The organism is Streptomyces sp. DH41 (genome assembly GCF_029813785.1).
Lineage (GTDB): Bacteria > Actinomycetota > Actinomycetes > Streptomycetales > Streptomycetaceae > Streptomyces.
The window spans coordinates 56,261-112,683 of record NZ_JARVKY010000024.1 but is presented as its reverse complement, the minus strand read 5'-3'; the positions used below and the strand labels follow the sequence as shown (position 1 = coordinate 112,683).

The 56,423-nt window shown below is 72.5% G+C and carries 53 protein-coding genes (2 of these 53 running past the window's edge); 35 read left to right on the top strand and 18 right to left on the bottom strand.

Annotated elements, in window-relative coordinates:
- Both QC283_RS31430 and QC283_RS31425 read right to left on the bottom strand, forming a co-directional pair.
- On the bottom strand, positions 1-745 hold the 5' portion of the coding sequence (locus QC283_RS31430) for a siderophore-interacting protein (protein ID WP_279565123.1). 101 nt of this gene lie to the left of the window's left edge; 745 of the gene's 846 nt are visible here — the first part of the coding sequence; its start codon is at positions 743-745; its stop codon lies beyond the left edge, outside the window.
- 244 nt (positions 746-989) lie between these two features.
- Positions 990-1,895: a 5'-3' exonuclease gene (locus QC283_RS31425; protein WP_279565162.1), complete on the bottom strand. Its 906-nt coding sequence runs from the start codon at positions 1,893-1,895 to the stop codon at positions 990-992.
- Between the two features lie 238 nt (positions 1,896-2,133).
- Between QC283_RS31425 and QC283_RS31420 the strand changes: the two genes are divergently transcribed.
- The 4 genes from QC283_RS31420 to QC283_RS31405 all read left to right on the top strand — a co-directional run bounded on the left by QC283_RS31420 (position 2,134) and on the right by QC283_RS31405 (position 7,571).
- Positions 2,134-3,222, top strand: coding sequence for a quaternary amine ABC transporter ATP-binding protein (locus QC283_RS31420; RefSeq protein WP_279565122.1), 1,089 nt, complete (start codon positions 2,134-2,136; stop codon positions 3,220-3,222).
- Positions 3,215-5,830, top strand: coding sequence for an ABC transporter permease/substrate binding protein (locus QC283_RS31415; RefSeq protein WP_279565121.1), 2,616 nt, complete (start codon positions 3,215-3,217; stop codon positions 5,828-5,830). Before QC283_RS31420 ends, QC283_RS31415 begins: the two co-directional genes overlap by 8 nt.
- A 402-nt stretch (positions 5,831-6,232) precedes the next feature.
- Positions 6,233-6,802, top strand: coding sequence for a helix-turn-helix domain-containing protein (locus tag QC283_RS31410; protein WP_279565120.1), 570 nt, complete (start codon positions 6,233-6,235; stop codon positions 6,800-6,802).
- A 43-nt stretch (positions 6,803-6,845) separates the two neighbouring features.
- Positions 6,846-7,571: a helical backbone metal receptor gene (locus QC283_RS31405; RefSeq protein ID WP_279565119.1), complete on the top strand. Its 726-nt coding sequence runs from the start codon at positions 6,846-6,848 to the stop codon at positions 7,569-7,571.
- On the opposite strand, the gene QC283_RS31400 is transcribed toward QC283_RS31405, so the two are convergent.
- Entirely contained in the window at positions 7,498-8,655 is a 1,158-nt protein-coding gene (locus QC283_RS31400; protein ID WP_279565118.1) for a TDT family transporter, read from the bottom strand. The genes QC283_RS31405 and QC283_RS31400 overlap by 74 nt on opposite strands.
- Positions 8,656-8,725: 70 nt before the next feature.
- Here QC283_RS31400 and QC283_RS31395 point away from each other — a divergent pair, with 70 nt between their 5' ends.
- Positions 8,726-9,694: a LysR family transcriptional regulator gene (locus QC283_RS31395; protein ID WP_398125600.1), complete on the top strand. Its 969-nt coding sequence runs from the start codon at positions 8,726-8,728 to the stop codon at positions 9,692-9,694.
- A 144-nt stretch (positions 9,695-9,838) separates the two neighbouring features.
- Here QC283_RS31395 and QC283_RS31390 read toward each other — a convergent pair whose 3' ends face one another.
- On the bottom strand, positions 9,839-10,579 hold the full coding sequence (locus QC283_RS31390) for a gamma-glutamyl-gamma-aminobutyrate hydrolase family protein (RefSeq protein ID WP_279565117.1): 741 nt from the start codon (positions 10,577-10,579) through the stop codon (positions 9,839-9,841).
- Between the two features lie 123 nt (positions 10,580-10,702).
- Positions 10,703-11,437: a FadR/GntR family transcriptional regulator gene (locus tag QC283_RS31385; RefSeq protein WP_279565116.1), complete on the bottom strand. Its 735-nt coding sequence runs from the start codon at positions 11,435-11,437 to the stop codon at positions 10,703-10,705.
- 74 nt (positions 11,438-11,511) lie between these two features.
- Here QC283_RS31385 and QC283_RS31380 point away from each other — a divergent pair, with 74 nt between their 5' ends.
- The 4 genes from QC283_RS31380 to QC283_RS31365 are packed head-to-tail and all read left to right on the top strand — an operon-like array spanning position 11,512 to position 16,065.
- Complete coding sequence (locus tag QC283_RS31380) at positions 11,512-12,876, top strand: glutamine synthetase family protein (RefSeq protein WP_279565115.1); 1,365 nt, start codon at positions 11,512-11,514, stop codon at positions 12,874-12,876.
- A gap of 8 nt (positions 12,877-12,884) precedes the next feature.
- Entirely contained in the window at positions 12,885-14,276 is a 1,392-nt protein-coding gene (locus QC283_RS31375) for an aldehyde dehydrogenase family protein (RefSeq protein ID WP_279565114.1), read from the top strand.
- A gap of 6 nt (positions 14,277-14,282) precedes the next feature.
- The gene (locus QC283_RS31370) at positions 14,283-15,065 is read left to right on the top strand and encodes a 3-oxoacyl-ACP reductase (RefSeq protein ID WP_279565113.1); all 783 of its coding nucleotides are present in this window, start codon (positions 14,283-14,285) and stop codon (positions 15,063-15,065) included.
- A gap of 37 nt (positions 15,066-15,102) precedes the next feature.
- Positions 15,103-16,065, top strand: coding sequence for a DUF2510 domain-containing protein (locus QC283_RS31365; protein ID WP_279565160.1), 963 nt, complete (start codon positions 15,103-15,105; stop codon positions 16,063-16,065).
- A 32-nt stretch (positions 16,066-16,097) separates the two neighbouring features.
- On the opposite strand, the gene QC283_RS31360 is transcribed toward QC283_RS31365, so the two are convergent.
- The gene (locus tag QC283_RS31360; RefSeq protein ID WP_279565112.1) at positions 16,098-17,300 is read right to left on the bottom strand and encodes an amino acid deaminase/aldolase; all 1,203 of its coding nucleotides are present in this window, start codon (positions 17,298-17,300) and stop codon (positions 16,098-16,100) included.
- Positions 17,301-18,398: 1,098 nt separating this feature from the next.
- Between QC283_RS31360 and QC283_RS31355 the strand changes: the two genes are divergently transcribed.
- Entirely contained in the window at positions 18,399-19,382 is a 984-nt protein-coding gene (locus QC283_RS31355) for a hypothetical protein (protein ID WP_279565111.1), read from the top strand.
- 38 nt (positions 19,383-19,420) lie between these two features.
- Positions 19,421-20,605, top strand: a complete 1,185-nt coding sequence (gene mycP, locus QC283_RS31350; protein WP_279565159.1) for a type VII secretion-associated serine protease mycosin — start codon at positions 19,421-19,423, stop codon at positions 20,603-20,605.
- Between the two features lie 89 nt (positions 20,606-20,694).
- Here mycP and QC283_RS31345 read toward each other — a convergent pair whose 3' ends face one another.
- Positions 20,695-21,426: a serine hydrolase gene (locus QC283_RS31345; protein WP_279565158.1), complete on the bottom strand. Its 732-nt coding sequence runs from the start codon at positions 21,424-21,426 to the stop codon at positions 20,695-20,697.
- 144 nt (positions 21,427-21,570) lie between these two features.
- Between QC283_RS31345 and QC283_RS31340 the strand changes: the two genes are divergently transcribed.
- Complete coding sequence (locus QC283_RS31340; protein WP_279565110.1) at positions 21,571-22,377, top strand: SseB family protein; 807 nt, start codon at positions 21,571-21,573, stop codon at positions 22,375-22,377.
- Here the strand turns inward: QC283_RS31340 and QC283_RS31335 are convergent.
- Positions 22,368-22,724 carry a DUF1844 domain-containing protein gene (locus QC283_RS31335; RefSeq protein ID WP_279565109.1) on the bottom strand — a complete coding sequence of 119 codons (357 nt, stop codon included), beginning with the start codon at positions 22,722-22,724 and terminating at the stop codon, positions 22,368-22,370. The two genes, QC283_RS31340 and QC283_RS31335, sit on opposite strands and share 10 nt — an antisense overlap.
- A 399-nt stretch (positions 22,725-23,123) precedes the next feature.
- Here QC283_RS31335 and infC point away from each other — a divergent pair, with 399 nt between their 5' ends.
- The 9 genes from infC (at position 23,124) to QC283_RS31290 (ending at position 33,160) form a co-directional block, all read left to right on the top strand.
- The gene (gene infC / locus QC283_RS31330; RefSeq protein WP_279565157.1) at positions 23,124-23,792 is read left to right on the top strand and encodes a translation initiation factor IF-3; all 669 of its coding nucleotides are present in this window, start codon (positions 23,124-23,126) and stop codon (positions 23,790-23,792) included.
- A 110-nt stretch (positions 23,793-23,902) separates the two neighbouring features.
- Positions 23,903-24,097, top strand: a complete 195-nt coding sequence (rpmI, locus tag QC283_RS31325; protein WP_003977225.1) for a 50S ribosomal protein L35 — start codon at positions 23,903-23,905, stop codon at positions 24,095-24,097.
- Positions 24,098-24,196: 99 nt separating this feature from the next.
- Positions 24,197-24,580, top strand: a complete 384-nt coding sequence (gene rplT, locus QC283_RS31320) for a 50S ribosomal protein L20 (protein WP_003977226.1) — start codon at positions 24,197-24,199, stop codon at positions 24,578-24,580.
- Positions 24,581-24,787: 207 nt separating this feature from the next.
- Positions 24,788-25,648, top strand: coding sequence for a TrmH family RNA methyltransferase (locus QC283_RS31315; protein WP_279565108.1), 861 nt, complete (start codon positions 24,788-24,790; stop codon positions 25,646-25,648).
- Between the two features lie 50 nt (positions 25,649-25,698).
- Positions 25,699-26,838 carry a sensor histidine kinase gene (locus QC283_RS31310; protein ID WP_279565107.1) on the top strand — a complete coding sequence of 380 codons (1,140 nt, stop codon included), beginning with the start codon at positions 25,699-25,701 and terminating at the stop codon, positions 26,836-26,838.
- 233 nt (positions 26,839-27,071) lie between these two features.
- Positions 27,072-28,193 carry a phenylalanine--tRNA ligase subunit alpha gene (pheS, locus tag QC283_RS31305; RefSeq protein WP_279565106.1) on the top strand — a complete coding sequence of 374 codons (1,122 nt, stop codon included), beginning with the start codon at positions 27,072-27,074 and terminating at the stop codon, positions 28,191-28,193.
- Positions 28,193-30,715 (top strand): phenylalanine--tRNA ligase subunit beta, encoded by a 2,523-nt coding sequence (pheT, locus tag QC283_RS31300; RefSeq protein ID WP_279565105.1) that lies wholly within the window; start codon positions 28,193-28,195, stop codon positions 30,713-30,715. The genes pheS and pheT overlap by 1 nt, the downstream gene beginning before the upstream one ends.
- Positions 30,716-31,137: 422 nt before the next feature.
- The gene (locus tag QC283_RS31295; RefSeq protein WP_279565104.1) at positions 31,138-32,478 is read left to right on the top strand and encodes a transcriptional regulator; all 1,341 of its coding nucleotides are present in this window, start codon (positions 31,138-31,140) and stop codon (positions 32,476-32,478) included.
- A gap of 115 nt (positions 32,479-32,593) precedes the next feature.
- On the top strand, positions 32,594-33,160 hold the full coding sequence (locus tag QC283_RS31290) for an NUDIX hydrolase (RefSeq protein ID WP_279565103.1): 567 nt from the start codon (positions 32,594-32,596) through the stop codon (positions 33,158-33,160).
- Here QC283_RS31290 and QC283_RS31285 read toward each other — a convergent pair.
- Entirely contained in the window at positions 33,157-33,414 is a 258-nt protein-coding gene (locus tag QC283_RS31285; protein ID WP_279565102.1) for a hypothetical protein, read from the bottom strand. The genes QC283_RS31290 and QC283_RS31285 overlap by 4 nt on opposite strands.
- A 239-nt stretch (positions 33,415-33,653) precedes the next feature.
- On the opposite strand from QC283_RS31285, the gene QC283_RS31280 reads away from it, so the two are divergent.
- Positions 33,654-34,322 carry a hypothetical protein gene (locus QC283_RS31280; RefSeq protein WP_279565101.1) on the top strand — a complete coding sequence of 223 codons (669 nt, stop codon included), beginning with the start codon at positions 33,654-33,656 and terminating at the stop codon, positions 34,320-34,322.
- A gap of 63 nt (positions 34,323-34,385) precedes the next feature.
- Here the strand turns inward: QC283_RS31280 and QC283_RS31275 are convergent, their stop codons facing one another.
- Positions 34,386-35,258: a 3-hydroxybutyryl-CoA dehydrogenase gene (locus tag QC283_RS31275; protein ID WP_279565100.1), complete on the bottom strand. Its 873-nt coding sequence runs from the start codon at positions 35,256-35,258 to the stop codon at positions 34,386-34,388.
- Between the two features lie 175 nt (positions 35,259-35,433).
- Between QC283_RS31275 and QC283_RS31270 the strand changes: the two genes are divergently transcribed.
- Positions 35,434-36,720 (top strand): glycoside hydrolase family 10 protein, encoded by a 1,287-nt coding sequence (locus QC283_RS31270; protein ID WP_279565099.1) that lies wholly within the window; start codon positions 35,434-35,436, stop codon positions 36,718-36,720.
- An 82-nt stretch (positions 36,721-36,802) separates the two neighbouring features.
- On the opposite strand, the gene QC283_RS31265 is transcribed toward QC283_RS31270, so the two are convergent.
- Together QC283_RS31265 and QC283_RS31260 are read right to left on the bottom strand one after the other, a co-directional pair.
- Positions 36,803-36,997 carry a DUF1918 domain-containing protein gene (locus tag QC283_RS31265; RefSeq protein WP_279565098.1) on the bottom strand — a complete coding sequence of 65 codons (195 nt, stop codon included), beginning with the start codon at positions 36,995-36,997 and terminating at the stop codon, positions 36,803-36,805.
- 30 nt (positions 36,998-37,027) lie between these two features.
- Positions 37,028-38,002 carry a DMT family transporter gene (locus QC283_RS31260; RefSeq protein WP_279565097.1) on the bottom strand — a complete coding sequence of 325 codons (975 nt, stop codon included), beginning with the start codon at positions 38,000-38,002 and terminating at the stop codon, positions 37,028-37,030.
- Here QC283_RS31260 and QC283_RS31255 point away from each other — a divergent pair.
- The 3 genes from QC283_RS31255 (at position 38,001) to QC283_RS31245 (ending at position 40,634) form a co-directional block, all read left to right on the top strand.
- The gene (locus QC283_RS31255) at positions 38,001-39,446 is read left to right on the top strand and encodes an aminotransferase-like domain-containing protein (protein ID WP_279565096.1); all 1,446 of its coding nucleotides are present in this window, start codon (positions 38,001-38,003) and stop codon (positions 39,444-39,446) included. The genes QC283_RS31260 and QC283_RS31255 overlap by 2 nt on opposite strands.
- 95 nt (positions 39,447-39,541) lie before the next feature.
- A complete protein-coding gene (locus tag QC283_RS31250) occupies positions 39,542-39,982 on the top strand; it encodes a GNAT family N-acetyltransferase (protein ID WP_279565095.1) in 441 nt (146 codons plus the stop codon).
- A gap of 73 nt (positions 39,983-40,055) precedes the next feature.
- On the top strand, positions 40,056-40,634 hold the full coding sequence (locus QC283_RS31245; protein ID WP_279565094.1) for a histidine phosphatase family protein: 579 nt from the start codon (positions 40,056-40,058) through the stop codon (positions 40,632-40,634).
- Here the strand turns inward: QC283_RS31245 and QC283_RS31240 are convergent, their stop codons facing one another.
- Entirely contained in the window at positions 40,635-41,117 is a 483-nt protein-coding gene (locus QC283_RS31240) for a DUF6314 family protein (RefSeq protein WP_279565093.1), read from the bottom strand. It abuts the gene before it with no gap.
- Positions 41,118-41,256: 139 nt separating this feature from the next.
- On the opposite strand from QC283_RS31240, the gene QC283_RS31235 reads away from it, so the two are divergent.
- The 7 genes from QC283_RS31235 (at position 41,257) to QC283_RS31205 (ending at position 49,363) form a co-directional block, all read left to right on the top strand.
- Positions 41,257-43,731 (top strand): alpha-L-arabinofuranosidase C-terminal domain-containing protein, encoded by a 2,475-nt coding sequence (locus QC283_RS31235; RefSeq protein WP_279565092.1) that lies wholly within the window; start codon positions 41,257-41,259, stop codon positions 43,729-43,731.
- A 136-nt stretch (positions 43,732-43,867) separates the two neighbouring features.
- Entirely contained in the window at positions 43,868-44,395 is a 528-nt protein-coding gene (locus QC283_RS31230) for an ATP-binding protein (RefSeq protein WP_279565091.1), read from the top strand.
- Between the two features lie 119 nt (positions 44,396-44,514).
- Entirely contained in the window at positions 44,515-45,543 is a 1,029-nt protein-coding gene (argC, locus tag QC283_RS31225; protein WP_279565090.1) for an N-acetyl-gamma-glutamyl-phosphate reductase, read from the top strand.
- Positions 45,540-46,691: a bifunctional glutamate N-acetyltransferase/amino-acid acetyltransferase ArgJ gene (gene argJ / locus QC283_RS31220; RefSeq protein WP_279565089.1), complete on the top strand. Its 1,152-nt coding sequence runs from the start codon at positions 45,540-45,542 to the stop codon at positions 46,689-46,691. Before argC ends, argJ begins: the two co-directional genes overlap by 4 nt.
- Positions 46,688-47,590 carry an acetylglutamate kinase gene (gene argB, locus QC283_RS31215; protein WP_279565088.1) on the top strand — a complete coding sequence of 301 codons (903 nt, stop codon included), beginning with the start codon at positions 46,688-46,690 and terminating at the stop codon, positions 47,588-47,590. The genes argJ and argB overlap by 4 nt, the downstream gene beginning before the upstream one ends.
- A 17-nt stretch (positions 47,591-47,607) precedes the next feature.
- Complete coding sequence (locus tag QC283_RS31210) at positions 47,608-48,816, top strand: acetylornithine transaminase (protein WP_279565156.1); 1,209 nt, start codon at positions 47,608-47,610, stop codon at positions 48,814-48,816.
- A gap of 7 nt (positions 48,817-48,823) precedes the next feature.
- Complete coding sequence (locus QC283_RS31205) at positions 48,824-49,363, top strand: arginine repressor (protein ID WP_279565087.1); 540 nt, start codon at positions 48,824-48,826, stop codon at positions 49,361-49,363.
- Positions 49,364-49,612: 249 nt separating this feature from the next.
- Here the strand turns inward: QC283_RS31205 and QC283_RS31200 are convergent, their stop codons facing one another.
- The 5 genes from QC283_RS31200 to QC283_RS31180 form a co-directional block, all read right to left on the bottom strand.
- On the bottom strand, positions 49,613-50,350 hold the full coding sequence (locus QC283_RS31200) for an FAD:protein FMN transferase (protein WP_279565155.1): 738 nt from the start codon (positions 50,348-50,350) through the stop codon (positions 49,613-49,615).
- Between the two features lie 55 nt (positions 50,351-50,405).
- Positions 50,406-51,176: an FMN-binding protein gene (locus QC283_RS31195; protein ID WP_279565086.1), complete on the bottom strand. Its 771-nt coding sequence runs from the start codon at positions 51,174-51,176 to the stop codon at positions 50,406-50,408.
- 27 nt (positions 51,177-51,203) lie between these two features.
- On the bottom strand, positions 51,204-52,586 hold the full coding sequence (locus QC283_RS31190) for a ferredoxin reductase family protein (RefSeq protein ID WP_279565085.1): 1,383 nt from the start codon (positions 52,584-52,586) through the stop codon (positions 51,204-51,206).
- A gap of 97 nt (positions 52,587-52,683) precedes the next feature.
- Positions 52,684-53,397, bottom strand: a complete 714-nt coding sequence (locus tag QC283_RS31185) for a L,D-transpeptidase family protein (protein WP_279565084.1) — start codon at positions 53,395-53,397, stop codon at positions 52,684-52,686.
- A 3-nt stretch (positions 53,398-53,400) separates the two neighbouring features.
- Positions 53,401-53,988 carry a pyridoxamine 5'-phosphate oxidase family protein gene (locus tag QC283_RS31180; protein WP_279565083.1) on the bottom strand — a complete coding sequence of 196 codons (588 nt, stop codon included), beginning with the start codon at positions 53,986-53,988 and terminating at the stop codon, positions 53,401-53,403.
- A 192-nt stretch (positions 53,989-54,180) separates the two neighbouring features.
- On the opposite strand from QC283_RS31180, the gene argH reads away from it, so the two are divergent.
- Positions 54,181-55,608 (top strand): argininosuccinate lyase, encoded by a 1,428-nt coding sequence (argH, locus tag QC283_RS31175; RefSeq protein ID WP_279565082.1) that lies wholly within the window; start codon positions 54,181-54,183, stop codon positions 55,606-55,608.
- A gap of 272 nt (positions 55,609-55,880) precedes the next feature.
- On the top strand, positions 55,881-56,423 hold the 5' portion of the coding sequence (locus QC283_RS31170; RefSeq protein ID WP_279565081.1) for an aldo/keto reductase. 429 nt of this gene lie beyond the right edge of the window; 543 of the gene's 972 nt are visible here — the first part of the coding sequence; it begins with the start codon at positions 55,881-55,883; its stop codon lies beyond the right edge, outside the window.

Here is a 56,423-nt window from a genome sequence, read left to right as displayed (position 1 = left end):
AGCCGGAGATGGAGAGGTCCTCGCGGGGGATCTCGCGCTCCATACGGAGGAACCTGCGCAGTTCCTTCACGCAGGCCGCCTCGCCGTGCACGAAGGCGTGCACCCGGCCCTCGGGGAAGTCCAGGCCGCGCAGGGCCTCCACCAGGGCCTGGCCCACCGGACGGGCGCCGCGGTGCAGCCAGACGACCTCCACGTCGGAGTCGATCTTCTGCTCCTCCTGAGCGCCGTCGACCTCGACGAAGGCGAAGGCGCGGGCGCCGTCCGGCAGTGCCTCCAGGGACCGGGCGATCGCGGGCAGCGCGCTCTCGTCACCGGCGAGCAGATGCCAGTCGGCGGTGGAGTCGGGGGCGTAGGCGCCGCCGGGGCCCAGGAAGCGGACGGTCTCGCCCGGCTGGACGCGCTGCGCCCAGGGGCCGGCCAGACCCTCGTCGCCGTGGATCACGAAGTCCAGGGTCAGCTCGCGGAGCTCGGCGTCCCAGTGGCGCACCGTGTACGTGCGGGTCACCGGCCACTGGTCGCGGGGGAACTCCTCGCGGATCCGCTCCATGTCGAAGGGCTCCGGATAGGTCGCGCCCCCGGCGGGGAAGAGCAGCTTCACGTAGTGGTCGGTGCAGGTGTCCGCCGGCAGCCCGGCGAGTTCCTCGCCGCCGAGCACCACGCGCTGCATGTGCGGGGTCAGCCGCTCGGTGCGGACCACCTGTGCGGTGTGCGGCCTGCGCGGCTTGCGAGCCGGACGGTCTGCCATGACGGCCTCCCTGATCCCTGCGTGAGGGCTCCCTGAGTTAGGTTCACCTAAGTTAGCATCCCCGCCCCACACGGCACGTCATGGAGGGGTGCCCCATGAAGCCCCCACGCGCAAGGTACGACTTCCCCCGGGCAGGGCACCGATTCACCCTGCGGGCATCGCCTGCCCGGCGGTGCGACGCGGGCCGGCGTGGACCCGGACCAGGGCCGGCGCGGACCCGGTCCCGGGCCGGCGCCGGACCGGCTCAGGCGGTGAGTGTCGTCAGCAGTCGCTGCAGTGACCCACCCAGGCCCCAGCGAGCCGCCAGTTCGTCCAGGGCCGCCGCGTCGTGCGGGGCGTGCGGCAGCGCGGTGCCCACGTCCGGCAGCGGGACGTCGTCGGCGACCCGGACGACCTTCGGGGCGACCGCGAGATACGGGCGCGCCTCGGTCAGCCGCTTGCGCTGCGAGGGCGTGAGCTTCGCCTTCGGATCGTCCACGGCCGCCTGGATCCCGGCCAGGTCCCCGAACTCGGCGAGCAGTTTGGCCGCCGTCTTCTCGCCGATGCCCGCCACGCCCGGCAGGCCGTCGCTAGGGTCGCCCCGCAACAGCGCCAGGTCGGCGTACCCGCGGCCGTCGACGCCGTACTTCTCGCGCAGCGCGGCCTCGTCCGTGAGGTGGAGCGTGCCGACGCCCTTGACCGGGTAGAGCACGCGCACGCCACGGGCGTCGTCGACGAGCTGGTAGAGGTCTCGGTCGCCGGTGACGATGTCGACCGGGCCGGTGGCCCGCGCCGTGTACGTGCCGATGACGTCGTCCGCCTCGTACCCGGCCACACCGACGCGGGCGATGCCGAGGGCGTCGAGGACGTCCTCGATGACCGGCACCTGGGGCGAGAGCGTGTCGGGTACCTCCTCGGTGTCCGGGCCCTCGGTGGTCTCCTCGGCGACGCGGTGCGCCTTGTAGGTGGGGATCAGCTCCACCCGCCACCGCGGGCGCCAGTCGGCGTCCATGCAGGCGACCAGATGGTCGGGCCGGTGGTCCTTCACCAGGCGGTCGATGAAGTCGAGGAGTCCGCGCACGGCGTTCACCGGCGTGCCGTCGGGGGCCTTCACCGAGTCCGGCACGCCGAAGTAGGCGCGGAAGTAGAGGGAGGCGGTGTCGAGAAGCATCAGTCGTCCGGTCACGCCTCGCATCATGCCGCAGGACACATGGACGGATGGTGGAGGACGTGTGAACTGGGTCACTCATGCGTTTGGGTCGGGACGATCAGGGCAGGCGCGCACCCGGGCAGAAGGTTGTTGATTCCTTCAACTGTTAGCGAGTCTTCGTAACGCTGAGTCGCTGCACGCTGAGTCGCGTCAACCAGTCTTCACGCCCCTGTCCCTGCCCCCTATGCAAGAGGTAAGCGTGTCAGCCAGGCTAGAGGCCGAAAACCTGTACAAGGTCTTCGGCAAAAAACCGGACCAGGCAGTCGATCGACTGCGCAAGGGAACCAACCGCGAGGAACTGCGCGCCGACGGCACCACGGCCGCCGTCATCGACGCGTCCTTCACCGTGGAACCCGGGGAGATCTTCGTGGTCATGGGCCTGTCCGGGTCCGGCAAGTCCACGCTCCTGCGCATGCTCAACGGTCTGTCGGAGCCGACCGCCGGGCGCGTCCGCTTCGGGGGACAGGACCTGACCGAACTCAGCGACCGCGAACTGCGCGAGGTCCGCTCCAAGCAGATCAGCATGGTCTTCCAGCACTTCGCGCTCTTCCCGCACCGCAGCGTCCGTGACAACGCCGCCTACGGTCTCGAAGTGCAGGGCGTGCCCCGCGCCGAGCGCGAACGCCGCGCCGACGAGGCGCTCGCCCTGTGCGGCCTGGCCGGCTGGGAGAAGTCCTGGCCCGACGAGCTGTCCGGCGGTATGCAGCAGCGTGTCGGCCTCGCCCGCGCGCTCGCCACGGACGCCGACCTGCTGCTGATGGACGAGTCCTTCAGCGCCCTCGACCCGCTGATCCGCCGCGACATGCAGGACCAGCTGCTCGACCTGCAGAAGACCCTGAAGAAGACCATCGTCTTCATCACCCACGACCTCAACGAGGCCATGCGCCTGGGCGACCGCATCGCCGTGATGCGCGACGGCGAGATCGTGCAGATAGGCACCGCGCAGGACATCCTGATACGTCCCGCCAACGACTACGTCGCCTCCTTCACCCGGGACGTCGACCGCTCCCGTGTGCTCACCGCGGGCTCCGTCATGGAGACGGAGACGCGCGGCGACGAGGCCGACTGCGGCTGCGAGACCGCCACGCCCGACACGTCGTTCGCCGAGCTGTGCGCGATCAGCGCCCGTGTCTCCCACTCGGTGGCGGTGCTCGACAGCGACCGCGCGCTCGTCGGCGTCGTCCCGGCCCGGCGGCTCGTCGGCTTCCTCGGCGACGAGGACACGGTCCCCGGTGTCTGCGACACCCCGCGGGACAAGGGCGGCGAGAAGGTGATGTCCCGTGCCTAGAATCCCCCTCGGTGACTGGGTCAACAGCACCGTCGACTGGCTGCTCGACAACGTCTCCTGGCTCTTCGGCTTCCTCGAGACCATCTTCACCGGCGCCTACGACGGCATCAACGCCGTCCTCCAGGCCCCCCAGCCGCTGCTGCTCGCCGGCATCTTCGCCGTGGTGGCCTTCTGGCTGCGCGGCACCTTCGCCGGTGTCCTCTCCTTCGCCGGGTTCGCCTTCATCGAGTCCCTCGGTCTGTGGGAGAACTCGATGGTGACCCTGGCGCTCCTGCTGGTCGCCACGATCATCGCCCTGATCATCTCGGTGCCGGTGGGTATCTGGGCGGCCCGCTCCGACCGGGTCAGCGCGTTCGTCCGGCCGGTGCTGGACTTCATGCAGACACTGCCCGCGATGATCTACCTCATCCCGGCGATCCTGTTCTTCGGGACCGGCTCCGCCCCGGGCATCGTGGCCACCCTGATCTTCGCGCTCGCCCCCGGCGTGCGCATGACCGAGCTGGGCATCCGGCAGGTCGACAAGGAGCTGGTCGAGGCCGCCGAGGCCTTCGGCACCACCCCCCGCAACACCCTGCTGCGGGTCCAGCTCCCGCTCGCGCTGCCCACGGTGATGGCGGGCGTCAACCAGGTCATCATGCTCGGCCTGTCCATGGCCGCGATCGCCGGCATGGTCGGCACCGGCGGACTCGGCGGCGACGTCATGGAGTCCATCGGCCAGCTCAACGTCGGCCTCGGCGCCGAAGCCGGTCTCGCCATCGTGATCCTCGCGATCTACCTGGACCGCATGACCAGCGCGCTCGGCACCCACGTCTCGCCGCTGGGCCGCCGCGCCGCCGCCAAGGTCCGCGCCGCCCAGGGCCTGAAGATCTGGTCCTACCGCCCCCAGCCGCAGGTCGCCGTGATCGGCATCGTGATCCTCGGCCTGGTGGCCGGCGGCATGGGCGTCTTCGGCGGGTCCGACGACTCGAAGTCCGTCGCCGACGGCAAGAACGTCGGCGAGGGCAAGAAGGTCAGCCTCGGCTACGTCCCCTGGGACGAGGGCATCGCCTCCACCTACCTGTGGAAGGAGATCCTCGAACAGCGCGGCTACGAGGTGGAGGCCAAGCAGTTCGACGCCGGGCCGCTCTACACCTCCCTGGCCCAGGGCGACATCGACCTCGTCACCAACTCCTGGCTGCCGACCACCCACGAGCAGTACTGGAAGAAGTACGGCGAGAACCTCGACGACCTCGGCTCCTGGTACGACGAGACGACCCTCGAGCTGACCGTCCCCGCCTACATGAAGGACGTCAACTCCCTGGCGGACCTCAAGGGCAAGGCCGGCCTGTTCGACGGGAAGATCACCGGCATCGAGCCCAGCGCCGGCGAGATGGCCCTGCTGAAGAGCAAGGTCCTCAAGGAGTACGGCCTGGACAAGGAGTACAAGGTCGTCGACAGCTCCACCCCGGCGATGCTGGCCGAGCTGAAGCGGGCGATGAGCAAGAAGGAACCGATCGTCGTCACGCTCTGGTCTCCGCACTGGGCGTACAACGACATGGAGCTGAAGAAGCTCAAGGACCCCAAGGGCGCCTGGGGCTCGGGCGACGGCGTGCACACGCTGTCCCGCAAGGGCTTCGCCGGCGACAACCCCACCGTCGCCAAGTGGCTCAAGGACTTCTCGATGACCGAGAAGCAGCTCACCAGCCTCGAGGCCGAGATCAACAAGGCCGGCAAGGGCAAGCAGCAGGACGCCGTCCGCACCTGGCTGGGGGCCAACCCGGGCATCGTCGACGAGCTCGCCCCGGTCCAGGGCGGCGCCGGTGCCACCCCGGCCGAGGCCGAGCGCCCGCTGGACGTCGCCTGGTTCCCCTGGGAGGAGGACGTCGCCGTCACCTACCTGTGGAAGAACGTCCTGGAGCGGCGCGGCTACGAGCTGAAGCTGAAGCAGATGGACGTCGGTCCCGTCTACACGGGCCTGGCCTCCGGCGACCTCGACCTCAACTTCGACGCCTGGCTGCCCTACGCCCAGAAGAACTACTGGGACAAGCACAAGAACGACCTCAACGACCTGGGCACCTGGTACGAGCCGACCTCCCTGGACATCGCGGTCCCCGCGTACGTGAAGGACGTCAAGTCGATCGCGGACCTCAAGGGCAAGGGCGACGTCTTCGACGGGAAGATCATCGGCATCGAGCCCGGCACCGGTCAGATGCAGCTGCTCAAGAACGAGGTCATGCCGGGCTACGGCCTGGAGGACGAGTACAAGGTCGTCGACGGCTCCACGCCGGCGATGCTGGCCGAGCTGAAGCGCGCCCTCTCCAAGAAGGAGCCGATCGCGGTCGTCCTGTGGTCGCCGCACTGGGCGTACAGCGACTACGAGCTGACCAAGCTGAAGGACCCCAAGAAGGCCTTCGGTGAGGGCAACACGATCCGCACCATCTCCAGCAAGGCGTTCCCCGAGCAGTACCCGCAGCTCACCGAGTGGATCAAGGGCTTCCACATGACCGAGGACGAGCTCGGCACCCTGGAGGCCGAGATCAAGGACCGCGGTCAGGGCAAGGAGGAGGAAGCCGTCGCCGCCTGGCTGGAGGAGCACCCGGACATGGTCGGCCGGATGACCCCGCAGTAACACCCGGTAGCACGGCACCGGTACGGGCTCCCGTACCGACCGCCCCCGAGGGGTGGGCCCGGCACGCGCCTCCTGACAGGGCGCGGCCGGGCCCACCCCTCGAGCCGTCCGCGACCGGGACACGGTAAGGATTTGGCCAACCACGGAGCGCCAACCCCCTGCCTGAGCCCGCGTCGCCGAGGCGTGAGGGGCTGGCGGGAACACGGAGGGCGCTCCGCGCCTTGAACGGATGAGGTGCACGGTGCGTCGGACGGGCCGCCCGTGAGATGGCGAGAAATGTGAGGTCCTGGCCACCGCACCGTGACGTCGATGTGACGGCCGCATGAAACGGTTTGCCGAACATGCGTAGGGTGCAGAGAACTCATCAGGGTACGGCGACGGGTGGAGGAGGGAGCCGGAGCGATGGGCGACCACAAGGATCAGCACCTTCGGGTGGGCGCGGCCGTGCGGCGGCGGCGCCGCGCCCTCGAGCTCACCCTCGCCGTCGTGTCCGAGCGCAGCGGCCTGTCCGTGCCGTTCCTGAGTCAGATCGAGAACGACCGGGCGCGGCCCAGCCAGAGTTCCCTGGAGAAGGTGGCCGACGCGCTGCGCACCACCGCCGTGGAGCTGCTCGCCGCCGCCGACCCCGCGTGCAGCGTGGACGTGGTCCGGGCCGAGGACCCCGATCCGGAGCTGGCGCCCAAGGTGCGCTCCCTGGTGCGCGGACACCACCAGATGCACGCCTCCGAGTTCACCGGGGACCACGACGCCGGCCGCGAACTGCAGTACCGCAACGACCAGCTGATGTTCGTGACCGAGGGCGCCGTGGAGATCGAGGCCGAGGGCCGCGCCTACCGGCTGGGGCGTGGCGACACGCTGTACCTCACCGGAGGCGTACGGCACCGGTGGCGGGCCACGGTGCCCGACACCCGGCTGATCGTGGTCGCCGTCGCCGAGCACATCGAGGCGGTACGGGACGGGCCGCGCCGGTGAGGACACGGGGCGGGGGTGCGATGAGGGCACGGGCGGGAGTGCGATGAGGGTCGTCTCCCTCGTACCGTCGCTGACCGAGGCCGTGGCGCTCACGGTCCCGGGGGTCCTGACCGGCGCCACCGACTGGTGCACCCACCCGGCCGGCCTCGACGTCGTACGCGTCGGAGGCACGAAGAACCCGAAGACCGAGCGGATCCTCACCCTCGCCCCCGACCTGGTGGTCGCCAACGAGGAGGAGAACCGCGCCCCCGATCTCGACGCCCTGCGCGCCGCGGGCGTCGAGGTGCTGGTGACCGAGGTCCGCACCGTGCCGCAGGCCTTCACCGAACTGGAGCGGGTACTGGCCGCCTGCGGGTCGCCGTCCCGGCCCCGCTGGCTGGACGAGGCGGAGGCGGCCTGGTCGGCCGTCCCACCGTCACCCCCGAAGCGGCGTGCCACGGCCGTCGTCCCGATCTGGCGCAGGCCCTGGATGGTGCTGGGCCGCGACACCTTCGCGGGCGACGTACTGGCCCGCCTGGGCATCGACCACCTCTACGCCGGCCACGCGGAGCGCTACCCGAAGGTCCCGGTCGAGGAGTTGCGGGAGGCCCGCCCGGACGTCGTGGTCCTGCCGGACGAGCCGTACCGCTTCACCGCCGACGACGGCCCGGAGGCCTTCCCCGGCCTGCCCTGCGCGCTCGTCGACGGGCGGTACCTCACGTGGTACGGGCCGTCGCTGGCCGAGGCGCCCCGGGCGCTGGGCGCGGCCCTGCGAGCAGCGCGCCGCTGACCAGGCCGCGCGCGGTGTGCACGGCGGCGACGGCCCAGGCGGCGACGAGGACGGCGTACAGGACGACGGTGAGCCCGTCGTAGACGGCGAGCCCCGTGCGCCGGGCCAGCGCCTCGGCGCCGGTGACACAGGTGCCCACCGGGAAGGTGAACGACCACCACGTCATCGAGAAGCCCATGCCCTCCCGCCGCGCCCGTACGACGTGTGCGGTGGCCAGGCACAGCCACATCAGCGCGAAGCCCATCACGGGCACGCCGTACAGGACGGCGAGAACCCCGAAACCCTCGGCGTACGGGCCGGGCACGACCCCGGGGGCCACGTCCGCGAACTTCCCCACGGCGGTCGTCGACTGCCCCAGCGGGCCCAGCACCAGGAACAGCGACGGCGTGAGCGCGAGCGGCAGCGGACCGCCGGTGAGCAGCCGGCCGAAGATCACCGGCAGCGTCACCAGGGTCGCGAGCAGACTCACCCCGAACATCGCGACACAGGCGAGCAGCAGCGTCTGACGGGGCTGCCCCGGCGGGAGGTGCGGGACCAGCAGCGGTCCGACGGCCGCGGACACCATCGGCGCGACGAGCGGCAGCAGCCACACGGGACTGGCCTGCCCCGGCTCGATCCGATGCCGTACGGCCATCAGGTACGGCACGGCGACCGCCGCCGCGAGCCCGATGACCGTACCGGCGGTGAACAGCACGGTGTCCAGGGCGACGGCGGCCCGGGTGCCGATCCAGTCCCGTCCGACGGTCACGGAGCCGCCTCCGACGGCCAGCAGGGCCATTGACAGACAGCCGTAGAAGGGGGCCGCCGCCGGGTCGAGGAGATGGGCGCGGGCCTGGTCGCGGTGGTGGAGCCAGTGCAGGGACCGGGCCACCAGCAGGGCCGCCAGCGCGGCGAGGGACAGCGCCCAGACCGCGGTGCACACGGCGCGCAGCCCGGGCACGTGCCAGGGGAGCGCGGCTCCCGCGGTCCCGACGATGGAGGTGCCCATGACGCACGCGTACCAGTTGGGCCCGAGATGGCGGACGGCCGGGGCGCGCCGGCTCGGGGCGGCGGGAGCGGACAGGGGCTGGGCTGCGGTGACCATGCGCCCACGGTCTCGGTGGTCGAATCCCCTGACCAGGGGCCACGTCCCTATGACGGCATAAGCTGGAGTTATGAGCAGCGGTGCGGGTGGTACGGGCGGCGCGGGCGGTACGGAGGGCGGACAGGAGGCGCCGGGGCGGCACGCGGCGGGCTCGCTGGCGCACCGGGTGCCGGATCTCGGGGCGATGGAGCTGCTGCTGGCTGTGGCGCGGCTGGGCAGCCTCGGCGGGGCGGCGCGCGAGCTGGGCGTCACGCAGCCGGCCGCCAGCAGTCGTATCCGCTCGATGGAACGCCAGCTGGGGGTGGCGCTGGTGGACCGGTCGCCGCGCGGTTCCCGGCTCACCGACGCCGGCGCGCTGGTCACGGACTGGGCGCGCCGGATCGTGGAGGCGGCCGAGGCGTTCGACGCGGGCGCGCAGGCGCTGCGGGACCGACGGGACTCGCGGCTGCGGGTGGCGGCGAGCATGACGATCGCGGAGTACCTGCTGCCGGGCTGGCTGGTCGCGCTGCGCTCCCAGCTGCCGGACACGGCGGTCTCGCTGCTCGCCGGGAACTCCGCGGCGGTGGCGGAGCGCCTGCTGTCCGGCGAGGCCGACCTGGGTTTCGTGGAAGGGGTGAGTGTCCCGGCGGGCCTCGACTCGGCCGTCATCGCCCGTGACCGGCTGATCGTCGTGACCGCGCCGGGCCACCCGTGGGCCCGCCGCCGGCGCCCGCTCGCGGCGGCGGAACTGGCGGCGACCCCGCTGATCCTCCGGGAGAAGGGTTCGGGCACCCGGCAGGTCCTGGACGCGGCCCTGGGCGGTCTGGCCCGCCCGCTGATCGAACTCTCGTCGACCACCGCGGTGAAGGCGGCGGCCGTGAGCGGCGCGGGCCCCTCCGTCCTCAGCGAACTCGCCGTCGGCGAGGAGCTCACCACCCGGCGCCTGGTGAGCGTGCCCGTGGCGGACGTCGCGCTGGCCCGCGACCTACGAGCGGTGTGGCCCACGGGCCACCGCCCGACGGGCCCGGCCCGGCAACTGCTGTCACTGACGCGGGGGTAGATCTGCCGGCGGAGTCCAGGGCGGGCTCGCCCCGAGGACTCTCACAGGCGGGGCGCGCCGGGTGCTCCGCCAGGGCCGGGGCCGGCGGTGGGGCCCGGCCCCGGCTCGCGCACCCTTGCGCCCTCTCGGGCGCGCCGGCCGCCGTCACCGGGTCCGAGGACTCGTTCCCGGCATCGCCGGAGTGGTCTCGGCTCGGACCGGCCGCGCCGCGTCCACCAGTGCCCGCATCACCCGTACGTCCTTGTCCATCTCCGGATGCCACTGCACGCCGAGGACCCAGCCCGGGGCGGACGGCAGTTCCAGGGCCTCCACGGTGCCGTCCGCAGCGTGGGCCGACGCGACGAGACCCGTGCCGAGCCGGTCCACCGCCTGGTGGTGGTACGTCGGCACGAACATCTCCTCGGGGACGACACCGGCGTACAGCGACCCCGGCACCGGTGTGACCGGGTGGCCCCCGAACACGCCCACCACCTCGGCGTGGCCGTCGATGTGCTGGACGAGGGTGCCGCCCAGGGCGACGTTGAGCAGCTGCATGCCCCGGCAGATGCCCAGCAGCGGCACGCGCGCGGCCAGGGCCGCCTCGATGAGCGCCAGCTCCCACGTGTCCCGGGCCCGGGCCGGCGGGCCGGTGTGCGGGCCGGGCTCGGCGCCGTAGCGGACGGGTTCCACGTCCGGGCCGCCCGCGATCGCCAGCCCGTCGAGGCGGGCGACGGCGGCGGCGGCGTGCTCCGGCGCGTCCGGCGGAAGCATCACGGCCAGTCCACCCGCCCGCTGCACGAGCCGCGGATACCCGGCCGGCAACAGCGCCGCCTCCAGCTCCCACACGCCCCAGCGCGCCCCGGACTCCAGATACGTACTGACGCCGATCAGCGGCCTGCCCGCCATCCGACCTCCCGGTAACCAACCGTCGATGACCTGTCGGTGAATCGTCTTGCCAATGGGTCGCCCTCACACCTTTGCCGCGCGAGACGGAGGACACGTACGCGCAGGACCGCACGCGCGGGGCACTCATGTCAGAAACCCGCGCAGCAGCGCCGCCGTCCCCGCACAGTGCTCCCGCGCGATCTCCCGCGCCCCCTCCGCGTCCCCGTCGAGCACCGCGTCCACCAGCGCGATGTGCTGCCGCTGGGAGTGCTCCAGGTTGCGCACCAGCAGCGGAATGCAGTCCAGCAGGTCGTTCAGGGTGGCCCGGACGGCCGCGTACTGCGCCGCCAGGGCCGGTGAGCCGCACAGTTCCGCGAGGGTGAGATGCAGCATCGTGTCCAGCCGCCGGTACTGCGCCAGAGGGGCGTCCCGCGTGCCGGCCAGCGCCTCGCGCAGCCGCGCCGCCCGCGCGTCCGTCAGCCCGTGCGCCGCGCACAGCCCGGCCGCGCCCACCTCCAGCACCTCCCGGAAGCGCAGCACGTCCTCGACGTCGACCCCCGCGACCCGGCGCCGCAGCTCGTCCTCGCCGCCCGCGTCCGTGCGCGGCAGCACGAACGTTCCGCCATACCGGCCGCGCCGCGCCTGGACCAGCCCCTGGTCCTGGAGCACCCGCAACACCTCGCGCAGTGTGACCCGGCTGATCCCCAGCCGCTCCGCCAGCTCCCGCTCGGCCGGCAGCCGCTCGCCCGCGGACACCAGGCCCAGCCTGACGACCTGGAGGATCTGCTCCAGCGCCTCCTCGAAGCCGTTGCCCGCCCGCACCGTCCGCAGCACCGGTGCGAGCCGGTCCGTCACACTCCCGCCGGTTTCCTCCGGCATGCGGCCGTGCCCCCTTCCCAAGCAATGGTTGCCCGCCATACCTTATGGCTCCCGGCCACAAGGAGGCTCTCCCCGTGCCAGACCGCACACCCCCACTCGGGGTCGAGGAACTGCACGCCCTCGTCGCCGCCGGTGACATCGACACCGTCGTCCTGGCCTTCCCGGACATGCAGGGACGCCTCCAGGGCAAGCGGTTCGCCGCGCGCTTCTTCCTCGACGAGGTCCTCGGACACGGCACCGAGGGCTGCAACTACCTCCTCGCCGTCGACGCCGACATGAACACCGTCGACGGCTACGCGATGTCCTCCTGGGACCGCGGCTACGGCGACTTCGCCATGCACGCCGACATGGACACCCTGCGCCGCCTGCCGTGGAACGAGGGCACCGCGTTCGTCGTCGCCGACCTCGCCTGGCAGGACGGCTCCCCGGTGATCGCCGCTCCCCGCCAGATCCTGCGCCGCCAGCTGGAGCGGCTCGCCGAGCACGGCTGGACCGCGCGGGCCGGCACGGAGCTGGAGTTCATCGTCTTCCGCGACACCTACGAACAGGCCTGGGACTCCGGCTACCGAGCCCTGACCCCGGCCAACCAGTACAACATCGACTACTCGGTGCTCGGCACCGGCCGCGTCGAGCCCCTGCTGCGCCGCATCCGCAACGAGATGACCGGCGCGGGCCTCACCGTCGAGTCCGCCAAGGGCGAGTGCAACCCCGGCCAGCACGAGATCGTCTTCCGCTACGACGAGGCCCTGGTCACCTGCGACCAGCACGCGGTCTACAAGACCGGCGCCAAGGAGATCGCCGCCCAGGAGGGCATGTCCCTCACCTTCATGGCCAAGTACAACGAGCGCGAGGGCAACTCCTGCCACGTCCACCTCTCCCTCACCGACGCCGACGGCGACGGCGTCATGGCCGGCGAGGGGGAGGGCGGCATGTCCGAGGTCATGCGGCACTTCCTCGCCGGACAACTGGTGGCGCTGCGCGAGTTCTCCCTCCTCTACGCCCCCCACATCAACTCCTACAAGCGCTTCCAGCCCGGGTCCTTCGCCCCGACCGCCGTCGCCTGGGGCCACGACAACCGCACCTGCGCCCTGCGCGTCGTCGGCCACGGCCGCTCCCTGCGCTTCGAGAACCGGCTCCCCGGCGGCGACGTCAACCCGTACCTCGCGGTGGCGGGCATGGTCGCGGCCGGACTGCACGGCGTCGAACAGCGGCTGGAACTGCCCGAGCCGTGCCGGGGCAACGCCTACACCGCCGGTTACGAGCACGTCCCCACCACGCTGCGCGAGGCCGCCGAGCTCTGGGAGAACAGCACCCTCGCCAAGGCCGCCTTCGGGGACGAGGTCGTCGCCCACTACCGCAACATGGCGCGCGTCGAACTCGACGCCTACGACGCCGCCGTCACGGACTGGGAGCTGCGCCGCTCCTTCGAACGCATGTGAGGCACCCCTTGTCCCACGAGCTGCATGAACTGCGTGTACTGAACCCCGCCACCGAAGAGGTCGTCGCCACCGTCCCCGCCGCCTCCGCGGCCGACGTCGACGCCGCCGTCCTACGGGCCGCCCGGGCGCAGACCACCTGGGCCGCCCTCGCTCCCGGCGACCGCGCCCGGCTGCTGCGCCGCTTCGCCACCGCCGTCGACGAGCACCTGGAGGAACTGGCCCGGCTGGAGGTCCGCGAGGCCGGGCACACCATCGGCAACGCCCGCTGGGAGGCGGGCAACGTCCGTGACCTGCTCGACTACGCCGCCGGGGGAGTGGAGCGGCTCACCGGACGGCAGATCCCGGTCGCCGGCGGCCTGGACGTGACGATCCTCGAACCGCTCGGCGTCGTCGGCGTCATCGCGCCCTGGAACTTCCCCATGCCGATCGCCGCCTGGGGCACCGCGCCGGCCCTGGCGGCGGGCAACGCCGTGCTCCTCAAGCCCGCCGAGACGACCCCGCTGACCGCGCTCCGCCTGGCCGAGCTGGCCCTGGCGGCCGGACTGCCCGAGGGCCTGTTCCAGGTGCTGCCCGGACACGGGCCCGTCGCGGGCGACGCGCTCGTCGGACACCCGGGCGTGGCGAAGATCGTCTTCACCGGGTCGACGACGGTCGGCCGGCGGGTGGCGGCCAAGGCCGCGGCGCTCCTCAAGCCCGTCACCCTCGAACTCGGCGGCAAAAGCCCCAACATCGTCTTCGCCGACGCCGACATCGAGGCAGCAGCCGCCGCCACGCCCATGTCCTTCCTCGACAACTCCGGCCAGGACTGCTGCGCCCGCACCCGAGTCCTGGTCCAGCGCTCGGTGTACGACCGCTTCCTCGGCCTCCTCGCCCCCGCGATCGAGTCCGTCCTCGTCGGCGACCCGGCCGACGAACGGACCGACATGGGCCCCCTGATCTCCCGGGCCCAACTGGACCGCGTCCGCTCCTACGTCCCCGCCGACGCCGACGGCATCCGCGGCAAGGCCCCCGAGGGCGGCCCCGGTTTCTGGTTCCCGCCCACCGTCCTGACCGGCGTCGACGCGCACGCGCGCGTGGCCGTCGAGGAGGTCTTCGGACCCGTCGCCGTCGTCCTGCCCTTCGAGGACGAGGCCGACGCGATCCGCCTGGCCAACGCCACCGACTACGGCCTGTCCGGCTCGCTCTGGACTCGGGACGTCGGCCGCGCCCTGCGCGTGTCGAGCGCGGTCCGCGCCGGGAACCTGTCCGTCAACTCCCACTCCAGCGTCCGCTACTGGACGCCCTTCGGCGGCTTCGAGCAGTCCGGCCTCGGCCGCGAACTCGGCCCGGACGCGCTGACCGCGTTCACCGAGACCAAGAACGTCTTCATCAGCGACGTCTCGTCGAGCACGGAGGCCTAGCCACTCATGACCGAGGACATCATCTGCCGCCGTCTGGCCGGCCGTACCGCCGTCGTCACCGGAGCGGGCAGCGGCATCGGCCTCGCCGCGTCCCGCCGACTCGCCTCCGAGGGCGCGCACGTCGTCTGCGGCGACGTGGACGAGACCCGGGGCCGGGCCGCGGCCGAGGAGACCGGCGGCACCTTCGTCAAGGTCGACGTCACCGACCCCGAGCAGGTCGAGGCACTGTTCGAGGCCGCGTACGCCACCTACGGCAGCGTCGACGTCGCGTTCAACAACGCCGGTATCTCCCCGCCCGACGACGACTCCATCCTGGAGACCGGTCTGGAGGCCTGGCAGCGCGTCCAGGAGGTCAACCTCACCTCCGTCTACCTGTGCTGCAAAGCCGCCATCCCCTACATGCGGCGCCAGGGCAGGGGGTCCATCATCAACACCGCGTCCTTCGTGGCCCGGATGGGCGCGGCGACCTCGCAGATCTCGTACACCGCGTCCAAGGGCGGCGTCCTCGCCATGTCGCGTGAACTGGGCGTGCAGTTCGCGCGGGAGGGCATCCGCGTCAACGCCCTCTGCCCCGGCCCGGTCAACACGCCGCTGCTGCGGGAACTGTTCGCCAAGGACCCGGAGCGGGCCGCTCGCCGCCTCGTCCACATCCCGCTCGGACGGTTCGCCGAGGCCGAGGAGATCGCCGCCGCCGTCGCGTTCCTGGCCAGCGACGACTCCTCCTTCGTGAACGCCACCGACTTCCTGGTGGACGGCGGGATTTCCGGGGCGTACGTCACACCGCTGTAGCCGGGCGCGGACGGCGTCCTAAAGTGCCGGAATGAGCATGACGCCGCCGCCCGGCTGGTACCGCGATCCGTCGGCCCCGCACCAGGAACGCTGGTGGGACGGCACGACCTGGACGGAGTACCGGCGCACGCCCGGGGCCACCGGGTACGGCGCGGCCCAGCCGCCGCTCGACCAACGGCCACCGCGGCAGCCGATGAGCCGACAGCCGCGGCCGGACGGTGGCACCGGGCGCGGCAAGGCCGTAGCCCTCGGCACCGCCGCGGCCGTGCTGGTCGCGGCGGTCGTCACCGGCTTTCTCGTCCTCGGCGAGGACGACGACGGCGCCTTCGGGGCGCAGGCCCCGTCGGCCACGGGGACCGCCACCGGCCCGGCACCGGCGAGCACGGAGCCGGCCCCCTCGCCGACGCCCTCCGAACCCTCCGCCGACGACCCGGCCGTGGTCGAGGACCCGCTCAACGGCATCACCTTCCCGCTGCCGGACGGTTGGGTCCGACCGGAGCACGTCGCCCAGAACGACGTCATGATGACCACGGACGGCACCTACGACTGCCCCGCCGACGGCAGTGTGTGCCGGCACGGTCTCGTCATCTCCCGCACCGTCACGGCGAACGCCGAGTCCGACCCGAAGGCCCTCGCCCAGCAGGACATCGAGGACGCCGCCGACGACGCCTACGACCGCGACCTGATCGGCAACAAGCCCTTCGGCGGCATCGAGTCCCACGAGGAGGTGGCGTCCGGGCCGGTCGCGGTGGCCGGACGCGCCGGGTACTACGTGCGCTGGCGGGTGACGACGGCCAAGGGCCCCGGCGGGTACGTGCAGTCGCTGGTGTTCCCCTCCACCGTCGGCACGGAGTCCCCGATCGTCGTCCGCTACGTCTTCGACGCCGGCGCGGACGGGCCGCCGCTCGACGTCATGGACCGGATCACCGAGGGCATCCGGCCCGTCGGCGACGCGGACACGGGCGGCGGGGTCGGCAGCGGCATCGGCCCGTCGAGCTGACCAGGCCGGGGCCGAGGAAGGGGCGCCACTCCTTACAGGAAGGCGTGTCCCTCGCCCCGGTACGTCGGCACCGACGCCGTCACCGCGTCCCCCTCCACCAGGTGCAGCGCGTCGAACCGCTCGCACAGCTCACCGGCCTTGGCGTGCCGGAACCACACCTTGTCGCCGATGAGGAGGTCGTCGGCGGGCGATCCGATCAGCGGCGTCTGCACCTCGCCGGCGCCCTCCTGGGAGTCGTAGCGCAGCCCCTCGGGGAGATACGGCACCGGCAGCCGGTCGGCGCCGGGTGCGCCGGAGGCCGGATAGCCACCGCCGAGGACGGCCACGACCCCGACCCCCGGCCGCCGTACGACGGGCTGGGCGAACAGGGCCGCCGGACGGCCCCGGAACGACGTGTAGTTGTCGAACAGCCGTGGCACGTACAGCCCGGACCCGGCGGCGATCTCCGTGACCGCGTCCTCCGCTGCGGTGTGCTGCACGCTGCCCGTGCCGCCGCCGTTGACGAACTCGAGGCCGGGCACCACGGCCCGGACCGCCCGCACCACCGCGGCCCGCCGCTCGGCGAGTTCCCGGCGGGCGGCGGCCTGCATCAGCCGCACCGCCCGCGACCGCAGCGGCCGGCCGGCCACCGCGTCCCCGACCCCGGCGACATGGCCCTCGTACGCCATGATGCCGACGACCTCGAACCCCGGCCGGCGAGCCACCGCACGGGCCAGATCTGCGATCTGGGCGGGGGAGTGCAGCGGGGAGCGCCGGGCCCCGACCCGCACCCGCCCGCCGAGCAGCCTCAGCGAGGTGTCCAACTCCAGGCAGACCCGCACGACTTCCCGGCCGCCGTCGCGCGCGGCGTCGATGAGGTTCAGCTGCGCCGCGTCGTCGATCATCACGGTCACGGCGGAGGCGAGCTTGGGGTCGGCGGTCAGCTCGGCGTACCGGGCGCGGTCCGCCGACGGATAGGCGAGGAGGATGTCCTCGAATCCGGAGCGCGCCAGCCACAGGGACTCGGCCAGCGTGAACGACATGACGCCCGCGAAACCGTCCCTGGCCAGGGCGCGTTCGAGCAGGGCCCGGCAGCGTACGGACTTGCTGGCGACCCGGATCGGCTTCCCGCCGGCCCGGCGGACCAGGTCGTCCGCGTTGGCGTCGAAGGCCTCCAGGTCCACGATCGCCACAGGGGCGTCCAGATGGGCGGTGACCCGGTCGTAACGGGCCCGGTCAGCGGCGCGCGCAGTCATGAACGCAGCCTGCCAGACAGGATTACCGCAGGGTAGGGGGACGTTCCGGGCCAATGCCACGGGCGCGCGGACTGGTTCCCCGCCGGGTGGGGTCACGCCGTAGAGTGACGCGCACGCACGGCGCGACGGCCCGGGCGGCGGGGCTCCGGGGCCTCGCCGGGATGGCGGTCGGCCCGTGCGGGTATGCGTGCCCGGGGACGGATCGGTCCGCGCCGGGCCGGGCCAGGAGACCACATCACCGGCCCGCGTCGGAGAACGGCCCGGGCCCGAGGAAACGGGGGGTGCATGAGCACGGAAGCGCGCCGCGCCTCCCTCCCCCCGCACCACCCGCACCCCTCGACCCCACCTCGCCCCGACACCCTCCCGGCCACCGGCACCCCGCCGCGCCCGGACACGCCCTCGCGCCCGGACACGCCCTCGCGCCCGGACACGCCCTCGCGCCCGGACACGCCCTCGCGCCCGGACACGCCCCCTCGCCCGGACACGCCCTTTCGCGCCGACGTGCCGTCTCGTCGCGCCGCCGACGTGCCCCCCGCCGCCGACGTGCCCCCCGCCGCCGACGTGCCCCCCGGCACCGACGTGCCCCCCGGCACCGACGTGCGCCCCGGTACACCGTCCCGCCCAGGCACGCCCCCGCGCGCCGACGCGCGCCCTGGTGCGCCGGCCCGCCCGGCCGTCCCGCCACGCCCGGACACCCCGCCACGCCCTGCCGCCCCGCCACGCCCCGCGCCGACGCCGGCGGCGGGCGAGGACGGAGCCCTGGGGAACGCCCGGCCGCCCTCCCCGCGATTCCGTTCCGCCCGCTCCCGCGTCACCGACCCCGCGCCCCCGCCACCGCGCGCCTCCGCCCGCTTCCCCGACGCCCCGCCGGCCGTCGGCCACCAGGCCCCGGGCGAGAGCGGTCGGTCACAGGCGGCCCGCACCACCGGGTCCCCGCCACACCGTACGGGCGCCCCCGCGAACTGCCCGCCTGGAGACACCGCCTCGCAGGCGGAACCGCCGCGGCGTCCGGCCGGTCCTCCCGGCCACCGCCCCGGCGTCCCCGCGGAGACCCCGTCCGAGACGACCAGACGCCTCCGGCCGATCCCTCCGGAGCCGGTGCCGGAGCCGGTGCGGGAACCGGAGTGGGAGCGGGAACCGGAGTGGGAGCGGCAGGAGCCGGGGCAGAAGGGGCGGCCGGCGGCCGAGTCGTCGGCCGGCTCCGTGGGCGCTCCCGACCCCGCCCTGTCCTGGAGCGCCCCCGTGGTGTCCGGTGACGGGCGGCCACGTGTGTCGTTCGGGGAGCCCGAGGGGTACGACGGGCTCGCCCGGCCGCGTCCGCTCGGTGGGCGGCTGCGGCCCCAGGCCGTCGCCGCGGCCGTCTGCCTCGTGCTCGGCATGGGACTCGTCACCGGTGCCGTCACCGGCAGCTGGCTCGCCGGCGACTCCGGGGACGGCGGCGCGCGCAGTGCGTTCACCGAGGCCGCGGGGCTGTGGCACAGCGTCCCGGTCGACCGGCTGTTCCCGCCCACCGTGCAGGGGCAGGGCGCCGGGCCCGGCGGCGCCGACCGCACCTGGACACGGGTCGCCGTCGCCCCCGACAGCGGCTGCGAGCGCGCCTTCGACCCGCTGCTGGCCAAGGTGCTCGAGCCGGCCGGCTGCCGGCGCCTGCTGCGCGCCACCTACACCGACGCCACCCAGAGCTACGTCACCACCGTGGGCCTGCTCTTCGCCAAGGCCGACGCCGCCGCCATGACCTCACTGGCGGGAAGGTTCGAGAAGGAGGGCCTGGGCCGCCGCGCCGACCTCATGCCGCTGCCGTACGCCGCGAAGGACACCGCCGCCGCCGGCTTCGGCGCCCGGCAGCGGGCCGCGTGGACCGTCTCCGTCCTCACCGACGCCCCCGTCGTCGTCTACGCCGTCTCCGGCTGGGCCGACGGCCGCGCCGTCGACGAGCCGGAACCCGCCGAGGAGGCCATGGAGCCCGGCGCCACCTCGGCCCCCGCCCAGGCCGGCCTCGGCCACGAGGCGCGGGGCCTCGCCGACCGCGTCGAACGCGCCCTGCGCAAGAACGTCGGCCCGGCCACGGAGCACCCGTCGTGAAACCCATCGGCACCGTCGTGCACCCCATCGGCACCGTCGTGAACACCGCCGGGACCCGGACCCGCAGGACAGCGGCCCTGAGCCTCCTCCTCGCCGCCGCCCTCGTCCTCGTCCCGGCACCCGCCGCGCACGCCGACGGCATCCGCGCCCAGCAGTGGGCCCTGGACGCCATGCACACCCAGGAGGCATGGCGCACCACCAAGGGCGCCGGCGTCACCGTCGCCGTCCTGGACACCGGCGTCGAGGCCGACCACCCCGATCTGGCCGGCAATGTCCTTCCCGGCAAGGACCTGGTCGGCTTCGGCGCGAGCGAGGGCGACCGTGAATGGGCCCGGCACGGCACCGCCATGGCCGGGATCATCGCCGGTCACGGCCACGGGCCCGGCGACTCCGAGGGGGTCATGGGCATCGCCCCCCAGGCGAAGATACTGCCGCTGCGCGTGATCCTGGAGGACGGCGACGACTCCCGCGCCAAGGCCCGCAAGACCCGCGGCAACGCCCTCGCCGAGGGCATCCGCTGGGCCGCCGACCACGGCGCCGACATCGTCAACCTCTCCCTCGGCGACGACTCCGCCTCCGCCCACCCCGAACCCGCCGAGGACGAGGCCATCCAGTACGCGCTGAAGAAGGGCGTGGTCGTCGTCGCCTCGGCCGGCAACGGCGGCGAGAAGGGCGACCACATCTCCTACCCGGCCGCCTACCCGGGCGTGATCGCCGCGACCGCGGTCGACCGCTACGGAACCCGCGCCTCCTTCTCCACCCGCCGCTGGTACGCCACGGTCAGCGCACCCGGCGTCGACGTGATCATCGCCGACCCCGACCACCGGTACTACGAGGGCTGGGGCACCAGCGCCGCCTCCGCCTTCGTCTCGGGTGCCGCCGCCCTGGTGAAGTCGGCCCATCCGGACCTCACCCCGGCCCAGGTCAAGAGCGTCCTGGAGGACACGGCCCGCAACGCCCCCGCCAAGGGCCGCGACGACTCCCGCGGCTACGGCTTCGTCGACCCCGCCGCCGCCATCGAGGCGGCCGGACGCCTGAAGCCCGAGGGACTGAAGGCGGCGGCGTACGGCGAGGAGTACTTCGGCTCCGGCCCGGACGCCCCCGCCTCCGACGACGACACGTCGGCCTGGGCGGCCCCGCTGGCCGGCGGCGCGGGCGGCGTCATGATCGTCGCGGCCGTCGTCCTGTGGCGGGGCCGCCGCGAACGCTACGACGACTTCTGACCGCGTGCGCCGCCGCCCGCTACGACGACTTCCGTCCCCGGCCGCCGCCGTCCGCTACGACGACTTCTGACCGCGTGCGCCGCCGCCCGCTACGACGACTTCCGTCCCCGGCCGCCGCCGTCCGCCCCGGCGAACACGGACACCGCCGCCTTCGCCGCCGCCTCGGTCAGTGAGACCCCCTCCGCCAGGGTCGCGCTGCCCCGAGACAGCACCGCCAGCAGGTGGTCACGGCCACCCGACGTGACCCGCCCGATGCTGTTGACCACCCACAGCCCGGTGGTGCCGCGCCGCAGCCAGCCGTTCTTCAGCGCCCACGCCGCACCGTCACCCCCGTCGGCCGCCGCCGACACCCCCCACCGCTGACCGTCGGCGATCCGCCCCATCAGCCCCCGCACGTACGCCCGTGAGGCCGCGCTCAGTACCGAGCCGTCCGCCAGGAACACCTGGCGCAGCAGCGCGACCTGGTCGGCGGCCGTGGTCTGCGTCAGCCCCCACAGCGGGCCGTCCCCGCCCTCGGTTCCCGTGAGCCCGAAGCGTCTGTTCGCGGCGTCGAGCCCGTCCGCCGTCCCGATGGCCCGCCACAGCGCCGACGCCGGGTCGTTGTCGCTGTTTCCGATCATGGCGAGCGCGTACGCCTTCTCCTCGGAAGTCAGGACCCGCCCCGCGTCCTGCGCCGCCAGCAACAGCGCCGCCAGGATGTCGACCTTGACGATGCTCGCCGTGTCGAAGACACCCGCGCCATGCGAGGCGCTCTCGCCCGAGGCCGCGTCGAGCACCGCCACCGACACCTCGACGCCGTCCGCCACGGCCACCGGCGCCATGGCCGCGGCCAGCAGCGCGTCGCGGTCCACTACCGGCCCGACCGTCTCCACCGATGCCTCCCCGCCCACGGGTACCGAGGCCGACGACGATACGACGCCGCCCGCACCCGGGCGCGCGTGCGCCCCCCGATAGGCTCGGGGACCGTGGCGAACAAGAACATCCCCGACTCCGGCTACTCCGACGACGACGGCTCCGCCGACCCCCGGCTGAGCGCGGCGCTCGCCGCCTGGGCCGAGGACCGCACCGCTCTGGCGCCCGTGCTGGAAGCGCTGAAGGGGGCCCGGCTGCTCGTGCCGGTCGTGGCCGTCCTCGGTGAGGTCGAAGAGGACGAGAACGGGCTGCGCCGCGAGAAGACGAGCGACATGGCGGTGCCGACCCTGAAGGCCGGCGGCCGTACCGCCCTGCCCGCCTTCACGTCCACCGACTCGCTCGCCCGCTGGGACCCCGGCGCCCGCCCCGTCGCCGTACCCGTGCACCAGGCGTTGCGGGCCGCCGCGCACGAGAAGGCGGACACGGTCGTACTGGACCTGGCCGGGCCGGTGCCGTTCGAGCTGACCGGAAAGGTGCTGCTGGCGCTGGCCGAGGGCCGTACGACGACCGATCCGCTCGCCGACCCGGCCGTCACCCGGGCCGTACGCGCCGCCGTGGCCGCCGAGCCGGCCGTGCTCCGCGCGCACCTCGGGCCGGGACCGGCGGACGGCACGCTGGCGCTGCTCCTGGACCCCGCGGTGGACGGGGCGAAGGCCGCCCGGGACGTCGCCGGGCGACTGGCCGCCGACGAAACGCTGAGGGCCCGCCTGGAGCGCGGCCTCGACCTGGCACTGCTGCCGGCCGGGGCGACGCCGCCGGGCGAGCCCTTGTACGTGCGGGATCAGCTCTGGGTCAGCTCAGACGGTGACGCCGACGGTCACGATGACGGCTCAGCCGTAGAGACGACGGCTCAGCCGTAGATCGGGCCGGTGTACTTCTCGCCCGGACCCTGGCCCGGCTCGTCCGGGACGAGCGACGCCTCGCGGAAGGCCAGCTGGAGCGACTTCAGGCCGTCGCGCAGCGGAGCCGCGTGGAAGGAACTGATCTCGGTCGCCGTCGCGTCGAGCAGACCGGCCAGCGCGTGCACCAGCTTGCGGGCCTCGTCCAGGTCCTTGTGCGACTCGCCCTCCTCGGTCAGGCCCAGCTTCACGGCGGCGGCGCTCATCAGGTTGACGGCGACCGTCACGATCACCTCGACCGCCGGGACCTCGGCGATGTCGCGGGTCATGGCGTCGAAGTCGGGCGTCTCAGGAGGGGTCTCACTCATGCCGCACACGATAGGGCCCCGCACCGGCACTCTTGACAGCAGGAGGGGCGGGCGACACCGGTTAGCGCACGCGTTCCGGAGCTGCTAACCTTGTGTAACGACCGGTCGGACACGCACGCCCCCACGGCAGCGAGCCCGGCCCACAAGTGGAGGCTCCGAACTCCCACCTGGCCGTCCCACGGACGGCGGGTCACCGGTCAGGCGGTCCCGTCCCAGCGGCGGCGACCGGCCCGAAATCGCGCCCCGCGGCCATCGCGGCGGTGCTCCGGTAGTAGTCCGAGGAGCCCCGCCTGTGATCGTCCGGGGCATTTTTGTTGCGCCGGCGCGGTTAGGTCTATCGAACACAGACGTTACGCGGCTGTCCGCCAGACCGTCGCGTGGTGCTACCGAGGAGGATCCATCAGCGCCGAGCCCCGCATCAACGACCGGATTCGCGTTCCCGAGGTGCGACTTGTCGGTCCCAGCGGCGAGCAGGTCGGGATTGTCCCGCTTGCCAAGGCCCTGGAGCTTGCGCAGGAGTACGACCTCGATCTCGTCGAGGTCGCGGCGAACGCCCGTCCGCCCGTGTGCAAGCTCATGGACTACGGGAAGTTCAAGTACGAGTCGGCCATGAAGGCCCGTGAGGCGCGCAAGAACCAGGCGCACACGGTCATCAAGGAGATGAAGCTCCGGCCGAAGATCGACCCGCACGACTATGACACCAAGAAGGGTCACGTCGTCCGGTTCCTCAAGCAGGGCGACAAGGTCAAGATCACGATCATGTTCCGTGGTCGCGAGCAGTCCCGGCCGGAGCTCGGCTACCGACTGCTGCAGCGTCTCGCGGAGGACGTGGCCGACCTCGGGTTCATCGAGTCGAACCCGAAGCAGGACGGCCGGAACATGATCATGGTCCTCGGTCCGCACAAGAAGAAGACCGAGGCGATGGCCGAGGCTCGCCAGGCGCAGGAAGCCCGCAAGGCGGACGCGAAGGCCAACCCCGGCAAGTCGCAGAACGCCGCGGAGTCCGACGACGACGTGGAAGCCGAGGCTCCTGCCGAGGTGCAGGCCGAGGCTCCCGCCGACGCGTGACCCCCGGGGACACCGTCCCCAGGACGTAACCGATACAAGAGCGACGCTCCATCCGTGCCCGGTTTCACGACCGGGCATCGGAGCGCCACCGACGAGGAGAGAACGGCGCTATGCCGAAGAACAAGTCGCACAGCGGTGCCAGCAAGCGCTTCAAGATCACCGGCTCCGGCAAGGTGCTCCGTGAGCGCGCCGGCAAGCGCCACCTGCTCGAGCACAAGTCGTCCCGTGTGACGCGTCGCCTCACCGGCAACGCCGAGATGGCCCCGGGCGACGCCGCGAAGATCAAGAAGCTTCTCGGCAAGTGACGTCGCGGCGCCTCACTGAGCGCCGTACGTCAGGACCGGGACCCAATCGATACCGGGCCGCGTGAGGACCACCGCGGCCCCGCTACAAGGAGTTAAAAAGTGGCACGCGTCAAGCGGGCAGTCAACGCCCACAAGAAGCGCCGGGCGATCCTCGAGCAGGCCTCCGGCTACCGCGGTCAGCGTTCGCGCCTGTACCGCAAGGCCAAGGAGCAGGTCACCCACTCGCTGGTCTACAACTACAACGACCGCAAGAAGCGCAAGGGTGACTTCCGCCAGCTGTGGATCCAGCGCATCAACGCCGCTGCCCGCGCCAACGGCATCACGTACAACCGCTTCATCCAGGGCCTGAAGGCCGCCAACGTCGAGGTCGACCGCAAGATCCTCGCCGAGCTGGCCGTCAACGACCCGAACGCGTTCGCCGCGCTCGTCGAGGTCGCCCAGAAGGCGCTGCCGAGCGACGTGAACGCGCCGAAGGCCGCGTGACGCCGCGCCGGTTCTGAGCCGTCGTCGAAGGGACCCGCAGGCTTGAAGCCTGCGGGTCCCTTCGATTGCCGTCGTTCGGTTCGTCGTCCACCGCGGGCGCGTTGTGGCTGGTCGCGCCCACGCGGCGGAGCCGCACGGGGCTACAGCCCCGCGCCCCCCGGGGGCGCGTTGTAGTTCCCGTCGATCAAAACGTGAAGGTGAGCAAGAGTGCGACCCGCCAGCCCCGAGCTGATCTCTCCCCGTTCTCCCCGTGTCGCCGCCGCGCGGCGGCTCGGGAAGCGGAACTTCCGGGGCAAGGAGCGGCTGTTCCTCGCCGAGGGGCCGCAGGCCGTGCGGGAGGCGGCGGCGCACCGGGCCGACGACGCCGCCACGCTCGTCGAGGTGTTCGCCACAGTCGAGGCCGCCGAGCGCTACGCCGACATCATCGGCGCCGCCCGCGACGCCGGCGCCCGCGTCCACCTCGCCGCCGAGCAGGTGATCGAGGACATCTCCACCACCGTCACCCCGCAGGGCCTGGTCGGGGTGTGCCGGTTCCTGGACACCCCCTTCGACGAGATCCTCGCCGCCCGCCCGGCGCTCGTCGCCGTCCTCGCCAACGTCCGCGACCCCGGCAACGCCGGCACCGTGCTGCGCTGCGCCGACGCCGCCGGCGCCGAGGCCGTCGTGCTCACCGACGCCTCCGTCGACCTGTACAACCCCAAGGCCGTACGCGCCTCCGTCGGCTCCCTGTTCCACCTCCCCGTCGCCGTCGGCGTACCCGTCGAGCGGGCCGTCGCGGGCCTGAGGGACACCGGAGTGCGCGTCCTCGCCGCCGACGGCGCGGGCGAGCACGACCTCGACGCCGAGCTGGACGAGGGCACCATGGGCGGCCCCACCGCCTGGGTGTTCGGCAACGAGGCCTGGGGGCTCCCGGAGGAGACCCGCGCCCTCGCCGACGCCGTCCTGCGCGTCCCGATCCACGGGAAGGCCGAGAGTCTGAACCTCGCCACCGCCGCCGCCGTATGTCTCTACGCGTCGGCGCGTGCACAGCGCGCCGCCGGAGGGTGCCGCTCCGTCACCGAGAGCTAGTAGGGTGACCAGCTCAAGGCCCCTGCGCGGTTGAGAGGTGGGGTACGGGGATGAGCGTCGGCACGAGCAGCGCACCGGGAGCACGGCAGGCGCCGCGTCCGCCCGCGCCCCGCACACCCGGCGATCTCGCCGACCTCGGCATCGACCCGGACCAGCTGCCCGACGGTCTGGTCGTCGCGGACGAGCACGGCCGCGTCATCTGCTTCAACGCCGCCGCCGCCCGCATCACCGCCACCCCCGCCGCCGAAGCCCTCGGGCAGCGCCTGGAGAAGGCCCTGCCCCTGGAGGATCTGGAGGGCCGGCGCTGGTGGCAGCTGACCGACCCCTACGGTGGCCTCGCCATCCGCGTCCGCCAGCCCGAGCGCAACCTCCTCCTCCCCGGCGGCCGCGAGGTCCTCGTCTGCGCCCGCTACGTCCGCACCGAGCCCACCGGCCCCGTCCACCGCGTCGTCGTCACCCTGCGGGACACCGAGGCACGCCGCCGTACCGAGCGCAGCCACGCCGAGCTGATCGCCACCGTCGCCCACGAACTGCGCTCCCCGCTCACCTCCGTCAAGGGCTTCACGGCCACGCTGCTGGCCAAGTGGGAGCGGTTCACCGACGACCAGAAGCGGCTCATGCTGGAGACCGTCGACGCCGACGCCGACCGCGTCACCCGGCTCATCGCCGAACTGCTGGACATCTCACGCATCGACTCGGGCCGCCTCGAGGTCCGCCGCCAGCCCGTCGACATCGGCGCCGCCGTCGGCCGCCACATCCAGGCCTACGTCGCCGCCGGCCAGGAGGCCGACCGCTTCCTGCTCCGCCTCGGCCGGCCGCTGCCCGACCTGTGGGCCGATCCCGACAAGGTCGACCAGGTACTGAGCAACCTGCTGGAAAATGCCGTGCGGCACGGCGAGGGAACCGTCACCATTGACGTCACGCCCACGGCGTCCCCCCGCGAAGGGGAGGAGGCCGGCACGTCGGTCACGGTGAGCGACGAAGGGGCCGGCATCCCGGAGGAGTCCATGAACCGCGTCTTCACCCGTTTCTGGCGGGGCAGCAAGCGCGGTGGCACCGGCCTCGGGCTGTACATCGTCAAGGGCATCGTCGAGGCCCACGGCGGCACCATCACGGTCGGCCGTGCCCCCGGCGGCGGCGCCCAGTTCCGATTTACGTTGCCCGTGGCGGCTCCCGCGTATCTCACCTGAGACGGTCCGGGACCCCACGGGCGCATTCGCCTTCCTTCACCCCGTTAGACTCGGCCTCTGGCACCTTTGTGTCCTGCAGGCGGAGACGCTCGGACGGAGACGATCGGACGGAGACGCTCCGTCACGGAGATGCCGCGTCACACGGACGCTTCGTCCACGAGCCGGTGACGGGGACCATCAGCACGGGGCACCTCCCAGCGACAGCTGGGGGACAATCGGAAGCACGGGAAGAGATGTCGGCACCGAATAAGTCTTACGACCCTGTCGAGGTCGAGGCGTTGAAACCGGAAGAGATCGAGCGCATGCGGGACGAGGCGCTCGCCGCCTTCGCCGCAGCGAGCTCCCTCGACGCGCTCCAGGAGGCCAAGGTCGCCCACACCGGCGGCACCTCCCCGCTGGCGCTGGCCAACCGAGAGATCGGCGCCCTGCCCCCGCAGGCCAAGGCCGAGGCCGGCAAGCGCGTCGGCATGGCCCGCGGCGCCGTGAACAAGGCGCTGGCCACTCGCCAGGAGGAGCTGGAGGCCGAGCGTGACGCGCGCGTCCTGGTCGAGGAGGCCGTGGACGTCACGCTGCCCTACGACCGCGTACCGGCCGGCGCCCGCCACCCCCTCACCACGCTCTCCGAGCGCATCGAGGACGTCTTCGTCGCCATGGGCTACGAGGTCGCCGAGGGCCCCGAGGCCGAGGCCGAGTGGTTCAACTTCGACGCCCTGAACATCGGCCCGGACCACCCGGCCCGCGGCGAGGCCGACACCTTCTTCGTCGAGGGCCCGGGCGGCGGCACCGAGTCCGGCGTCGTGCTGCGCACCCACACCTCGCCCGTGCAGATCCGCTCCGCGCTCGCCCGCGAGCTGCCGGTCTACGTGATCTGCCCCGGCCGCGTGTACCGCACCGACGAGCTGGACGCCACGCACACCCCGGTCTTCCACCAGGTCGAGCTGCTCGCCATCGACGAGGGCCTGACCATGGCCGACCTCAAGGGCACCCTGGACCACATGGTCCAGTCGCTCTTCGGCGCGGAGATGAAGACCCGGCTGCGGCCGAACTTCTTCCCCTTCACCGAGCCGTCCGCCGAGATGGACATGCTCTGCTACGTCTGCAAGGGCGCGTCCGTCGGCAACCCCGACCGGCCCTGCCGCACCTGCTCCAGCGAAGGCTGGATCGAGCTCGGCGGCTGCGGCATGGTCAACCCGCGGGTGCTCACCGCCTGCGGCGTCGACCCGGAGAAGTACAGCGGCTTCGCCTTCGGGTTCGGCATCGAGCGGATGCTGATGTTCCGCCACAACGTCGAGGACATGCGAGACATGGTCGAGGGTGACGTGCGCTTCACCCGGCCGTTCGGGATGGAGATCTGATGCGGGTCCCGCTTTCTTGGCTGCGGGAGTACGTCGACCTGCCGGCCACGCAGACCGGCCGCGACGTCCAGGCCAAGCTCATTTCGGCCGGACTCGAGGTCGAGACCGTCGAACACCTCGGTGCCGACCTCAAGGGCCCCCTCGTCGTCGGCCAGGTGCTGACCATCGAGGAGCTGGAGGGCTTCAAGAAGCCGATCCGCTTCTGCACCGTCGACGTCGGACAGGCCAACGGCACCGGCGAGCCCCAGGAGATCGTCTGCGGCGCCCGGAACTTCGCCGTCGGCGACAAGGTCGTCGTGGTCCTCCCCGGCGCCACCCTGCCGGGCGGCTTCTCGATCAGCGCCCGCAAGACCTACGGCAAGACGTCCCACGGCATGATCTGCTCCGGCGACGAGCTGGGCATGGGCGACGACGGCACCCACGGCATCATCGTGCTGCCGCCGGAGACCGAGGTCGGCAAGGACGCCATCGAGCTGCTGGAACTGGTCGACGAGGTCCTGGACATCGCGGTGACCGCCAACCGAGGCGACTGCCTGTCCATCCGCGGCGTCGCCCGCGAGACCGCCATCGCCTACGGCCTGCCGCTGCGCGACCCGGCCCTGCTCGACGTGCCAGGACCGAACGCCTACGGCTACCCGGTGAAGATCGCCGATCCCACCGGCTGCGACCGCTTCACCGCCCGCACGGTGACCGGCCTCAGCACCGAGGCACGCTCCCCGATCTGGCTCCAGCGCCGGCTGCAGAAGGTCGGCATGCGCCCGATCTCGCTCGCCGTCGACGTCACCAACTACGTGATGATGGAGCTCGGCCAGCCGCTGCACGCCTACGACCGCTCCCTGGTCCAGGGCACCATCGGCGTACGCCGGGCCGAGGAGGGCGAGAAGATCGTCACCCTCGACGGCACCGAGCGGAAGCTGCACGCCGAGGACCTCGTCATCACCGACGACCGCGGCCCGATCGGCCTCGCCGGCGTCATGGGCGGCGCCAACACGGAGATCGCGGACCACGACGCCGCCGAGAACGGGGGCGACGCGACGACCGACGTGGTCATCGAGGCCGCCCACTTCGACCAGGTGGCCATCGCCCGCACCGCCCGCCGCCACAAGCTCTCCTCCGAGGCCTCCCGCCGCTTCGAGCGCGGCGTCGACCCGCAGGCCGCCGCCGCTGCCGCGCAGCGCACCGTCGACCTGCTGGTGCTGCTCGCGGGCGGCACCGCCGAGGCCGGGGTCACCGAGATCAGCGCCCCGTCCGCGCCGCACACCATCAGCGTCCCGGCCGACCACCCGGACAAGGTCGCGGGCGTGGAGTACGGCCGCGAGACCGTCGTACGCCGCCTGCAGCAGGTCGGCTGCGACGTGTACGGCCAGGACGAGCTGATCGTCACCGTCCCGTCCTGGCGGCCCGACCTCACCGACCCGAACGACCTGGCCGAAGAGGTCATCCGCCTGGAGGGCTACGAGAACCTGCCCTCCACGCTGCCCAGGCCCCCGGCGGGCCGCGGTCTGACCTCCCGGCAGCGGCTGCACCGCCGTGTCGGCCGCGCGCTGGCCGGCGCCGGTTACGTCGAGGCGCCGAACTACCCGTTCGTCAGCGAGCGGGTCTTCGACCAGCTCGGGCTGGACGCCGACGACCCGGCCCGCCGCGTCGTCAAGCTGGTCAACCCGCTCAGCGACGAGGAGCCCGCGCTGCGGACCACGTTGCTGCCGGGCCTGCTCGGCGCGCTGCGCCGCAACGACGGGCGGGGCGCACACGACCTCGCGCTCTTCGAGACCGGCCTGGTCTTCCACCCGCGTGACGAGCGGAAGATCGCCGCCAACCTGCCCGTCGACCGGCGCCCCGGCGAGGACGACCTCGCCGCGCTGGACGCCGCGCTTCCCGACCAGCCGCGGCACGTCGCCGTCGTCCTGACCGGCGCCCGCGAGCAGGCCGGCTGGTGGGACAAGGGCCGTCCGGCCGACTGGGCCGACGCGGTCGAGGCCGCCCGGACCGTCGCCCGCGAGGCCGGTGCCGAACTGGGCACCCGCAAGGGCCAGTACGGCCCCTGGCACCCGGGCCGCTGCGCCGAGCTGACGGTCACCGTCGACGGCGCCGAGCGGGTCGTCGGACACGCCGGTGAGCTGCACCCGCGCGTCCTCAAGACGCTGGGGCTGCCCGCGCGGACCTGCGCGATGGAGCTGGACCTCGACGCCGTGGAGCGGGTCGGCGACGACACTCCGCAGGCGCCGGGCATCTCCACGTTCCCGGTGGCCACGCAGGACGTCGCCCTGGTGGTCGACGAGTTCGTGCCGGCGGCGGAGGTCGAGGCGGCGCTGCGCGAGGGCGCGGGTGAACTGCTGGAGTCCATCCGGCTGTTCGACGTCTACGACAACGCGGAGCAGCTGGGCGAGGGACGCAAGTCCCTGGCGTACGCGCTGCGCTTTCGCGCGGGGGACCGGACGCTGACGGTCGACGAGGCCTCCGCGGCCCGCGATGCGGCGGTCGCCCTCGCGGGCGAGCGTGTTGGAGCGGTGCTCCGGAGCTGACGGTCCGCCCAAGGGGCGTGGGGTTCCCGCCGGTTCGGCGGCTGCGGGCAGTCGGTGGCTGGTCGCGCAGTTCCCCGCGTCCCTTCTCGGCGTCAAGGTGACGTTCCTTCAAGGGCGCGGAGCCGCACTCGACAGCGCACCCGCACACTGAACGGCGATCAGCCGTACCGCGAAACCGGCGGAGCCGTCCGCCCCGCCGCGGAGTGTCGGGCAGGTGGCAGGGCGGACGGCGTGGACACGGGCCGCCGCACTGTACGAGGGGGAGCCGGCGGCCCGGCCGGCCTCTTTCGAGGCAGCTCAGTCAACCGGCCCGGGAACTCTCCCCGACAGCGCACGCACGCCACGGATGCGCGTACTCCGTTCACACCCCGTGTGAGGACCGACGCACTACGCTGTCGGCACCGAGTCACCGGGGGGCACCCATGCAGCCCAACACCCTGCTCGACGCGATCCTGGACGAGGCCGGGATCTCGCACGCGGGACTGGCCGCGCACGTCAACCAGGCGGGGCGAGCGCGCGGGCTCGCGCTGCGCTACGAACACACCGCCGTCGCACGGTGGTTGAAGGGGCAGCGGCCGCGCGGCCAGGTGCCCGACCTGATCTGCGAGGTCCTCGCGTCCAGGCTGCACCGGCCCGTCACACTCGACGACATCGGCCTCGGCGTGCCCGGCGAACCGGCCTCCGCGCACACCGGCTCACTGTCCGGGTTCGTGGAACGCGCGACCGCCCTGTGGCGTTCCGACCAGCAGCGGCGCCCGCACATCCTCGGCGCCCCCGCGCTCACCGGGACGCCCGCCGTGATGCCGGTGTGGGAGTGGGAGAACCCGCCCGAGGACGTGGACGTCTCCCGCGGCGGCCGGCACCGGGTCACCGCGGCCGACCTGGAGATGCTGCGCTGCGCCCGCGCCCACTACGAGCAGATGTACCGCAAGGCCGGCGGCATGGCGACCCGTGCCCGCATCGTCGGCTTCCTCAACTCCGAGGCCGCCCCGCTGCTGCGCGGCGGCTACACCGACGCCACCGGCCGCCAGCTCCACCGGGCCACCGGCGGACTGGTCGCGGTCGCCGGCATCTGCGCGTACGACTCCGACGCGCACGGCCTCGCGCAACGCTACTTCCACCAGGCCCTGCGGCTCGCGAAGGCCAGCGGCGACCGGGGCCTGGGCGCCTACGTCATAGCGCTGCTGGTCAACCAGGCGCTGTTCATGCGGGAGAACCGGCAGGCCGTCGCCTTCGCCGAGGCCGCCCTGCGCGCCGCCGGCCGGCACATCACCCCGGCGCTCGGCTCCGACCTGTACGCGATGCAGGCCAAAGCCTACGCCCACCTCGGCGACGGCACCAGCGCGCTGTCCTGCATCCGGCGGGCCGAGCAGGCCGCCGAACGCATCCGGCGCGGTCACGAACCCGACGAGACCGGTTATGTCCAGCCCGGCCTGGTCAACGTCCAGGTCGCCGAGGCCCTGCTCAGCCTCGGCGAACTCGCGGCGGCCGGAGAGCACGCCGCGGCGGCGGTCGACAACCCCGCGCACGACCGGGGCCGCGTGCACCGGCTCGCCATCCTCAGCACGATCGAACTGCGGCAGGGCAACGCCGACAAGGCGGCGGCCACCGCGGTGCGGATGGCCGAACAGGCCCGTGGCATGGAGTCCCAGCGCCTGCGCGACAGACTCCGCGCGGTACGCGAGCACCTGGTGCGCAACGGGTGCGCGGGCACCGCCGAGGCCGCCGAACTCATCGACGGCGCACTGCGCGTACCGCTCTGACCTCCCGGCCCGGGCCACCCCGCGCCACCGCCGCGCCATGAGCGGCCGTCGTGCGCCTGCTGCCGGGCCGCTGCTGCTGCGATATTGCCACCTACTCAAGGAAGGTGGCAGAACCGTGCAGTGGACGAAACAGAACGAACAAACTGTGTACTCAAACCGCTGGTTCAGCGTCAATCTCGCCGACGTCGGGCTACCGGACGGCCGGCATCTCGACCACTTCCTCATCCGGATGCGTCCCGTGGCGGTGGCCACGGTCGTCAACGAGGCGAGCGAGGTTCTCCTGCTGTGGCGGCACCGGTTCATCACCGACAGCTGGGGCTGGGAACTCGCGGCCGGTGTCGTCGAGGACGGCGAGGACATCGCGGTGGCCGCGGCCAGGGAACTGGAGGAGGAGACCGGCTGGCGGCCGGGACCACTGCGCCACCTCATGAGCGTGGAGCCGTCCAACGGGCTCACCGACGCCCGGCACCACATCTACTGGGCCGACGAGGGAGCGTACGTCGGCCACCCCGTGGACGACTTCGAGTCGGACCGCCGGGAATGGGTCCCGCTCAAGCTCGTCCCCGACATGGTCGCCCGCGGGGAGGTCCCGGCCGCCAACATGGCGGCCGCGTTACTCCTGCTGCACCACCTCAGGCTCGGCCAGGACACCCCGCCCGGCCGGAGCGGTGGCGGTGCCTAGTGTCCAAGGGCCTGCCAGACCGCCACGACCAGGGCGCCCACGGCCGTCACGACCGTGACCGCGGGCAGTGGCCAGCGGGCGTGCTCCAGGGTGGTCAGCCGTGCGTTCAGGTCCTCCAGCTCCTTGGCGGCCTCCTCGGTGCGGTGGGAGAGCAGGGCCAGCCCGCCCTCGACGCGGGCGTAGGCCACGTCCAGCCGGCGTCGTAACTCCGCGAGTTCTCCCTGGGCGACGGAATGCTCGGGATCGGCGGTCACGAACCGCTCCTTTCCGTAGTCGTCTCACATCCCTTGCATGTGCATGGTGAGTCAACCCGCCTGGTGGGCGAGTGGGGAGAGTGTGCGTACGGCATATGCGAGCCCGAGTCGCACACGCCGTGTGAATGCCGCGGGCCCGGCACCTCGACAGGTACCGGGCCCGCGGGACGTCGCTCTGCGTGATCACGGGGTGCCCGAGTCCCCGACACGATGCTCAACGACACGGGCACGGACACCGGTTGAAACCCGGGACCGGTTACCTCAAGGCCCTCGCCAACAACCCGGACGCCGCGACATCCTTCTTCAACGACACCTTCCTCCGAAACCGAGCAGTTCCGAAAGGCACCACCATGACCTGCCGTCGATCGGTCACCGGACCACGCTCCGGGACGGCCTTCGCCGCCATCGTGCTTGCAGTCCTGGCCCTCGCGGTCACAGGTTGCGGTGCCGAGGAAAAAACCAGGGACTACTCCGTGCCGAACACCTTCTGCGGCATACGGATCGACGCCAAGGAGCTGACTCCGTTCCTCCCGCCGGGGCAGGAGCTCTCCGTCAAAACCGACATCAACCCCGCGTCGACCTGGTGCGATGTGTCCGTGGACGGGAAGCTCGCCGTCAGAACGGTCCAGGATTGGTGGCCGGACGGCGCTGACACGGCGTACTGGCTCCGCAGCCAGACCCTCGACGAGGTGGAGGAGACCGCGTACAGGGGGCGATACGTGTATTCCGACTGGCAGGCGTTCGGCAAGACGGAAGACTGCGTCGACGAGAAGTACGGGAACGAGCTGTACACCGCAATTCAGGCCTACGGCTCCGACCACAGGGACGCCGACGCCATGAAGCGTCTGGTCGTCTCCTTCACCAAGACGGTCGAGAAGTCGGATGGGTGTGACAGAAAAGCGTCGTGAGGGAAAATTCGCCCGTCAGTGGGGCCCGACCCGGAGCACCAGGCCGGGCCAACAACTGCCGTGTCAGCCGTACGAGTAGAACCCCGACCCGCTCTTGCGGCCCAGCCGCCCCGCGTCGACCATGCGCTGGAGCAGCGGGGGCGCGGCGTACAGCGGCTCCTTGTACTCCTCGTACATCGAGAACGCCACCGAGGCGACCGTGTCCAGGCCGATCAGGTCGGCCAGCTTCAGCGGGCCCATCGGGTGGGCGCAGCCCATCTCCATGCCGTTGTCGATGTCCTCGCGGCTGGCGATGCCCGACTCGAACATCCGGATCGCGGAGAGCAGGTAGGGGATCAGCAGCGCGTTGACCACGAAGCCCGAGCGGTCCTGGGCGCGGATGGAGTGCTTGCCCAGCACCTTCTCGGTGAAGAGCTGCGCCCGGCTGAGCGTGCCCTCGGAGGTGGTCAGCGCCGGGATCAGCTCGACGAGCTGCTGCACCGGGGCCGGGTTGAAGAAGTGGATGCCGATGACGTGGTCGGGCCGCGAGGTGGCGACCGCCAGCTTCACCAGCGGGATCGAGGAGGTGTTGGAGGCCAGGATCGCGTCCGGCCGGGTCACGACCTGGTCGAGCACCTGGAAGATCTCGGTCTTCACCTGCTCGTTCTCGACGACGGCCTCGATCACCAGGTCACGGTCGGCGAACTCGCCGAGGTCGGTGGTGAAGCTCAGCCGCGCCTGGGTCGCGTCCCGCTCCTCCTCGGTGATCTTGCCGCGCTCGGCGGCCTTGGTGAGCGAGTTGTACAGCCGGGTCCGGCCGATCTCCAGAGCCTCGCCGGTGGTCTCGGCGACCATCACCTCCAGACCGGAGCGGGCGCACACCTCGGCGATGCCCGCCCCCATCTGGCCGCAGCCCACCACGCCGACACGTGCGATATCTCCCGAGATGCCGGTCACATCGTCCCTTTCGCTGACTCCACGACTGAGGCAGGTGTGCCGGGGTCCCCGGCGCCTGCTCCGATCGTGCACGTTACCTCCGAATGGACACGGATCCGTCCTCCGGGTCGGGCATGCTGGGAGACCTTCCACGATCCGTGACCGCGCGGATCCACAGCGTTCAGGAGGTTCTCCCATGGGCCGTGTCTCGCGTCGTGCCTTCGCGGTGGCGGCGTTGTCGGCGTTCACCATGGCGCCCGGGGCGTCGGCGGCGCCGGTACCGTCCGGCGTACAGACCCCGCCGGCGGCACCGGGCCCCGCCGCCGCACCGCACGCCCGCCGCGTCGCCACCGGGATGCGGGGCATGTGGCTGGCCACGGTGGCCAACCGCGACTGGCCCACCCGCCCGGGGCTGCGCGCCGCGGAGCAGCGCGCGGAACTCGTCGAGCACCTCGACACGGCGGTCCGGCACCGTCTCAACACGGTGATCTTCCAGGTGCGGCCGGCGGCCGACGCGCTCTGGCCGTCGGCGTACGAACCCTGGTCGCAGTACCTGTCCGGCAGCCAGGGCCGCGACCCGGGCTGGGACCCGCTGGGCACGGCCGTGAAGGAGGCCCACGCCCGCGGCCTGGAACTGCACGCCTGGTTCAACCCGTACCGCGTCGCCACGCACGACGACCCGGCCCAGCTCGTGCCCACCCACCCCGCGCGCAAGCACCCGGAGTGGGTGGTGCCGTACGGCGGGAAGCTCTACTACGACCCGGGGCTCCCCGAGGTCCGGGCCTTCGTCCAGGACGCGATGATGGACGCGGTGGAGAAGTACGCCGTGGACGGTGTCCACTTCGACGACTACTTCTACCCCTATCCGGTGGCGGGCCGGAGCTTCGACGACGGCGGTACGTACAGCACCTACGGCAGCGGCTTCGCCACCAGGGCCGCCTGGCGGCGGAACAACATCGACCTGCTGGTGCGTGAGACGGCGGCCCGCGTGAAGAAGGTCCGGCCGGCCGCCCGCTTCGGGGTCAGCCCGTTCGGGGTGTGGCGCAACGCGGCCACCGACGCGAAGGGCTCGGACACCCGGGCGGGGGTGCAGACGTACGACGACCTGTACGCGGACACCCGCAAGTGGGTGCGAGAGGGCTGGCTCGACTACATCGTGCCGCAGCTGTACTGGAACATCGGTCTGGACGCCGCCGACTACGCCAAGCTGCTCCCCTGGTGGGCGCAGGTGGCCAAGGGCAGCCGGACGCGGTTGTACATCGGTGAGGCGCTGTACAAGGCCGGCGACCCGGCGCAGCCCGCCGCCTGGCAGGACCCGGCCGAACTGTCCCGGCACCTCACACTGGCGCGGAACCATCCGGAGGTACGCGGCCACGTCTTCTTCGCGGCGAAGGACATCGCCGACGACCGGCTCGGCGCGATGGCACGGGTGCGGGCCGACCACTATGCGCAGGCGGCCGGCACCCCGCGCCAGGACGGGTAGGACGGGCAGGAAAGGCACGACGGGTGGACGGGTAGGGCAGCCGTCCGCGGTAGGACAGCCGTCCGCCACAGCCGGGGTTCGGCTACAGCTGGATCTCCCTGTGCCGGATCTCGGAGTCGGGGCCGGGCGAGCACACCGCCTCGTGCCCGTCCTGGAACCGGACCCGGTACGGGGGAGCGCCCTCCTCGCCCATGACTTCGACGATCTCCGCCACCTTGTCGTGCTCGCCGACCACCCGGCCGTGCTGGACCAGCTGGTCGCCCTTGGTTGCTCGCATGCGTGAGGCCTCCTCACCTGTGTGTGCCGCTCAGCCCCGGGCCCGCTGGGTGACCGCGATGCAGACCAGTACCGCCGCGGCTGTCAGCGGAGCGGCCACCGTCAGGTGCTCGCCCAGGAGAAGTACCGACCACACCAGTGTGAGCAGCGGCTGGGCCAGCTGCAACTGGCTGGCCTTCGGCACACCGATGGCCGCCATGCCCCGGTACCAGACGACCAGGCCGAGGAACTGCGAGCCCACCGCGACCCACAGCAGCCCGGTCACGCTGTGCGCCGTCAGCCGCACCGGCTCGAACGACAGCGCCACGGCGGTCATCGGCACGGTCAGCGGCAGGCACAGCACCAGCGCCCACCCGATGACCTGCCAGCCCGGCATCACCCGGGCCAGTCGGCCGCCCTCGGTGTAGCCGGCCGCGCACACCAGCAGCGCCCCGAAGAGCAGGGCGTCGGCCGTGGTCAGGGCGCCGCCGCTCTGCTGCACGGTGAAGGCGAGCACGGCCGCCGCACCCGCCAGGGCAGCGAACCAGAAGGTGCGCGAAGGACGGGTGCCCAGACGCAGCGCGGACAGCAGCGCGGTGGTCAGTGGGAGCAGGCCGACCACGACGGCGGCGTGCGCGGTGGTGGAGGTCTGCAGGGCGAGCGTGGTCAGCAGCGGGAAGCCCAGGACGACGCCGCCGCCCACCACCGCGAGCCCGAACCAGTGCCGGCGCTCGGGCAGCGACACCCGCAGCGCCAGCAGGCAAACGCCGGCGATCACCGCGGCGAGGATGCTGCGCACGGCGATCAGGGACCAGGGCCCGAAGCCCTCCAGCCCCCAGGCGGTGGCGGGGAAGGTGAGCGAGAAGGCGACGACACCGAGGGCGGCCTGGAGGGTGCCGAAGGAGCGAGGGCCTGGGGCGGTGTGCCGGCTTCCCGGGCTGTCCGGACTGCTGCTCGGACCACTCGGAGTGCTCGGACTGCCAACTGCTATCGTCATCGAGCTGATAGCGCTACTCTTTGCTCTCATGTACGAGCGTAGCAGCGTCGCTGAACTGGCGAACCAGCTTCGACGGGAACTCGACCGCTACTCACCCGGCGGAAAGCTCCCGTCCAGCCGGGCGCTCGTCGACCGGTTCCGGGTGAGCCCCGTGACCGTCTCCCGCGCCCTGGCGCAGCTGGCCGCCGAGGGGCTGGTGGTCACCCGGCCCGGCGCCGGGGCGTTCCGCGCCCAGCGGCGCGAGCCGGCCGCGCCCTCGGGAGACACCTCGTGGCAGGAGGTCGCGCTCAGCGCCGACGGTGCCGCCGACCTCGTACCGCGCTCGGTGGACGCCTCCGGAGTCCTGGTCTCGCTGACCGCCCCGCCGCCCGGGGTCGTGGAGTTCAACGGCGGCTATCTGCACCCGTCACTGCAGCCGGAACGGGCGATGGCGGCGGCGCTCTCCCGGGCCGGGCGGCGTCCCGGTGCGTGGGGCAGGCCGCCGATGGACGGGCTGCCGGAGCTGCGGGAGTGGTTCGCGCGGGGCATCGGCGGGGCCATCACGGCGGCGGAGGTACTGATCACCGCGGGCGGCCAGTCCGCGCTGACCACCGCTCTGCGCGCCCTCGCCCCGCCCGGCACCCCCGTCCTCGTCGAGTCCCCGACCTACCCCGGCATGCTGGCCATCGCGCGGACGGCCGGCCTGCGTCCGGTGCCGGTCCCGGTGGACGCGGACGGAGTGCGCCCGGCCCTGCTCGCCGACGCCTTCCGGGCGACCGGCGCCCGCGTCTTCGTCTGCCAGCCGCTGTTCCAGAACCCGACCGGTGCCGTGCTCGCCCCCGAGCGGCGCGGCGAGGTGCTGCGCATCGCCCGCGAGGCCGGTGCCTTCGTCGTCGAGGACGACTTCGTACGACGACTGGTGCACGAGGACGCGGGCCCGCTGCCCGCCCCGCTCGCCGCCGACGACCCGGACGGTGTCGTCGTCCACGTCTGCTCGCTGACCAAGGCGACCTCACCCAGCTTCCGGGTGAGTGCCCTGGCCGCGCGCGGGCCGGTGCTGGAGCGGCTGCGGGCCATCCAGGTCGTCGACACCTTCTTCGTGCCCCGGCCCCTCCAGGAGGCGGCGCTGGAACTCGTCGGCTCGCCCGCCTGGCCGCGCCATCTGCGCGCCATCTCCGCGGAGTTGAAGGCCCGCCGGGACGCGATGACGTCCGCGCTGCGCCTGCACCTGCCCGAGGTGTCGCTGCCTCACATCCCGTCGGGCGGCTACCACCTGTGGCCGCGGCTGCCCGAGGGTACGGACGAGCGCGCCCTCGCCGCGGCCGCCCTGCGCGCGGGCGTCGCCATCACTCCCGGCCGCCCGTACTTCAGCGCCGAACCCCCGGCCGCCCACCTGCGGCTGAGCTTCGCCGCGGTCGCGGGCGCGGGGGAGATCACGGAAGGGGTACGACGCCTGCGCACGGCCTGCGCGGAGGTGTGGGGCGGACGTCCATGACTTGGGGCCCATGAGTGGAGTCCATGAGCGGAGCCCCGCGAGCGGAGGTCCAAAAAAGGTCGACGCGGACTCACCCCTCCTGCGAGCATCCCGGCATGAAGGCGACGCCGCCCCTCCCCGAGGGCTACGAGATCTCCACCGACCCGCACCGGATCGACGCAGGGCGCGTGCACCACTGGCTGTCCACCGACGCGTACTGGGCCCTCGGACGCCCCCGGGACAAGCACGACCGGGCGGTCGAGAACTCGCTCAACTTCGGGATCTACGACGTGGCGTCCGGGGAGCAGGTGGCGTACGCCCGGGTCGTCACCGACCGGGCGACCTTCGCCTGGCTGTGCGACGTGTACGTCGACCCCTCGGTGCGCGGCAAGGGACTCGGTACGGCGCTGGTCGCGGCGGTACGCGAACACGTGCGGCCGGACGGGCCGCGGCGCCTCCTGCTGGCCACGCACGACGCGCACGGCGTCTACGAGAAGCTCGGCTTCACGGCGCTGGACCGGCCGGACCAGTGGATGGTGCTCGCCTTCGGCCAGTGAGCCGTGGCACACCCTCGGTAACCCGCAGGTAACACCCCTTGACCTGCTTACCTCCGCGCAGCACCATCACCGCATGGCGCTTCGGGTCACGTTCGTCGCGGCCGCACGCAGCTCACCGCTGCTCGCGGAGCGCTTCGACGACGACCGGCCGCTGGACCAGGCCGGATGGGACGAGGCGCTGCGCGCCGCGGGCCACCTGCTGCCGCTCGCGGCGGCCGAGCTGCGCTACTGCTCGCCCACGCCCCGCAGCCGCGCCACCGGGGACGCCCTCGGCTGCGCGCCGCTCGTGCAACTCGCCCTGCGGGAGTGCGACATGGGCCGCTGGCGCGGGCTGACCCTCGGCGAGGCCATGGCCCGCGAGCCGGCGGCCGTGGACGCCTGGCTCGCCGACCCCCGGACGGCCCCGCACGGCGGGGAGCCGCTGCTGGCGTTCATCTCCCGGGTCGGCGGCTGGCTCGACACCCGTCCCGGCGCGGACGGCGACCGGATCGTCGCCGTGGCCGAGCCGTCCGTGATCCGGGCCGCGCTGGTGTACGTCCTGAAGGCGCCGCCCGCGACCTACTGGAACCTGGACGTGCGGCCCCTGTCGACGACCACGGTCACGGGCCGCGCGGGCCGCTGGAACCTCCGCTTCGAGGGGATGGCCGCCTAGCTAGAGATCCGCGGACGCCTGCCCGGCGGCCCGGGGATCCGGCGTCTCACGGACGTAGTCCGTCGTGAGCAGCAGGTCCTTGGCCGGGCCGCCCACGCGCCACACGGTCCGCCAGTGGTCCTCGTCCCGGACGGTGAACTCGCCGCGGTAGAGGTCGGCTGCGCACGGGTGGTCGGCCACATGACGGCCCGAGGCCAGGTCCAGGCCGTGGAAGGGCCGCCCGTCCGCGAAGCGCACGTCGGCGGTGCCCGGTGCGGCACCCGGCTCGTAGCGCAGCGTGCGCTCGGCGGGGCGGGTCACGCCCTGCCAGGTGAAGCCCCCGGTCTCCCGGCTCAGCAGCCCGCCGCCGGCGAGCGCGTCGAAAGCCGTGGTCCCCTCGAAGCTGCCTTCCGCGCCGCTCGCCAGATCCCGCACCGACCGCTCGGTGCGCCACCGGCCCGCGAGATACGCCAGCACATCGGGAACCGGCCACAACTCGCCCATTTCCACCCGCTTTCCGTCTCCGGCCCGTTGGTTGCCGCGCGACCCATTGACGCGCCTCCGCCCCCTCCCTATCTTGCCGTTCGAAGTGCTGACCAACGTCCGATATTTCGAACGACCTAGTGAGAGCCGCGGAGTATCCATGTCACGCACCCGCTGGAGACTCGGTCTCAGCGTCACCGCCCTCCTGACCGCCTCGGCCCTGCTGCCGTCGCCGGCGCACGCGGAGGCCGTCACCGACTACGCGATCACCGTCGACCCGGCCGCCGAGGGCGCCGCGATCGACGACACGATGTACGGCGTCTTCTACGAGGACATCAACCGGGCCGCGGACGGCGGCCTGTACGCCGAACTCGTGCAGAACCGGTCCTTCGAGTACTCCACCGCCGACAACGCCTCCTACACGCCGCTCACCTCCTGGGCGGCCGAGGGGGCGGCAGAAGTCGTGAACGACGAGGGCCGCCTCAACGAGCGCAACCGCAACTACCTCTCCCTGGGCGCCGGCTCGTCCGTCACCAACGCCGGCTACAACACCGGCGTCCGGGTGGAGAAGGGCAAGAAGTACGACTTCTCCGTGTGGGCCCGCGCCGAGAGCGGCGCGACCCTCACCGTCACCCTCCGGGACGCCGCGGGCACGCTCGCGAAGGTCCGCCAGGTCGCCGCGAAGGGGAAGTGGCGCAAGTACACCGCCACTTTCAAGGCGACCCGCACCAGCAGCCACGGCCGCCTCGCCGTCGCCACCACCGCCCCCGCCGCCCTCGACATGGTGTCCCTCTTCCCCCGGGACACCTACAAGCACCAGTCCAACGGCCTGCGCAAGGACCTCGCCGAGAAGATCGAGGCCCTCGACCCCGGCTTCCTGCGCTTCCCCGGCGGCTGCCTGGTCAACACCGGCTCCATGGAGGACTACAGCGAGGCGAGCGGCTGGCAGCGCGAACGCAGCTACCAGTGGAAGGACACCATCGGACCGGTCGAGGAGCGCGCCACCAACGCCAACTTCTGGGGCTACAACCAGAGCTACGGCCTCGGCTACTACGAGTACTTCCGCTTCGCCGAGGACATCGGCGCCATGCCGCTGCCCGTCGTCCCCGCCCTGGTCACCGGGTGCGGCCAGAACAAGGCCACCGACGACGACGCGCTGCTGAAGCGGCACATCCAGGACACCCTGGACCTCATCGAGTTCGCCAACGGCCCCCGCACCAGCGAGTGGGGCGCCAAGCGCGCCGAGATGGGCCACCCCAGGCCCTTCCACCTCACCCACATCGGGGTCGGCAACGAGGAGAACCTCCCCCGGGAGTTCATGGCCCGTTTCAAGGAGTTCCGCGCCGCGATCGAGGCCGAGTACCCGGACATCACCGTCGTCTCCAACTCCGGCCCGGACGACTCCGGCACCACCTTCGACACCGCCTGGCAGCTGAACCGCGAGGCCGGCGTCGACATGGTCGACGAGCACTACTACAACAGCCCGCAGTGGTTCCTGAAGAACAACGACCGCTACGACTCGTACGACAGGAACGGCCCCAAGGTCTTCCTCGGCGAGTACGCCTCCCAGGGCAACGCCTGGAAGAACGCGCTGTCCGAGGCCGCCTTCATGACCGGCCTGGAGCGCAACGCGGACATCGTCAAGCTCGCCTCGTACGCCCCGCTGCTCGCCAACGAGGACTACGTGCAGTGGAGCCCGGACATGATCTGGTTCAACAACCACGCGTCCTGGAACTCGGCCAACTACGAGGTCCAGAAACTCTTCATGAACAACACCGGCGACCGCGTCGTCCCCTCGACGGCGACCGGCACACCGACCGTCAGCGGCCCCATCACCGGCGCCGTCGGCCTGTCGACCTGGGCGACCAGCGCGGCGTACGACGACGTGAAGGTGACCTCGGCCGACGGGAAGACCCTCCTGAGCGACGACTTCTCCGGTGACGCGTCCCAGTGGGCCCACTCGGGCACCGGCAGCTGGACCGTCCAGGACGGCCAGTACGTCCAGACCGACGCCGCCGCCGAGAACACCCTGGTCACGGCCGGCGACCCGACCTGGGAGAACTACGACCTGCATGTGAAGGCCACCAAGAAGTCCGGCAACGAGGGCTTCCTCGTCGCCTTCGGTGTCAAGGACACCGGCAACTACTACTGGTGGAACCTGGGCGGCTGGAACAACACCCAGTCCGCCGTCGAGCAGGCGTCGGACGGTGGCAAGTCGACGCTCCTGTCCAAGGCCGGATCGATCGAGACGGGCCGCGCCTACGACATCGACATCAAGGTGCGGGGCCGCCAGGTGACCCTCTACCTCGACGGCGAGGAGTGGGGCGGCTTCACCGACGACAAGCCGGCCGAGCCGTTCCGTCAGATCGTCACCGAGGACGCGCGCACCGGCGACCTGATCGTCAAGGTCGTCAACGCCCAGGACACGGCGGCCCGCACCGCCGTCGACCTCGGCGGCGCCAAGGTCGCCGCCAAGGCCCGCGTGACCACGCTGGCCGCCGACCCGGACGCGGTCAACACCGAGACGGACACACCGGTCACCCCGGTGCGGTCGACCTTCTCCGGAGTGGCGAGCGAGTTCACGTACACCTTCCCGGCGAACTCGGTGACCTTCCTGCGGATCAGGCAGCGGTAACCACCGGGATCGGCCTGGGACGGCTCCGCCGGTACGCGGGGTCGTCCCAGGACCGGAACCCGGCGCACCCCACCGGGTCGCCCTCCTCGCCCAAGTGCCCTTCCCCGCGGCCCGCACGGCGTTAGCGTGGGGTCCCATGATCGTATGGCTCAACGGCACCCACGGCGCGGGCAAGACGACGACCGGCGCACTCGTGCAGCGGCTGATCCCGGACTCGCGGGTGTTCGACGCCGAGAAGGTCGGCGAGACACTCATGGACATCACGCCGGGGCTGCCCGGGCCCGGGTCGGACAACTTCCAGCACTGGCCGCCGTGGCGGACGCTCGTCGTCGAGACCGCCCGCCACGTACTCGACTACACCGGCGGCACCCTGGTGATGCCCATGACGGTCCTGGTCGAGCGGTACTGGCGTGAGATCGGCGCGGGCCTCGCCCGGCATTCCATTCCGGTCCGGCACTTCGTCCTCCACGCCGACCAGGAAACCCTCCGGGGACGCATCGAGGGCGACACCGTCCTCGGCCCCTCCTCCTTCCGGCTCGCATACCTCGAGCCCTATGCGGAGGCGGCCCGTACGTGGCTGCACGACGAGGCCGAGGTCGTCGACACCACGCACCTCACACCCGCCGAGGCCGCCCTGCGGATCGCCGAGCACGTCAAGAGCTGAGGCCCGTGCCCGCCACGCGAACTCGGGCGCGCGGGCCGCACACTGCCGGTGGCACGGGGAGCGATTGCATAAACGTGCAGGGAAACGTATAGTCATGCCATCTAGGAGGAGGGTTTCCCATGACGGTACGTGCGGCGGTGGCCGGAGCGAGCGGGTATGCGGGCGGTGAGCTCCTGCGTCTGCTCCTCGCACACCCCGAGGTCGAGATCGGCGCCCTGACCGGCAACTCCAACGCGGGCCAGAGGCTCGGTGCGCTGCAGCCGCATCTGCTGCCGCTGGCCGACCGGGTCCTGGAGCCGACCACGGCGGAGGTGCTCGCCGGACACGACGTGGTCTTCCTCGCGCTGCCGCACGGGCAGTCCGCCGCCGTCGCCGAGCAGCTCGGGCCGGACGTACTGGTCGTGGACATGGGCGCCGACTTCCGGCTGAAGGACGCCGGTGACTGGGAGCGGTTCTACGGTTCCCCGCACGCCGGCACCTGGCCCTACGGCCTCCCCGAGCTGCCGGCTGCCCGCGCCGCGCTGGAGGGGTCCAAGCGCGTCGCGGTGCCCGGTTGCTACCCGACCGCCGTGTCCCTGGCGCTCTTCCCCGCGTACGCCGCCTCGCTCGCCGAGCCCGAGGCGGTGATCGTCGCCGCCTCCGGCACCTCCGGCGCGGGCAAGGCCGCCAAACCGCACCTGCTCGGCAGCGAGGTCATGGGCTCCATGTCGCCGTACGGCGTCGGCGGCGGCCACCGGCACACCCCCGAGATGATCCAGAACCTCGGCGCGGTCGCCGGCGAGCCGGTCTCCGTCTCCTTCACGCCGACCCTCGCGCCGATGCCGCGCGGCATCCTCGCCACGTGCACCGCCAGGGCGAAGCCCGGTGTCACCGCCGAGACCGTCCGCGCCGCCTACGAGAAGGCCTTCGCCGACGAGCCCTTCGTGCACCTCCTGCCCGAGGACCAGTGGCCCGCGACCGCGTCCGTCTACGGTTCCAACGCCGTTCAGGTCCAGGTCGCGTACGACGCCGCCGCGGGCCGCATCATCGCCATCAGCGCCATCGACAACCTGGCCAAGGGCACCGCGGGCGGTGCCGTCCAGAGCATGAACATCGCCCTGGGTCTCGACGAGACCACCGGACTGACGACGATCGGAGTCGCGCCGTGAGTGTGACGGCAGCAAAGGGGTTCACGGCGGCCGGCATCGCCGCCGGGATCAAGGACAGCGGTGGCCCCGACCTGGCACTCGTGGTCAACACCGGCCCCCGCCGCGCCGCAGCGGGCGTCTTCACCTCCAACCGGGTCAAGGCGGCGCCGGTCCTGTGGTCCGAGCAGGTGCTGAAGAGCGGGCAGCTGTCCGCCGTCGTCCTCAACTCCGGCGGCGCCAACGCCTGCACCGGCCCCAAGGGCTTCCAGGACACCCACGCCACCGCCGAGAAGGTCGCCGAGGTGCTCGGGACGGGCGCCGGAGAGGTCGCCGTCTGCTCCACCGGACTCATCGGCGTACTGCTCCCCATGGACAAGCTGCTCCCGGGCGTGGAGACGGCCGCCGGTCAGCTGTCCGAGTACGGCGGCGAGAAGGCCGCCATCGCCATCAAGACCACCGACACCGTGCACAAGACGTCCGTGGTGACGAAGGACGGCTGGACCGTCGGCGGCATGGCCAAGGGCGCCGGCATGCTCGCGCCGGGCCTGGCCACCATGCTCGTCGTCCTCACCACCGACGCCGACCTGGAGACCGGGGTGCTCGACCGCGCCCTGCGCGACGCCACCCGGGTCACCTTCGACCGCGTCGACTCCGACGGCTGCATGTCCACCAACGACACGGTGCTGCTGCTCGCCTCCGGTGCCTCCGGCATCACCCCGGAGTACGACGGGTTCGCCGAGGCCGTCCGCACCGTCTGCGACGACCTCGGACAGCAGCTCATCCGGGACGCCGAGGGCGCCAGCAAGGACATCAGGGTCGAGGTCGTGAACGCCGCGACCGAGGACGAGGCCGTCCAGGTGGGCCGCACCATCGCCCGCAACAACCTGCTCAAGTGCGCCATCCACGGCGAGGACCCCAACTGGGGCCGCGTGCTCTCCGCCATCGGCACCACCTCCGCCGCCTTCGAGCCCGACCGGCTCAACGTCGCCATCAACGGCGTCTGGGTCTGCAAGAACGGCGGGGTCGGCGAGGACCGCGAGCTGGTCGACATGCGCTACCGCGAGGTCCACGTCGTCGCCGACCTCGCCGCCGGGGACGCCACGGCCACCATCTGGACCAACGACCTCACCGCCGACTACGTCCACGAGAACAGCGCGTACAGCTCATGAGTACGACGAGGAAGCACACCGCGCTCCCCAAGGCGCAGATCCTCATCGAGGCGCTGCCCTGGCTGACCCGGCACCACGGCAAGACCGTCGTCATCAAGTTCGGCGGCAACGCCATGATCGACGAGGACCTGAAGGCCGCGTTCGCCCAGGACGTCGTCTTCCTGCGCCACGCCGGCCTCAAGCCCGTCGTCGTGCACGGCGGCGGGCCGCAGATCAGCGCCGCCCTCGACAAGCACGGCATCGTCAGCGAGTTCAAGGCCGGCCTGCGCGTCACCACCGAGGACGCCATGGACGTCGTACGCATGGTGCTGGCCGGGCAGGTGCAGCGCGAGCTGGTCGGGCTGCTCAACCAGCACGGCCCCTTCGCGGTCGGCCTCACCGGCGAGGACGCGCACACCATCACTGCCACCAGGCACCAGCCCGAGATCGACGGCGAGTTCGTCGACATCGGGCGGGTCGGTGAGATCACCGAGATCGACACCGGCGCCATCGAGGCCCTGCTCGCCGACGGCCGCATCCCGGTCGTCTCCTCGATCGCCCGCTCCCAGGACGACGGACATGTCTACAACGTCAATGCTGATACGGCGGCTGCGGCACTCGCTGCGGCGCTCGGCGCCGAGACCCTCATGGTCCTCACCGACGTCGAGGGCCTCTACGAGGACTGGCCGAACTCCGACGAGGTGATCAGCCGCCTCACCGCCTCACAGCTGGAGAAGCTGCTGCCCGAGCTGTCCAGCGGCATGGTGCCGAAAATGGAGGGCTGCCTGCACGCCGTACGGGGCGGCGTCACCACCGCCCGCGTCATCGACGGGCGGGTCCAGCACTCGATCCTGCTGGAGATCTTCACCGACGAGGGCATCGGCACGATGGTCGTGCCGGACGAACAGGGGGAGTCGTGAGCAACACAGGGGAAGCCGTGCGCAACGAAGAGCTGACCGAGCGGTGGCAGGGGGCGCTCATGAACAACTACGGCACCCCGCGCCTGCCCCTGGTGCGCGGCGAGGGCGCCCGGCTCTGGGACGCCGACGGCAACGAGTACCTCGACTTCGTCGGCGGCATCGCGGTCAACGCGCTCGGCCACGCCCATCCGGCCGTGGTCGAGGCGGTGAGCCGGCAGATCGCCTCCCTCGGCCACGTCTCCAACCTCTTCATCGCCGAGCCGCCCGTCACCCTCGCCGAACGGCTCCTCCAGCACTTCGGCCGCGACGGCAAGGTCTACTTCTGCAACTCCGGCGCCGAGGCCAACGAGGGCGCCTTCAAGATCGGCCGGCTGACCGGGCGGCCGCACATGGTCGCCACCGACGGCGGCTTCCACGGCCGCACGATGGGTGCCCTGGCGCTGACCGGCCAGCCCGGCAAGCGGGAACCGTTCCTGCCGCTGCCCGGCGACGTCACCCACGTACCGTACGGCGACCCGCAGGCGCTGGCGGCGGCGGTGACCGAGGAGACCGCCCTCGTCGTCATCGAGCCGATCCAGGGCGAGAACGGCGTCGTCGTCCCGCCGCCCGGCTATCTGAAGGCGGCCAGGGCCATCACCGCCTCCACCGGGGCGCTCCTCGTCCTGGACGAGGTGCAGACCGGGGTCGGCCGGACCGGGCACTGGTTCGAGTACCAGGCCCACGAGGGCGTCCTCCCGGACGTCGTCACCCTCGCCAAGGGCCTCGGCGGAGGCCTGCCGCTGGGCGCGACGGTCGCCTTCGGACGCGCCGCCGAACTCCTCCAGCCGGGGCACCACGGCACGACCTTCGGCGGCAACCCGGTCGCCTGCGCGGCCGGACTCGCCGTCCTCGACACCATCGCGGACGAGGGCCTGCTGGACAACGTCAAGCGGCAGAGCGAGAGGATCCGCGGCGGCGTCGAGGCCCTCGGCCACCCGCTGGTCGGCCACGTCCGGGGCGCGGGTCTCCTCCTGGGTATCGTGCTCACCGAGCCGCTGGCAGCCCGGGTGCAGCAGGCGGCTCAGGACGCCGGAATCCTGGTGAACGCGCCCGCACCCGATGTCGTACGGCTGATGCCCGCGCTGAACCTCGGCGACGACGTGGTGGACGCGTTCCTCGGGGCGCTGCCCGGCATCCTTGACCAGGCCGCCGACGCGGCCCACGGGGACGGACGATCCGGAGAATGAGGCGACGATGAGCCATGCGCAGGAGCACGAGCAGACGGCCGGGCCCGCCCTTCCGCAGACCCGCACCGCACGCCACCGCCGGATCGTGGACATCCTCAACCGGCAGGCGGTGCGCTCGCAGAGCCAGCTGGCGAAGCTGCTCGCCGACGACGGGCTGACCGTCACGCAGGCGACGCTCTCCCGGGACCTGGACGAGCTGAACGCGGTGAAGATCCGCAACACCGACGGCGACCTCATCTACGCGGTGCCCAGCGAGGGCGGTTTCCGCACCCCTCGGGCCCCGCTCGGGGAGTCGGCGAAGGAGGAGCGGATGCGGCGGCTCTCCGCGGAACTGCTGATCTCCGCGGAGGCGTCGGCGAACCTCGTGGTCCTGCGGACCCCTCCGGGGGCGGCGCAGTTCCTCGCCTCGGCGATCGACCAGGCGGAGCTGCACGACATCCTGGGCACGATCGCGGGCGACGACACGCTGATGCTGATCAGCAGGGAGCCCACGGGCGGGCAGGCGCTGGCGGATCACCTGCTGCGGTTGGCCGGGAACGGCCACTGAGCGCTGCGCGGCTCGAGCCGTCCATCGGGTGCGGGTGACCGGTGGCTGGTCGCGCGGTTCCCCGCGCCCCTGAAGGCGTTGCAGTACGGCCGCCCCCCAGCTGCGGGCAGTCGTGCCTCCCCCCAGTGCCTGAATGGCCTGGGAGGTACCCCCAGGGCGGCACGGGTGGGCGCTGGGGGTACCCCCTCTGGGGGAGGCACCCCGCCGACGCGGGTGAGTGACACCCCGGTACCTCAGCCGCGGCGCCGCTCACCCCAGCCACCCCGCCAGACCCCCCGTGCACCGCACCTCGTCCCCCGCGGTCACCAACAGTCCCTCGACCCCGTCCAGAGACTCCAGCCACCGCAACCCCTCCCGCGACCCCATCGCGAACGCCGCCGTCGCCCAGCAGTCCGCCCACGTCAGCCGTGGCGCCACCACCGTCACCGCCACCAGATCGGTCACCGCGGAGCGCCCGGTGCGCGGATCGACGACATGCGCGCCCCGCTCCGCGCTGCCGGACGTCGCCACGGCCAGCTCGGCCGCCCCCACTGCCGACACGACCGCCGCCAGTCCGCCCGGACGCAGCGGGTCCGACACACCGACCCGCCAGGGCCGCCCCGCCCCCGGCGTCCCCAGCAACTGCACGTCCCCGCCGCCGTTGACGCCGACGCCACTCGCACCGGCCGCCGCGATCCGCCGCGCGGCGCGCTCCACCGCCCAGCCCTTGACGATCCCGGTCGGGTCCAGACGGCCCTCGTACGATGTGCTGAACCAGCCGTCGCTCACCCGCTCCGCCTCCGCCGCCAGCTCCAGCACCTCGGCGACCTCGGGCGCGCACGCGTCGACGGTCAGTTCGCCGCGCGCCAGCCGCGAGACCTGGCTGTCCTCCCGATAGGTGCTGAACACCTCGTCGACCCGGTGCAGCCCGGCGACGGCCTCGTCCAGCGCCGCCCGGACGGCCGTGGGTTCCCCGCCGCGGACGTCGAGGGAGAAGACGGTCCCCATCGTCTCCTCCACACGACGCACCGCGGCGGGAGCCTGTGCGGGTTCGGCCACGGCGTCAGCCACCGGCCTGATCCAGCGCGGACTGCAACGACTGCTTGTACCCGGCGCTGGTGTAGGTGGCGCCGGAGACGGCGTCGATGTCGGCGTTGCCGGCGGCGATGGCGGCCTGGTTGAGCTTGGGTACGGCGTCGGCGGTGACCTGGTCGCTCTGTCCCCCCTTGGGCGCCTGGAGAGCTTCGGCGCCGGTGATCTTCCCGCCGCTGACGGTGACACGGACCCGCACGGGCCCGTACTGGGTCCGCGCGGCGGCACCGGTGAGCGTCCGAGTGCTCTGGGCGCCACCGTTCGAGCCCTCGCCGCTGGAGCCCTGTCCCGCGGACCCCGCGGCCACCTTGTCCAGCGCGGACTGCAACGACTCCTGGTATCCGGCGCTGGTGTAGGTGGCGCCGGAGACGGCGTCGATGTCGGCGTTGCCGGCGGTGACGGCGGCCTGGTTGAGCTTGGGTACGGCGTCGGCCGTGATCCGGTCGCTCTGTCCGCCCTTGGGCGCCTGCACGGCCTCGGCGGCCGTGATCTTCCCGCCGTCCACCGTGAGCCGGACCCGTACCGGGCCGTACCGCGTACTCGCCGCGTCACCGGTGACCGTGCCGGCGCCCGCGCCCCGCCCGCCCTGCGGCGACTGCGCGGCCACCGGCGGGGCCGCGCCGCCCGCCGCCGAGGCGGAGCCCGGGTCGGACGCCGGTTTCAACGACAGCAGCAGCACGATCCCGGACACGGTCGCGGCGCCGGCGAGCACGGCACGCCGAACGGGGTGGCTTTTCCTCATCTGTCCTGGACTCCTGACGTCCGTCGCTCACATCTCGAACGACTCGTGATGGATACGGCGGGCGGGGACTCCCGCGCCGCGCAGTGCCTCGTACACCGACTGGGCGAAGCCGGGCGGTCCGCACAGGAAGACGTCGTGGTGCTCGACGTCCGGGATCTTGCGGCTCAGGGTCTGGGCGGAGATGTCCGGACGCTCCCCGTCCGGACTGTTGACCGCGTACATCAGCCGGGCCCCGCGCTCGTCGGCGATCCCGGCGAGCTCGTCCCACAGCGCCAGGTCGTGGGTGCTGTTGGCCCGATAGAGCAGGGTGATGTCGCCGGACGCGCCGGGCAGCGTCTCGAACAGCGCCCGCATCGGCGTGATCCCCACCCCGCCCGCCACCAGCAGCACCTTGCCGCGGCTGCGGCGCTGCGCGGTCAGGGCGCCGTACGGGCCCTCCGCCCACACCCGGGTGCCGGGCTCCAGCTCACGCAGCCGGGCGCTGTGGTCGCCGATCGCCTTCACGGTGATCCGCAGCATGTCCGGGCGCGGCGCCGCCGACAGCGAGTACGGGTGCGAGCTGAACCGCATCCCCGGCGCCAGGAACCGCCAGCGGAAGAACTGCCCGGCCTCCGCGCCCATCCGGTGCAGCCGGCGCCCGCCGATCAGCACCGACACGATCCCGGGCGTCTCCTCGATCACCGCCTCGACCCGCATCCGGTGCCGCAGGTTGAGGCGGAGAGGGGTCAGGACCCGGTACCAGAGGACGAGCACGGTCACCGTCCCGTACAGGGCGTACCAGACGGTCTTGGCGACCGGCTCGACGGCGAAGTCGTTGCCGGTGGTCAGCTGGTGCCAGAAGGTCAGGAACACCGCCACGTAGGTGAGCAGGTGCACGTGGTACCAGGCGTCGTACGGGATCCTGCGGCGCACCGGGCCCGCGGACAGCAGTCCGATGAGGACCAGCAGTCCGGTGCCGACGGCGGCCTTGCCCATGTCGGGCAGCTCGTTCACGGAGCTGATCGTCTGCCGCACGATGTCGCCGAGGCCCTTGCCGGCCTGGGCGGCGTATCCCCACATGATCAGGAAGACGTGGGCGAGGACCAGGCAGAGCGTGTAGCGGCCGGTCATGGCGTGCCAGCGGGCGACCCGGTCCGAGCCCACCCGCCGCTCCAGCGCCGGCACGCGCGCCATCTGGAGCACCACCAGGGCCATCAGGTACCCGGCGAGCAGGCCGGTGATCCGGCCCGCGTTGAGGAGCATGCCGGTCCGGTCGGAGATGGCGGGCGTGTTGCGCCACCACAGCCACAACACGCCCGCCGCGCCCGCCCACACGGCGAGCAGCAGGGGGACGGCGGGGGAGCGGCGCGGACGGATGCGCCGCATCGTCTGACGGCGGGCGGCACGGCCGCCGGCGAGCGTGGTGGTCACGGTTCCTCCGTGGGGACTCGGCCCTTGGCCCACAGATACGCGCCGCACCACCCGGGCGTTCAGCCCGGCACCGTACTCGTCACTCCCGTCCGGGCGCTCAGTAGCGGGTGATCGCCGTCGCCCCGCCCGAGGTGCCGATCGCCAGGTGCGGCCGGGCCGCCGGGTCCGCCCACCGCAGGATGCGCCGCATGGCCTGTGCCGCTACCGACACGCAACCGGCGGTCGCCCCGCGCCCGTCGACGTGCAGGAAGATGCCCGCGCCGCGTCCGCGCACCGGACGGTGGTAGTTGAAGCCGACGACCAGGGCGTGCGCGTACTGCGCCGTGTACGTGATCAGGTGCTCGGCCTCGGTCGCGCGGCAGTCGGCGGGGCGTGGTTCGGTCCAGCGGTTGTAGGAGCGGGAGGCGTTGTCCTGGCACCACCAGGAGTCCTGGCGCACCGGGCGGTACCGGTACTTCGTCCCGGGCGGCGCCGCGCGGATGCCGAAGGCGTACGGCAGGTCGTACAGCCCGGTCGGGGTGGTGTTCGTGCCCTGTTCGCGCGTCGCCCCGTCGGCCAGCCCGCCGGCCCCGAAGCGGGCGGGCGCGGAACCGGCCTCCACCCATCGCCCGCCGTCGTCCCCGCGGTCCCACCAGGTGACCCGGCCCTCGGTCGAGCCGGTCTCCGGCGCGACCGCGGTGATCAGCTGGGTGCCGCCGCCGGTGTCCGCCATCCGGGCCGGCAACGGCCGGGGGACGGGCCCGCCGGCGGGCGCGGCGCCGAGCACGAGGAGGGACGCGGAGACGAGGACGGCGACGACACCGGGGCGCATGGGTCAGACGGTAGACGGGGGCAGCGGCAACGGCAGCCCGGGAAGGCCGTCCAGGCTCGTCGCCACGTGGTCCTTCTTGGTGAAGTACTCGTTGAGCGAGGCGTCGTCCTCGCGCGCGAACCGCTTGCCGTGCAGGTCCCGCTCCGATTCGTACGCCATGAAGGGGACGGCGTAGCCGCAGGTGTCGCGGATGAGTTCGGCGGTCACGACGATGATCGCGCGCAGTCCGTGCCGGGTGGTGTCGATGTCCGGGAAGCGGGTGAGGAGCTCCGGGAAGCGGGGGTCGTCGCGGAAGACGGGCTCGCCGCGGCCGTGCACCCGGACGATGTTCGGCGGACCCTGGAAGGCGCACCACATGAGGGTGATCCGCCCGTTTTCCCGCAGGTGGGCGATGGTCTCGGCGGTGGAGCCGGCGAAGTCGAGGAAGGCCACGGTGCGTTCGTCGAGCACCGCGAAGCTGCCCGTGAGGCCCTTGGGGGACAGGTTGACCGTGCCGTCACCGGCCAAGGGGGCGGTGGCGGTGAAGAAGAGGGGCTGCGCCTCGATGAACGTGCGAAGTCTGCCGTCTATGCGCTCATAAGTCTTTCCCATGACTAACGATTATGTGCGCTGGTCGTTCGCCTGTCCGAGGAATTGCCGGTGGTCCCGCCATGCGGACGCGGCTCCGCGGCTCGACCGGCCCGCCAGATTGACGAATCATGCATTGGCCTGCATACTCATGCATGCCGCCGGATGTACCGTGCGGAGGCGGTGGCACATCAACGGCCCTGAGGAGCGACCCAAGTGAGCAGCAACAGCGGTGACGTCCGGCTCTGGGGCGGCCGTTTCGCCGACGGCCCCGCCGAGGCCCTGGCGAAGCTGTCCGCGTCCGTCCACTTCGACTGGCGCCTCGCGCCCTACGACATCGCCGGCTCGCGCGCCCACGCGCGCGTGCTGCACGCGGCGGGGCTGCTCACCGAGGACGAGCTGACCCGGATGACCGCCGGCCTCGACCGGCTCGAAGCGGACGTCGCCGACGGCTCCTTCGTCGGCACCATCGCCGACGAGGACGTCCACACCGCCCTGGAGCGCGGACTGCTGGAACGGCTCGGTCCCGACCTCGGCGGCAAACTGCGCGCCGGGCGCTCCCGCAACGACCAGGTGGCGACCCTCTTCCGCATGTACCTGCGCGACCACGCCCGGACCGTCGGCGGTCTGATCGCCGACCTCCAGGACGCGCTGATCGGCCTCGCCGAGGCCCACCCGGACGTGGCGATGCCCGGCCGCACCCACCTCCAGCACGCCCAGCCGGTGCTCTTCGCCCACCACGTCCTCGCCCACGTCCAGGCGCTGTCCCGGGACGCGGAGCGGCTGCGCCAGTGGGACGAGCGCACGGCCGTGTCGCCGTACGGTTCCGGAGCGCTCGCGGGCAGCAGCCTCGGCCTGGACCCGGAGGCGGTCGCCCGCGACCTCGGCTTCGAGCACGGCAGCGCCGGCAACTCCATCGACGGGACGGCCTCGCGCGACTTCGTCGCCGAGTTCGCCTTCATCACCGCGATGATCGGCGTCAACGTCTCCCGGATCGCCGAGGAGATCATCATCTGGAACACGAAGGAGTTCTCCTTCGTCACGCTGCACGACGCCTTCTCCACCGGCTCGTCGATCATGCCGCAGAAGAAGAACCCGGACATCGCCGAGCTGGCCCGCGGCAAGTCCGGCCGCCTCATCGGCAACCTCACCGGCCTGATGGCCACCCTCAAGGCGCTCCCGCTCGCGTACAACCGCGACCTCCAGGAGGACAAGGAGCCGGTCTTCGACTCCATCGACCAGCTGGAGATCCTGCTCCCCGCCTTCACCGGCATGATGGCCACCCTCACCGTGCACCGCGAGCGCATGGAGGAGCTGGCCCCGGCCGGGTTCTCGCTCGCCACCGACATCGCCGAGTGGCTGGTCAGGCAGGGCGTGCCGTTCCGCGTCGCCCACGAGGTGGCCGGCGAGTGCGTGAAGGCCGCCGAGGCCGAGGGCAAGGAGCTGGACGAGCTCACCGACGAGCAGTTCGCGAAGATCTCCGCCCACCTCACCCCCGAGGTCCGCTCCGTCCTCAACGTCCCCGGCGCCCTCGCCTCCCGTGATGGCCGGGGCGGTACGGCGCCCAGCGCGGTCGCCGTCCAGCTCGCCGAGGTGAAGGCGGACGTGGCCGGCCAGCACGCGTGGGCGGGCGCCAGGAACTAGGCGGGAACCAGGCAGGAACCAGGCGGGAACCAGGCAGGAGCCAGGGGGTGCCGTTCGGATCGCTCCGTCCTGTCCGCCCTTCTCCGCCTCACGGCCGCACGCACCGGACCCCGCTCGGCTCCGACCGCGAGGTGCCGTTTCCCGCAGCCGGCCCGATCCGAACGACACCCCCGGCAGCCGGTGTGCCGGCGGGGCATCGCGGTTACGTTGGTCGCCGGGGCCTGTCCGCCGGACGGGCCCCGGCTTCAGCACCCGACCGAACGGAGCCCGCGATGCCCTTCGCCCGCCTGGCCGCGGCGACCACCCCCACCTGCCACATCGGCCTGGGACTCGCCGCCGTCGGCCGCCCCGGCTACATCAACCTCGGCCGTGACCGGGACCTGCCGGCCGACCGCGGCGTCGAGGCGATGCGCGAGCGCACCCACGACCTCCTCGACGCCGCCTACGCGCAGGGTGTCCGGTACTTCGACGCGGCCCGCTCCTACGGGCGCTCGGAGGAGTTCCTGGCCGACTGGCTCCGGGAGCGCCCCGACGCCGACGACGTGGTCGTCGGCAGCAAGTGGGGCTACACCTACACGGCCGACTGGTCGGCCGACGCCGAGCGGCACGAGGTCAAGGACCACGGCGCCGCGACGTACGAGCGCCAGCGTGAGGAGACCGACGCCCTGCTCGGCGACCGGCTCGACCTCTACCAGATCCACTCCCTGACCCCCGACAGCCCGGCGCTCACCGACAAGGAACTGCACGCGAAGCTGGCCGAGGCCGTCGCGCGGGGTGTCACCGTCGGCTTCTCCACCAGCGGCCCCGCCCAGGCC

What these genes read in the sequence shown, in the direction of transcription:
- QC283_RS31180 (WP_279565083.1), bottom strand. Translation starts at nt 53,988, where the DNA reads ATGGGAAAGACTTATGAGCGCATAGACGGCAGACTTCGCACGTTCATC.
- QC283_RS31410 (WP_279565120.1), top strand. Translation starts at nt 6,233, where the DNA reads ATGGGCGACCACAAGGATCAGCACCTTCGGGTGGGCGCGGCCGTGCGG.
- QC283_RS31245 (WP_279565094.1), top strand. Translation starts at nt 40,056, where the DNA reads ATGGCGCTTCGGGTCACGTTCGTCGCGGCCGCACGCAGCTCACCGCTG.
- QC283_RS31405 (WP_279565119.1), top strand. Translation starts at nt 6,846, where the DNA reads ATGAGGGTCGTCTCCCTCGTACCGTCGCTGACCGAGGCCGTGGCGCTC.
- QC283_RS31230 (WP_279565091.1), top strand. Translation starts at nt 43,868, where the DNA reads ATGATCGTATGGCTCAACGGCACCCACGGCGCGGGCAAGACGACGACC.
- QC283_RS31345 (WP_279565158.1), bottom strand. Translation starts at nt 21,426, where the DNA reads ATGGCGCCGGTGGCCGTGGCGGACGGCGTCGAGGTGTCGGTGGCGGTG.
- pheS (WP_279565106.1), top strand. Translation starts at nt 27,072, where the DNA reads ATGTCGGCACCGAATAAGTCTTACGACCCTGTCGAGGTCGAGGCGTTG.
- QC283_RS31390 (WP_279565117.1), bottom strand. Translation starts at nt 10,579, where the DNA reads ATGGCGGGCAGGCCGCTGATCGGCGTCAGTACGTATCTGGAGTCCGGG.
- rpmI (WP_003977225.1), top strand. Translation starts at nt 23,903, where the DNA reads ATGCCGAAGAACAAGTCGCACAGCGGTGCCAGCAAGCGCTTCAAGATC.
- QC283_RS31260 (WP_279565097.1), bottom strand. Translation starts at nt 38,002, where the DNA reads ATGAGAGCAAAGAGTAGCGCTATCAGCTCGATGACGATAGCAGTTGGC.
- pheT (WP_279565105.1), top strand. Translation starts at nt 28,193, where the DNA reads ATGCGGGTCCCGCTTTCTTGGCTGCGGGAGTACGTCGACCTGCCGGCC.
- QC283_RS31250 (WP_279565095.1), top strand. Translation starts at nt 39,542, where the DNA reads ATGAAGGCGACGCCGCCCCTCCCCGAGGGCTACGAGATCTCCACCGAC.
- QC283_RS31200 (WP_279565155.1), bottom strand. Translation starts at nt 50,350, where the DNA reads ATGGGGACCGTCTTCTCCCTCGACGTCCGCGGCGGGGAACCCACGGCC.
- QC283_RS31395 (WP_398125600.1), top strand. Translation starts at nt 8,726, where the DNA reads ATGAGCAGCGGTGCGGGTGGTACGGGCGGCGCGGGCGGTACGGAGGGC.
- QC283_RS31205 (WP_279565087.1), top strand. Translation starts at nt 48,824, where the DNA reads ATGAGCCATGCGCAGGAGCACGAGCAGACGGCCGGGCCCGCCCTTCCG.
- QC283_RS31365 (WP_279565160.1), top strand. Translation starts at nt 15,103, where the DNA reads ATGACGCCGCCGCCCGGCTGGTACCGCGATCCGTCGGCCCCGCACCAG.
- QC283_RS31185 (WP_279565084.1), bottom strand. Translation starts at nt 53,397, where the DNA reads ATGCGCCCCGGTGTCGTCGCCGTCCTCGTCTCCGCGTCCCTCCTCGTG.
- QC283_RS31295 (WP_279565104.1), top strand. Translation starts at nt 31,138, where the DNA reads ATGCAGCCCAACACCCTGCTCGACGCGATCCTGGACGAGGCCGGGATC.
- QC283_RS31400 (WP_279565118.1), bottom strand. Translation starts at nt 8,655, where the DNA reads ATGGTCACCGCAGCCCAGCCCCTGTCCGCTCCCGCCGCCCCGAGCCGG.
- QC283_RS31425 (WP_279565162.1), bottom strand. Translation starts at nt 1,895, where the DNA reads ATGCTTCTCGACACCGCCTCCCTCTACTTCCGCGCCTACTTCGGCGTG.
- QC283_RS31360 (WP_279565112.1), bottom strand. Translation starts at nt 17,300, where the DNA reads ATGACTGCGCGCGCCGCTGACCGGGCCCGTTACGACCGGGTCACCGCC.
- QC283_RS31385 (WP_279565116.1), bottom strand. Translation starts at nt 11,437, where the DNA reads ATGCCGGAGGAAACCGGCGGGAGTGTGACGGACCGGCTCGCACCGGTG.
- QC283_RS31265 (WP_279565098.1), bottom strand. Translation starts at nt 36,997, where the DNA reads ATGCGAGCAACCAAGGGCGACCAGCTGGTCCAGCACGGCCGGGTGGTC.
- QC283_RS31310 (WP_279565107.1), top strand. Translation starts at nt 25,699, where the DNA reads ATGAGCGTCGGCACGAGCAGCGCACCGGGAGCACGGCAGGCGCCGCGT.
- QC283_RS31335 (WP_279565109.1), bottom strand. Translation starts at nt 22,724, where the DNA reads ATGAGTGAGACCCCTCCTGAGACGCCCGACTTCGACGCCATGACCCGC.
- QC283_RS31235 (WP_279565092.1), top strand. Translation starts at nt 41,257, where the DNA reads ATGTCACGCACCCGCTGGAGACTCGGTCTCAGCGTCACCGCCCTCCTG.
- QC283_RS31195 (WP_279565086.1), bottom strand. Translation starts at nt 51,176, where the DNA reads ATGAGGAAAAGCCACCCCGTTCGGCGTGCCGTGCTCGCCGGCGCCGCG.
- QC283_RS31240 (WP_279565093.1), bottom strand. Translation starts at nt 41,117, where the DNA reads ATGGGCGAGTTGTGGCCGGTTCCCGATGTGCTGGCGTATCTCGCGGGC.
- argC (WP_279565090.1), top strand. Translation starts at nt 44,515, where the DNA reads ATGACGGTACGTGCGGCGGTGGCCGGAGCGAGCGGGTATGCGGGCGGT.
- QC283_RS31370 (WP_279565113.1), top strand. Translation starts at nt 14,283, where the DNA reads ATGACCGAGGACATCATCTGCCGCCGTCTGGCCGGCCGTACCGCCGTC.
- QC283_RS31255 (WP_279565096.1), top strand. Translation starts at nt 38,001, where the DNA reads ATGTACGAGCGTAGCAGCGTCGCTGAACTGGCGAACCAGCTTCGACGG.
- QC283_RS31270 (WP_279565099.1), top strand. Translation starts at nt 35,434, where the DNA reads ATGGGCCGTGTCTCGCGTCGTGCCTTCGCGGTGGCGGCGTTGTCGGCG.
- argB (WP_279565088.1), top strand. Translation starts at nt 46,688, where the DNA reads ATGAGTACGACGAGGAAGCACACCGCGCTCCCCAAGGCGCAGATCCTC.